The 56551-nt window shown below is 64.3% G+C and carries 54 protein-coding genes (1 of these 54 cut by a window edge); 36 read left to right on the top strand and 18 right to left on the bottom strand.

What is annotated here, in order from left to right; translation table 11 throughout:
* From JQ580_RS19460 to JQ580_RS19440, 5 genes are all read left to right on the top strand, one after another.
* Window positions 1-421: the 3' portion of an esterase/lipase family protein gene (locus JQ580_RS19460; RefSeq protein WP_212281843.1), read on the top strand. It extends 380 nt beyond the left edge of the window; the window shows 421 of its 801 coding nt (coding positions 381-801); the start codon falls outside the window, past its left edge; its stop codon occupies window positions 419-421.
* Between the two features lie 46 nt (window positions 422-467).
* Complete coding sequence (locus JQ580_RS19455; protein WP_212281842.1) at window positions 468-2018, top strand: WS/DGAT/MGAT family O-acyltransferase; 1551 nt, start codon at window positions 468-470, stop codon at window positions 2016-2018.
* Between the two features lie 10 nt (window positions 2019-2028).
* Window positions 2029-3024: an alpha/beta fold hydrolase gene (locus JQ580_RS19450; protein ID WP_212281841.1), complete on the top strand. Its 996-nt coding sequence runs from the start codon at window positions 2029-2031 to the stop codon at window positions 3022-3024.
* 114 nt (window positions 3025-3138) lie between these two features.
* Window positions 3139-6375, top strand: a complete 3237-nt coding sequence (locus JQ580_RS19445) for a bifunctional cytochrome P450/NADPH--P450 reductase (RefSeq protein WP_212281840.1) — start codon at window positions 3139-3141, stop codon at window positions 6373-6375.
* Window positions 6376-6501: 126 nt separating this feature from the next.
* Window positions 6502-7176: a spermidine synthase gene (locus tag JQ580_RS19440; RefSeq protein ID WP_212281839.1), complete on the top strand. Its 675-nt coding sequence runs from the start codon at window positions 6502-6504 to the stop codon at window positions 7174-7176.
* Between the two features lie 67 nt (window positions 7177-7243).
* Here JQ580_RS19440 and JQ580_RS19435 read toward each other — a convergent pair whose 3' ends face one another.
* Window positions 7244-8158, bottom strand: coding sequence for an alpha/beta fold hydrolase (locus tag JQ580_RS19435; protein WP_212281838.1), 915 nt, complete (start codon window positions 8156-8158; stop codon window positions 7244-7246).
* A gap of 163 nt (window positions 8159-8321) precedes the next feature.
* On the opposite strand from JQ580_RS19435, the gene JQ580_RS19430 reads away from it, so the two are divergent.
* From JQ580_RS19430 to JQ580_RS19355, 16 genes are all read left to right on the top strand, one after another.
* Entirely contained in the window at window positions 8322-8705 is a 384-nt protein-coding gene (locus JQ580_RS19430; protein WP_212281837.1) for a hypothetical protein, read from the top strand.
* Window positions 8702-9784, top strand: a complete 1083-nt coding sequence (locus JQ580_RS19425) for a PHA/PHB synthase family protein (RefSeq protein ID WP_212281836.1) — start codon at window positions 8702-8704, stop codon at window positions 9782-9784. The genes JQ580_RS19430 and JQ580_RS19425 overlap by 4 nt, the downstream gene beginning before the upstream one ends.
* Window positions 9781-10374: a GNAT family N-acetyltransferase gene (locus tag JQ580_RS19420; protein ID WP_211382739.1), complete on the top strand. Its 594-nt coding sequence runs from the start codon at window positions 9781-9783 to the stop codon at window positions 10372-10374. The genes JQ580_RS19425 and JQ580_RS19420 overlap by 4 nt, the downstream gene beginning before the upstream one ends.
* 187 nt (window positions 10375-10561) lie before the next feature.
* On the top strand, window positions 10562-11017 hold the full coding sequence (locus JQ580_RS19415; protein ID WP_212281834.1) for a phasin: 456 nt from the start codon (window positions 10562-10564) through the stop codon (window positions 11015-11017).
* Window positions 11018-11190: 173 nt separating this feature from the next.
* The gene (locus JQ580_RS19410; protein ID WP_212281832.1) at window positions 11191-12477 is read left to right on the top strand and encodes a DUF445 domain-containing protein; all 1287 of its coding nucleotides are present in this window, start codon (window positions 11191-11193) and stop codon (window positions 12475-12477) included.
* A gap of 188 nt (window positions 12478-12665) precedes the next feature.
* Window positions 12666-13436 (top strand): esterase/lipase family protein, encoded by a 771-nt coding sequence (locus tag JQ580_RS19405; protein ID WP_212281830.1) that lies wholly within the window; start codon window positions 12666-12668, stop codon window positions 13434-13436.
* Between the two features lie 93 nt (window positions 13437-13529).
* Window positions 13530-14396 carry a phenylacetic acid degradation operon negative regulatory protein PaaX gene (paaX, locus tag JQ580_RS19400; RefSeq protein WP_212281828.1) on the top strand — a complete coding sequence of 289 codons (867 nt, stop codon included), beginning with the start codon at window positions 13530-13532 and terminating at the stop codon, window positions 14394-14396.
* Between the two features lie 74 nt (window positions 14397-14470).
* A complete protein-coding gene (gene paaA, locus JQ580_RS19395; RefSeq protein ID WP_212281826.1) occupies window positions 14471-15463 on the top strand; it encodes a 1,2-phenylacetyl-CoA epoxidase subunit PaaA in 993 nt (330 codons plus the stop codon).
* 10 nt (window positions 15464-15473) lie between these two features.
* Window positions 15474-15761: a 1,2-phenylacetyl-CoA epoxidase subunit PaaB gene (gene paaB, locus JQ580_RS19390; RefSeq protein ID WP_212281824.1), complete on the top strand. Its 288-nt coding sequence runs from the start codon at window positions 15474-15476 to the stop codon at window positions 15759-15761.
* The gene (gene paaC / locus JQ580_RS19385; RefSeq protein WP_212281822.1) at window positions 15761-16537 is read left to right on the top strand and encodes a 1,2-phenylacetyl-CoA epoxidase subunit PaaC; all 777 of its coding nucleotides are present in this window, start codon (window positions 15761-15763) and stop codon (window positions 16535-16537) included. Before paaB ends, paaC begins: the two co-directional genes overlap by 1 nt.
* Entirely contained in the window at window positions 16531-17034 is a 504-nt protein-coding gene (gene paaD / locus JQ580_RS19380; protein WP_212281813.1) for a 1,2-phenylacetyl-CoA epoxidase subunit PaaD, read from the top strand. The genes paaC and paaD overlap by 7 nt, the downstream gene beginning before the upstream one ends.
* A 2-nt stretch (window positions 17035-17036) precedes the next feature.
* On the top strand, window positions 17037-18119 hold the full coding sequence (gene paaE, locus JQ580_RS19375) for a 1,2-phenylacetyl-CoA epoxidase subunit PaaE (protein WP_212281805.1): 1083 nt from the start codon (window positions 17037-17039) through the stop codon (window positions 18117-18119).
* A gap of 101 nt (window positions 18120-18220) precedes the next feature.
* Window positions 18221-18670: a hydroxyphenylacetyl-CoA thioesterase PaaI gene (gene paaI, locus JQ580_RS19370; protein ID WP_212281797.1), complete on the top strand. Its 450-nt coding sequence runs from the start codon at window positions 18221-18223 to the stop codon at window positions 18668-18670.
* A gap of 38 nt (window positions 18671-18708) precedes the next feature.
* Window positions 18709-20040 (top strand): phenylacetate--CoA ligase PaaK, encoded by a 1332-nt coding sequence (gene paaK / locus JQ580_RS19365; RefSeq protein WP_212281795.1) that lies wholly within the window; start codon window positions 18709-18711, stop codon window positions 20038-20040.
* A gap of 64 nt (window positions 20041-20104) precedes the next feature.
* A complete protein-coding gene (locus JQ580_RS19360; protein ID WP_212281784.1) occupies window positions 20105-21109 on the top strand; it encodes a quinone oxidoreductase family protein in 1005 nt (334 codons plus the stop codon).
* Between the two features lie 2 nt (window positions 21110-21111).
* Entirely contained in the window at window positions 21112-22191 is a 1080-nt protein-coding gene (locus tag JQ580_RS19355; protein WP_212281782.1) for a YeeE/YedE family protein, read from the top strand.
* 1 nt (window position 22192) lies between these two features.
* Here the strand turns inward: JQ580_RS19355 and JQ580_RS19350 are convergent, their stop codons facing one another.
* Genes JQ580_RS19350 through JQ580_RS19330 form a run of 5 tightly spaced genes read right to left on the bottom strand, consistent with a single transcriptional unit; the run spans window position 22193 to window position 26943 of the window.
* Window positions 22193-23416 (bottom strand): bifunctional alpha/beta hydrolase/OsmC family protein, encoded by a 1224-nt coding sequence (locus tag JQ580_RS19350; RefSeq protein ID WP_212281780.1) that lies wholly within the window; start codon window positions 23414-23416, stop codon window positions 22193-22195.
* Window positions 23417-23442: 26 nt separating this feature from the next.
* Window positions 23443-24102: a sulfite oxidase-like oxidoreductase gene (locus tag JQ580_RS19345; RefSeq protein ID WP_212281778.1), complete on the bottom strand. Its 660-nt coding sequence runs from the start codon at window positions 24100-24102 to the stop codon at window positions 23443-23445.
* A 3-nt stretch (window positions 24103-24105) separates the two neighbouring features.
* Entirely contained in the window at window positions 24106-25428 is a 1323-nt protein-coding gene (locus JQ580_RS19340) for an MFS transporter (RefSeq protein ID WP_212281777.1), read from the bottom strand.
* 28 nt (window positions 25429-25456) lie between these two features.
* Window positions 25457-26677 carry a cytochrome P450 gene (locus JQ580_RS19335; protein WP_212281776.1) on the bottom strand — a complete coding sequence of 407 codons (1221 nt, stop codon included), beginning with the start codon at window positions 26675-26677 and terminating at the stop codon, window positions 25457-25459.
* Window positions 26678-26733: 56 nt separating this feature from the next.
* Window positions 26734-26943, bottom strand: a complete 210-nt coding sequence (locus JQ580_RS19330; protein WP_007607931.1) for a ferredoxin — start codon at window positions 26941-26943, stop codon at window positions 26734-26736.
* Window positions 26944-27100: 157 nt separating this feature from the next.
* On the opposite strand from JQ580_RS19330, the gene JQ580_RS19325 reads away from it, so the two are divergent.
* Window positions 27101-27748, top strand: a complete 648-nt coding sequence (locus tag JQ580_RS19325) for a TetR/AcrR family transcriptional regulator (RefSeq protein ID WP_212281774.1) — start codon at window positions 27101-27103, stop codon at window positions 27746-27748.
* On the opposite strand, the gene JQ580_RS19320 is transcribed toward JQ580_RS19325, so the two are convergent.
* From JQ580_RS19320 to JQ580_RS19305, 4 genes are all read right to left on the bottom strand, one after another.
* On the bottom strand, window positions 27745-28395 hold the full coding sequence (locus JQ580_RS19320) for an aspartate/glutamate racemase family protein (RefSeq protein WP_212281772.1): 651 nt from the start codon (window positions 28393-28395) through the stop codon (window positions 27745-27747). The genes JQ580_RS19325 and JQ580_RS19320 overlap by 4 nt on opposite strands.
* A gap of 165 nt (window positions 28396-28560) precedes the next feature.
* Complete coding sequence (locus tag JQ580_RS19315; protein WP_212281771.1) at window positions 28561-29574, bottom strand: amino acid ABC transporter substrate-binding protein; 1014 nt, start codon at window positions 29572-29574, stop codon at window positions 28561-28563.
* Window positions 29575-29584: 10 nt separating this feature from the next.
* The gene (locus JQ580_RS19310) at window positions 29585-30934 is read right to left on the bottom strand and encodes an aspartate aminotransferase family protein (RefSeq protein ID WP_212282107.1); all 1350 of its coding nucleotides are present in this window, start codon (window positions 30932-30934) and stop codon (window positions 29585-29587) included.
* A 2-nt stretch (window positions 30935-30936) separates the two neighbouring features.
* Window positions 30937-31809 carry a MurR/RpiR family transcriptional regulator gene (locus JQ580_RS19305; RefSeq protein ID WP_212281769.1) on the bottom strand — a complete coding sequence of 291 codons (873 nt, stop codon included), beginning with the start codon at window positions 31807-31809 and terminating at the stop codon, window positions 30937-30939.
* 89 nt (window positions 31810-31898) lie between these two features.
* Between JQ580_RS19305 and JQ580_RS19300 the strand changes: the two genes are divergently transcribed.
* Window positions 31899-33086: an amino acid ABC transporter permease gene (locus tag JQ580_RS19300; RefSeq protein ID WP_212281767.1), complete on the top strand. Its 1188-nt coding sequence runs from the start codon at window positions 31899-31901 to the stop codon at window positions 33084-33086.
* 2 nt (window positions 33087-33088) lie between these two features.
* A complete protein-coding gene (locus tag JQ580_RS19295) occupies window positions 33089-34195 on the top strand; it encodes an amino acid ABC transporter permease (RefSeq protein WP_212281766.1) in 1107 nt (368 codons plus the stop codon).
* Between the two features lie 152 nt (window positions 34196-34347).
* On the opposite strand, the gene JQ580_RS19290 is transcribed toward JQ580_RS19295, so the two are convergent.
* Entirely contained in the window at window positions 34348-35766 is a 1419-nt protein-coding gene (locus tag JQ580_RS19290) for an amidase (RefSeq protein WP_212281764.1), read from the bottom strand.
* Between the two features lie 116 nt (window positions 35767-35882).
* Window positions 35883-36659 carry an SDR family oxidoreductase gene (locus tag JQ580_RS19285; RefSeq protein ID WP_212281763.1) on the bottom strand — a complete coding sequence of 259 codons (777 nt, stop codon included), beginning with the start codon at window positions 36657-36659 and terminating at the stop codon, window positions 35883-35885.
* A 156-nt stretch (window positions 36660-36815) separates the two neighbouring features.
* Between JQ580_RS19285 and JQ580_RS19280 the strand changes: the two genes are divergently transcribed.
* The gene (locus JQ580_RS19280; protein WP_212281761.1) at window positions 36816-37889 is read left to right on the top strand and encodes a tartrate dehydrogenase; all 1074 of its coding nucleotides are present in this window, start codon (window positions 36816-36818) and stop codon (window positions 37887-37889) included.
* Window positions 37890-37976: 87 nt separating this feature from the next.
* Here JQ580_RS19280 and JQ580_RS19275 read toward each other — a convergent pair whose 3' ends face one another.
* From JQ580_RS19275 to JQ580_RS19255, 5 genes are all read right to left on the bottom strand, one after another.
* Window positions 37977-38618 (bottom strand): suppressor of fused domain protein, encoded by a 642-nt coding sequence (locus tag JQ580_RS19275; protein ID WP_212281760.1) that lies wholly within the window; start codon window positions 38616-38618, stop codon window positions 37977-37979.
* A 166-nt stretch (window positions 38619-38784) separates the two neighbouring features.
* Window positions 38785-39858 carry a malate/lactate/ureidoglycolate dehydrogenase gene (locus JQ580_RS19270; RefSeq protein WP_212281758.1) on the bottom strand — a complete coding sequence of 358 codons (1074 nt, stop codon included), beginning with the start codon at window positions 39856-39858 and terminating at the stop codon, window positions 38785-38787.
* A gap of 2 nt (window positions 39859-39860) precedes the next feature.
* Window positions 39861-40775, bottom strand: a complete 915-nt coding sequence (locus JQ580_RS19265) for an NAD(P)-dependent oxidoreductase (RefSeq protein WP_212281756.1) — start codon at window positions 40773-40775, stop codon at window positions 39861-39863.
* Window positions 40776-40787: 12 nt separating this feature from the next.
* Window positions 40788-42038 (bottom strand): Zn-dependent hydrolase, encoded by a 1251-nt coding sequence (locus JQ580_RS19260; RefSeq protein WP_212281754.1) that lies wholly within the window; start codon window positions 42036-42038, stop codon window positions 40788-40790.
* A 32-nt stretch (window positions 42039-42070) separates the two neighbouring features.
* Window positions 42071-42988, bottom strand: coding sequence for a LysR family transcriptional regulator (locus tag JQ580_RS19255; protein ID WP_094975306.1), 918 nt, complete (start codon window positions 42986-42988; stop codon window positions 42071-42073).
* A gap of 119 nt (window positions 42989-43107) precedes the next feature.
* Between JQ580_RS19255 and JQ580_RS19250 the strand changes: the two genes are divergently transcribed.
* The 6 genes from JQ580_RS19250 to JQ580_RS19225 all read left to right on the top strand — a co-directional run bounded on the left by JQ580_RS19250 (window position 43108) and on the right by JQ580_RS19225 (window position 48759).
* A complete protein-coding gene (locus tag JQ580_RS19250; RefSeq protein WP_212281752.1) occupies window positions 43108-43923 on the top strand; it encodes a putative hydro-lyase in 816 nt (271 codons plus the stop codon).
* A gap of 89 nt (window positions 43924-44012) precedes the next feature.
* Entirely contained in the window at window positions 44013-45257 is a 1245-nt protein-coding gene (locus JQ580_RS19245) for an ABC transporter substrate-binding protein (protein WP_212281750.1), read from the top strand.
* Window positions 45258-45481: 224 nt separating this feature from the next.
* Window positions 45482-46360 carry a branched-chain amino acid ABC transporter permease gene (locus JQ580_RS19240; protein ID WP_212281749.1) on the top strand — a complete coding sequence of 293 codons (879 nt, stop codon included), beginning with the start codon at window positions 45482-45484 and terminating at the stop codon, window positions 46358-46360.
* Complete coding sequence (locus JQ580_RS19235; protein ID WP_212281747.1) at window positions 46360-47343, top strand: branched-chain amino acid ABC transporter permease; 984 nt, start codon at window positions 46360-46362, stop codon at window positions 47341-47343. The genes JQ580_RS19240 and JQ580_RS19235 overlap by 1 nt, the downstream gene beginning before the upstream one ends.
* Window positions 47340-48071: an ABC transporter ATP-binding protein gene (locus JQ580_RS19230; protein ID WP_212281745.1), complete on the top strand. Its 732-nt coding sequence runs from the start codon at window positions 47340-47342 to the stop codon at window positions 48069-48071. The genes JQ580_RS19235 and JQ580_RS19230 overlap by 4 nt, the downstream gene beginning before the upstream one ends.
* On the top strand, window positions 48055-48759 hold the full coding sequence (locus JQ580_RS19225; RefSeq protein ID WP_212281743.1) for an ABC transporter ATP-binding protein: 705 nt from the start codon (window positions 48055-48057) through the stop codon (window positions 48757-48759). Before JQ580_RS19230 ends, JQ580_RS19225 begins: the two co-directional genes overlap by 17 nt.
* Before the next feature lie 157 nt (window positions 48760-48916).
* Here JQ580_RS19225 and otnC read toward each other — a convergent pair whose 3' ends face one another.
* Window positions 48917-49585, bottom strand: coding sequence for a 3-oxo-tetronate 4-phosphate decarboxylase (gene otnC, locus JQ580_RS19220; protein ID WP_212281741.1), 669 nt, complete (start codon window positions 49583-49585; stop codon window positions 48917-48919).
* A gap of 104 nt (window positions 49586-49689) precedes the next feature.
* On the opposite strand from otnC, the gene ltnD reads away from it, so the two are divergent.
* The 5 genes from ltnD to JQ580_RS19195 form a co-directional block, all read left to right on the top strand.
* Window positions 49690-50607 (top strand): L-threonate dehydrogenase, encoded by a 918-nt coding sequence (ltnD, locus tag JQ580_RS19215; RefSeq protein ID WP_212281739.1) that lies wholly within the window; start codon window positions 49690-49692, stop codon window positions 50605-50607.
* Window positions 50608-50621: 14 nt separating this feature from the next.
* Entirely contained in the window at window positions 50622-51404 is a 783-nt protein-coding gene (otnI, locus tag JQ580_RS19210; protein ID WP_212281737.1) for a 2-oxo-tetronate isomerase, read from the top strand.
* Entirely contained in the window at window positions 51401-52687 is a 1287-nt protein-coding gene (gene otnK, locus JQ580_RS19205) for a 3-oxo-tetronate kinase (RefSeq protein ID WP_212281735.1), read from the top strand. The genes otnI and otnK overlap by 4 nt, the downstream gene beginning before the upstream one ends.
* 167 nt (window positions 52688-52854) lie before the next feature.
* A complete protein-coding gene (locus JQ580_RS19200; RefSeq protein ID WP_212281733.1) occupies window positions 52855-54543 on the top strand; it encodes a methyl-accepting chemotaxis protein in 1689 nt (562 codons plus the stop codon).
* Window positions 54544-54886: 343 nt separating this feature from the next.
* A partial coding sequence (locus JQ580_RS19195; protein WP_212281731.1) for a methyl-accepting chemotaxis protein occupies window positions 54887-56551 on the top strand: 1665 nt, incomplete at its 3' end.

Here is a 56551-nt window from a genome sequence, read left to right as displayed (position 1 = left end):
CGATCTCGCGCTCCAGGCGCCCGACATGGTCCGTAATGTCGTCACGCTCGGCAGCCCGTTTGCCAACGACGTGCGGGCGACCAACGCCACGCGGCTCTACGAGGCGCTGTCCGGCGAGCGGGTCGAGGATTTCGCCGAACTGCGCGAGGCGATCGCCGGCGATCTGCCGGTGCCGGCGACATCGATCTATTCGCGGGCCGACGGTGTCGTGAACTGGCGGACCTGCCTGCTGCGTCCGTCAGACCGCGCCGAGAACATCGAAATTCACTTGGCGAGCCATCTTGGGCTCGGCGTCAACCCCGCGGCGCTGTGGGCCGTGGCCGATCGCCTGGCGCAACCGGAAGGGGAATTCTCGCCATTTGACCGGACAGGGCCGTTTGCCATTGCATATGCCCCGCCGGAACAGGCAATATCGGCCTGACGAGAAGCGCCGGCAAGGCGCCCGTCGATTGCTGCGGGAGGGAACCATGGCTGACGGTAAGAAGCTGTCGTCGCTGGACGCGTCGTTTCTCTATTTGGAAACGCCGGAGATGCCGATGCATGTCGGGAGCATGGCGATCTTTCGCCTGCCCGATGACTACAAGGGCGACTTCTTCGAAGACTTCAAGGCGATGATCGTCTCGCGCCTGCACATCGCGCCGATCCTCAAAGCGCGCCTGGAGAAGGCGCCGCTCGACATCGATCATCCCTCCTGGGTCGAGGACGATCAGTTCGACATCGACCGCCATATCTTCCGGGCCAGCCTGCCGCAGCCACGCGACCGCGCCACGCTCGAGCGCATCGTCGGCTGGATGCACGCCAAGTTGTTGAACCGCGCGCGCCCGCTTTGGGAATTCTACGTGTTTGAGGGCATGAAGGACAACGAGGTCGGGCTCTATTCCAAGATGCACCACGCCGCCATCGACGGCGGCGCCGGCGCGGCACTCACCAATATGATCTACGATATCTCGCCGATCCCGCGAAAGGTCGAGCCGCCGGCGGCAGGCACCAAGTCGGGACAGGAACCGCGGGACATCGCCGCCAATCTGCTTGATTCCTATCAGCAGCTCTTCACCCAGCCGCTCGACGCGTCGGCGGCCGCGAAGAACCTGCAACTGCCGCGCACCGGCAAGAGCGACATCGGCTCGATCCTGTTCGATAACGCGATGTACCAGATCGAGAGCGCGGTGCGCTTCGCCGGCAACATCCCGACCGTGCTCAAGAGCGTATCCGACGTGCTCGGCAAGGTCGCCGATCCCAAATCGCGCGAGAGCCTCGCCAGCATGGTGTCGCCGCCGACCATGCTCAACAAGACCATCTCCTCGGAGCGAAGTTTTGCCGGCGTGTCGATTCCGCTGTCGCGGGCGAAGGCGCTGGCCAAGCAGGCCGGTGGCAAACTCAACGATGTCGTGCTGGCGCTCGCCTCCGGCGTGGTCCGGCGCTACCTGCTGCAATATGGCACGCTGCCGGCGAAATCGCTGACGGCGGCGGTTCCGATCTCGCTGCGCGAGGAGGGCAACACCGAGGCCAACAACCAGGTGTTCGGCATGATCTGCGCGATCGCGACCAACATCGACGATCCCAAGGCGCGGCTGGAGGCCATCATCGCGCAATCGACCAAGTCCAAGGAGATGTCGCATCCGCTGCGCGCGCTGATGCCCCAGGTCTCCAACATCTCGATGCTGGGCGCGCCGATGATGGTGCAGATCCTGGCGCTGCTCTACAGCCGCTCGAACCTGTCGGACGTGCTGCCGCCGGCCGCCAACATCACCGTGTCCAACGTGCCGGGGCCGCGCCAGACGCTTTATGCGGCCGGCGCGGAGCTATTGCACATCTTCCCGGTGTCGATCTCGACGCACGGGCAGGCGCTCAACATCACCGTGCAGAGCTACCGCGACCAGCTCGATTTCGGCTTCATCGTCGGCGCCAACATCATTCCGCATGTGCAGGTGATGTGCGACATGCTGCCGGAAGAGTTTGCCGCGCTGGAGGCGGCCTACGCCCCGCCGGTGGCGGATATCAAGGGCGCTGCCGAATAGGAATGTCTCAATGATCGAAATGCCGCCGCTCAAGTTCGCGACGACGAACGGAATCCGCATGGGCTATTACGAGGCAGGCCCGGCAGACGACAAGCCTCCGGTCGTGCTGTGTCACGGCTGGCCCGAGCTCGCTTTCTCCTGGCGCCACCAGATCAAGGCGCTGAGCGAGGCCGGCATTCGCGTGATCGCGCCGGACCAGCGCGGCTATGGCGCGACCGACCGGCCCGAGGCGGTCGAAGATTACGACATGGAGCATCTGACCGGCGATCTCGTCGGGCTGCTCGACCATCTCGGGATCGACAAGGCGATCTTCGTCGGCCACGACTGGGGCGGCTTCGTGGTCTGGCAGATGCCGCTGCGGCACCCCTCGCGCGTCGCCGGTGTCGTCGGCGTCAATACTCCGCATTGGGACCGCGCGCCGATCGACCCCATTGCGCTTTTCCGCCAGCGCTTCGGCGACCAGATGTACATCGTGCAGTTCCAGGATCCGGCGCGCGAGCCGGACAGGATCTTCGGCAGCCGCGTCGAGCAGACCTTCGACGCCTTCATGCGCAAGCCGATGCCGCGGCCGGCGGCGAAGCCGGACGAACCGCCGATTGCAGGCATCGGCGCTTCGTCCAAGACCAATCTCGCCTTCCCGCAGATGATCGCGGCCTATGACGCCAAAGTCGATCCGCGCACGCCGATCCTGTCGGCCGACGAGAAGAAGGTGTTCGTCGATACGTTCACGAAGACCGGCTTCACCGGCGGCATCAACTGGTATCGCAACTTCACCCGCAACTGGGAGCGCGCGAAGGGGCTGGATCATCACATCCATGTGCCGTCGTTGATGATCATGGCGGAGAACGATGCCGTGCTGCCGCCGTCGGCGGCCGACGGCATGGAGAAGCTGATCGACGATCTCGAGAAGTATCTGGTAAAGGACAGCGGCCATTGGACGCAGCAGGAGAAGCCGGAAGAGGTCAGCGCCAAGCTGATCGAATGGCGTAGAAGGCGTTTTGGCTAACCGTCATTGCGAGGAGCTAAGCGACGAAGCTTTCCAGACGGCCTCCGCGGAAAGATCCCGGATTGCTTTGCTTCGCTCGCAATGACGACATTGAGGCAGGGGGACTACATTTCGATGTCATCCAAGAACCGTCTGGACCCGATCCCGCATCCGCCGACCAAGCCGGTGGTCGGCAACATGCTGTCGCTGGATTCGGCCGCACCCGTGCAACATTTGACGCGGCTCGCCAAGGAACTGGGTCCGATCTTCTGGCTCGACATGATGGGTTCTCCGATCGTCGTCGTCTCCGGACACGATCTGGTCGACGAGCTCTCCGACGAAAAGCGCTTCGACAAGACGGTGCGCGGCGCGCTGCGGCGTGTGCGTGCGGTCGGCGGCGACGGCCTGTTTACCGCGGATACCAGGGAGCCGAACTGGAGCAAGGCGCACAACATCCTGCTACAGCCGTTCGGCAACCGCGCCATGCAGTCTTATCATCCCAGCATGGTCGATATCGCCGAGCAGCTCGTCCAGAAATGGGAGCGGCTCAACGCCGACGACGAAATCGACGTCGTCCATGATATGACGGCGCTGACGCTGGACACGATCGGTCTATGCGGTTTCGACTACCGCTTCAATTCCTTCTACCGCAGCGACTATCACCCCTACGTCGAGTCGCTGGTGCGCTCGCTCGAAACCATCATGATGACTCGCGGCCTGCCGTTCGAGCAGATCTGGATGCAGAAGCGGCGCAAGACCCTCGTCGAAGACGTCGCTTTCATGAACAAGATGGTCGACGAGATCATCGCCGAGCGTCGCAAGAGCGCAGAGGCGATCGACGACAAGAAGGACATGCTGGCGGCGATGATGACCGGCGTCGACCGCGCGACCGGCGAGCAGCTCGACGACGTCAACATCCGCTACCAGATCAACACCTTCCTGATCGCGGGCCACGAGACCACCAGCGGGCTGTTGTCCTACACGCTCTATGCGCTGCTCAAGCATCCGGAGATCCTCAAAAAGGCCTATGACGAGGTCGATCGTGTCTTCGGCCCCGATGTCAACGCCAGGCCGACCTACCAGCAGGTCACGCAGCTGACCTACATCACGCAGATTCTGAAGGAGGCGCTGCGGCTCTGGCCGCCGGCGCCGGCCTACGGCATCTCGCCGCTGAACGACGAGACGCTCGGTGGCGGCAAGTACAAGCTCCGGAAGGGAACCTTCACCACCATCCTGGTGACGGCGCTGCATCGGGATCCCAGCGTGTGGGGGCCCAATCCGGATGCGTTCGATCCCGAGAATTTCAGCCGCGAGGCGGAAGCCAAGCGGCCGGTCAATGCCTGGAAGCCGTTCGGCAATGGTCAGCGCGCCTGCATCGGCCGCGGCTTTGCCATGCACGAGGCGGCGCTGGCGCTCGGCATGATCCTGCAGCGCTTCAAGCTGATCGACCATCAGCGCTATCAGATGCATTTGAAGGAAACGCTGACGATGAAGCCGGAAGGCTTCAAGATCAAGGTCCGTCCGCGCGCCGATCGCGAGCGCGGAACCTATGGCGGGCCGATTGTAGCATCAAGTTCAGCGCCGAAGGCGCCGCGCCAGCCGACGGCGCGGCCCGGCCACAACACGCCGATGCTGGTGCTCTACGGCTCCAATCTCGGCACGGCGGAAGAGCTCGCAACGCGCATGGCCGATCTCGCCGAGATCAACGGCTTTGCCGTGCATCTCGGGCCGCTCGACGATTACGTCGGCAAGCTGCCGCAGGAGGGCGGCGTGCTGATCATCTGCGCCTCCTACAACGGCGCGCCGCCGGACAATGCGACGCAGTTCGTCAAGTGGCTCGGCAGCGACTTGCCGAAGGACGCCTTTGCCGGCGTGCGCTACGCCGTGTTCGGCTGCGGCAACAGCGACTGGGCTGCGACCTATCAATCGGTGCCGCGCCTGATCGACGAGCAGTTGTCGGCGCATGGCGCGCGCGCGGTCTATCCGCGCGGCGAGGGCGACGCGCGCAGCGATCTGGACGGCCAGTTCCAGAAATGGTTCCCGGCGGCCGCGCAGGTCGCGACCAAGGAATTCGGTATCGACTGGAATTTCACCCGCACAGCCGAGGACGACCCGCTCTATGCGATCGAGCCGGTAGCGTCGACCGCTGTCAACACCATCGTGGCGCAAGGCGGTGCGGTCGCGATGAAGGTGCTCGCCAACGACGAACTCCAGAACAAGGCCGGGTCCCATCCGTCGGAGCGTTCGACGCGCCATATCGAGGTGCAGCTGCCGTCCAACGTCAGCTACCGGGTCGGTGATCACCTCAGCGTCGTCCCCCGCAACGATCCGACGCTGGTGGATTCAGTCGCCCGCCGCTTCGGCTTCCTGCCGGCCGACCAGATCAGGCTGCAGGTTGCCGAGGGCCGCCGCGCACAGCTGCCGGTGGGAGATGCGGTGTCAGTCGGCCGCCTGCTCAGCGAGTTCGTCGAGCTGCAGCAGGTTGCGACGCGCAAGCAGATCCAGATCATGGCAGATCATACGCGCTGCCCGGTCACCAAGCCGAAGCTGCTGGGCTTCGTCGGCGAAGAGCCTGAGACGCTCGAGCGTTACCGCAGCGAAATCCTGGCCAGACGCAAATCGGTATTCGATTTGCTGCTGGAGCATCCCGCCTGCGAATTGCCGTTCCACGCCTATCTCGAAATGCTTTCGCTGCTGGCGCCGCGCTATTACTCGATCTCGTCCTCACCCTCGGTGGATCCGGCGCGCTGCAGCATCACCGTCGGCGTGGTGGAAAGTCCGGCCGCCTCGGGGCGCGGCATCTACAAAGGCATCTGCTCGAACTATCTCGCCAATCGGCGTGTGGGCGATACGATCTACGCCACCGTGCGCGAGACAAAGGCCGGCTTCCGGCTTCCCGACGACCCGTCGGTGCCGATCATCATGATCGGCCCGGGCACCGGCCTTGCGCCATTCCGCGGCTTCCTCCAGGAACGCGCCGCGCGCAAGGCGAAGGGGGCCACCCTCGGACCTGCAATCCTGTTCTTCGGTTGCCGCCATCCCGACCAAGATTTCCTTTATGCGGACGAACTCAAGGCGCTGGCGGCGGGGGGCATCACCGAGCTGTTCACGGCGTTCTCGCGCGCGGAGGGTCCGAAGACCTATGTGCAGCACGTGCTTGCCGCGCAGAAAGACAAGGTCTGGCCGCTGATCGAGCAAGGCGCAATCGTCTATGTCTGCGGCGACGGCGGCAGGATGGAGCCTGACGTGAAGGCGGCACTGGTCGCGATCTATCGCGAGAAGAGCGGCGGCGATGCGGCGGCCGGTGCGCGCTGGATCGAGGAGATGGGCACGACGAACCGCTATGTGCTCGACGTCTGGGCGGGTGGTTAGCCCTGAGCTGTTGGATGGATTACCGAAGCGTATCCACCGCTTCTGGTCCGGCGAAAGTAAAGAGAGAGGTGGGTTACGCCTTCGGCTAACCCACCCTCCGAATTCGGATCGTGCTAAAGCACTTCCATGATTCCCTGGAAAAAAATCGACACCGCCAACATTCCCGGCTCCGACGAAGAGCTTCGCCTGATGCAGCGGGGCAAGGAGTTCTCCATCAAGCTCGGCACCAACGAGCTGATGAACAACCGGCTGTCGGGTTCGGAGGCTGCACTCGCAACGCTCGCGGCGAAGCAGATCGAGAAGGTCGCAAAGCCAGTCGTCCTGATCGGCGGCCTCGGCATGGGCTTTACGCTGCGTGCGGCGTTGACCGTGCTCGGGCCCAAGGCAAAGATCGTGGTCTCGGAGCTGGTGCCCGCGGTGGTCACCTGGGCGCGAGGCCCGATGGCTGAGGTCTTCGGCGATAGCCTCGATGATGCCAGGGTCAGCATCCGCGAGATCGATGTCGGCGAAGTCATCCGTGCCAAGAGCTCGGCCTTCGACGCCATTCTCCTCGACGTTGACAACGGGCCGGAGGGGCTGACCCGGAAGGGCAATGATGCGCTCTACAGCGCGAGCGGGCTCGGCGCAGCGAAGATGGCGCTGCGGCCGGGCGGGGTACTCGCTGTCTGGTCGTCGGGACCCAATTCGGCTTTCAACAACCGTCTCAAGCGCGCCGGCTTTGATGTCAATGAAATCGTGGTCCGCGCCACCGGCAGAGGCGGCGGCGCGCGACACGTGATCTGGATGGCAAAAAAACAGTAGGTTGGGAAAGGCGAGGTGTGCCCGCCATTTTCATGTGGTGGGCACGGCGCGCGAAACGCGCGCCTTCTCAAGCCGCCTGCGCCGCCGCGCCATGCGCGTGCTTGTCGATGGCGTCGATGATCTGCGGCCAGAAGCGCATCGGCAGCGCGTGGCCCATGCCGTCGATCATCAGCAGTTTTGAATTCGGAATAGACGCCGCCGTGTCCTTGCCGCCCTCCGGCCGTACCAGTGGATCGACGGTGCCGTGAATGACGAGTGTCGGCGTCTGCACGGCGTGCAGTCGTTCCTTGCGGCTGCCGGAGGCGAGCACGGCGCGGAGCTGGCGGCCGACGCCGGCCGGATTGAGCCCGCGCGCGAACACGCGCTCGGCGCGTTCGGGGTCGAGCGCTTCCTCCTCCGGGAAATGTCCGGCGCGCAACACTTTCCAGGTCTGGCCGTAGCGGACGATGAACTCCTCCTTGCTGCGCGGCGGCGGTGACATCAGCATGGCGGCGGCCTGGCGCGTCGGCGGCGGCACGCGCGGATTGCCTGTGGTCGACATGATCGATGTCAGTGAGCGGACACGGTGTGGAAACGACAACGTGACCTCCTGCGCGATCATGCCGCCCATGGACGCCCCGACCAGATGCGCCGATCTGATGCCGAGCGCATCCATCAGCCCGACCGTATCTTTCGCCATGTCGATCAGCTTGTAAGTTGCGGCGACGGGAATTCTGAGGAAGCGCAGTTTCAGCAGCTCGAGCGGTGTCAACCGCTTGCCGCCCGTCAGATGGCTCGACTTGCCGATGTCGCGATTGTCGAAGCGGATTACGCGAAAGCCGCGCGCAGCAAGCTGTTCGCAGAACGCATCGTCCCAATGGATCATCTGCGCTCCGAGCCCCATGATCAGCAGCAGCGGTTCCGCATTATCGTTGCCGAAAATCTCGTAGCAGATGTCGATGCCGTTGGCGCGCACGGTCTGAGGCGGCTGATGGATGGTCACGGGCGTTCCCTTCGCTCTTGGTCGGTCGTGTATCGCACGGTTTCACGCCGCAAAGAAGCCATGTGCGCCGCACCGGCCGACCTGCCGGTTGACCGGCACCGCGCAACGGTGTGGTATGGCGGACAAGAAGGGCATCGCAGCTCTCGATTTCAGGAGGACGCCGATGACCGACAAGACCAATGACCCCGTTGCCATGTGGCAGAAGATGGTTGGCGAGATGGAGAAGGGGTTCAACTCCTTTGCCAACCAGGCCATGTCGTCGCCCGAGTTTTCACAGGCGATGAACCGCGCGGGCGGAGTTGCTGCAGGTGCTCAGAAGCAGCTCGGCGAGCTCATGGAGAAATATCTCGTCACGATGAACCTGCCGAGCCGGGAGCAAGTCACGGGTCTTGCGGAACGGCTCCAGTCCGTCGAAGCGCAGATCGGCGAGATCAAATCGATGCTGAGCCAGATGGCGGCAAATTCCGGACTCTCGCAAGGTTTCGACGGAACGCCGCGGCCGCCGCGGACCAGGCGACCGCCCGCCGAGAACGGAGATCCGACATGAATGCGCCGGCAGGACTTGATCTCGCATCCATCCCGGAGCGCATCCAGTCCGAGGTGCAGCGCGCCATCCAGCGCAGCATCAAGGGTGTCGAATATTTCTCGACCTCCGGGCCTTCGCTGGGCTCGACGCCCAAGGACGTGTTGCATTCGCGCGGCACGATGAGCCTCTATCATTACCGGCCGATGTCGGACGAAATCTATCGCATCCCGGTGCTGATCGTGATGGCGACCACCAACCGAGGCTACATTCTCGACCTCGTTCCCGGCCAGAGCTTCATCGAGTTCCTGCTCAAGCGCGGATACGACGTCTACATGCTCGACTGGAGCGCGCCGCGTCCGGAAGAGAAGAGCCTGCGGATGGAGGACTATGTCCTCGACTTCATCCCGGACTGCGTTCGTCGGGTGCAAGCCGATTCCGGCGAGCAGGACGTCTCCGTGATCGGCTATTGCTTCGGCGGCGTGCTGTCGCTGCTCTATGGCGCGATCCACAAGGACGGGCCGATGAAGAATCTGATCTGCTTCACCACGCCGATCGACTTCCGCGAGATGAAGCTATTCTCGAATTTCTCCGACCGTCGCTATTTCGACGTCGACCGCCTCGTCGACAGTGTCGGCAACGTGCCGCCGGAGATGATCCTGTCTTCGTTCGAGATGCTGCGTCCGGCTTCGCGCACCGTAAGCCAAATTCAGCTCTGGGAGAACATCTGGAACGACGAGTTCGTCAAGTCCTACCGCATGTTCGACCGCTGGGCGACCGACACGCTGCCGCTGGCCGGCGAGTATTTTCGCACCATCACCAAAGACCTGATGTGGGACAACAAGCTGTTCAACGACACCATGTTGGTCGGCGGCCGCGCCGCCAAGCTCGAAGATATCAAGGTGCCGTTCCTGCACGCGGTCGCCGAGCACGACCACATCGTGCCGTATGAGGCCGCCAAGCACCTGGTCGCTAAGATTGGATCTGCGGACAAGGAAGAGGTGATGCTGAAGGGCGGTCACGTCTCGCTCGTCGCCGGTGCCAACGCCGTAAAGCGCTTGTGGCCGAAACTGGATTCCTGGCTGGGAAAGAGATCGACATGAGCGAGCAGCGTTCCTATCCGCGCCACGTCAAGACCGACGCCGGCGATATCGAGATTCGCCTGATGTCGCCCGCGGACGAAGCCGCGGTGCTCGCCTTCGGCAAAGGGCTGCCAACCCACGATTTGTTGTTTCTTCCGCGCAACATCAGCGAGCCGAAGGTGCTGTCGGCCTGGGTCAAGGAGATCGAGCGGGGCGCGATCACGAGCCTGCTTGCGGTCAAGGACGGCAAGGTGGTCGGCTGCGGCACGCTGGTGCGCGATCCGCACTCGTGGTCGCCCCATGTCGGCGAGATCCGCATGGTGGTCTCGCTCGACGTTCGCGGGAAGGGGGTGGGTCGGGCGCTGTCGCAGGAGACCTTCGCGCTCGCGCTCGGCGCGGGCCTGGAAAAACTCTCGGTCCAGATGACGGTCGACCAGCAGGCTGCGATCGCCGTTTTCGAGAGCCTCGGCTTCAAGGCAGAAGCGCTGCTGAGGGACCACGTCCGGGACGTCGACGGCAAAACCCACGACATCGTCGTGCTCGGCCACAACATTGCGCAGGTCCAGGCCCAGATGGAGGCGTACGGGCTCCCTGGCGCCGTCCAGCACTAGGTTCGGACCGACCGGGCGACCAGCGAGGCGCCAGATTGCCTCCTGATAAGGCTGTTCACGAAATCGTGATATCGCGGTGCAATATGAATGTTGCAGTGCACCATTAACTATGCCATATAGGAGGTGCCCCGGGCCAATGCGGACGGGGTGAGCCCATAGCTCAAAGCAATGAGGATGGAGAAACCCCATGACCACTGAAACCAACACCGCTTTCGAGGGCTTCAAGGACGCTTTCAAGAACATCCAGAACCTGGAAGTTCCCGAGGTTGCCCGCGAGTTCGTCAAGAAGTCCGCCAACACTGCCAAGGATCGTGCTGCCGAGGTGTTTGCCGGCTCCGAGCGGGTGACCGCCGCCGTCGAGAACGCTGTGACCGAATCCGTCACCGAGGCCGGCAAGATCAGCCGCAACATCCAGCAGGCGCTTTACGACGATGCCCAGGCGTTCTTTGCCGGCATCGACAAGCTCGCGTCCGCCAAGTCGTTCAGCGAGGCCGTCGAGATCCAGTCGAGCCTGCTCCGCTCCCGCGGCGAGGTGTTCGTCTCGCGGGCCAAGGCGACCGCTGACTATGTCGGTCAGCTCGCGGCCAACAGTGCCAAGTCCGCTCAGGACAATTTTGCCAAGGTCTACAACAAGACCGCCTGATCCGGCGCCTGAGTTAATTGAATTTGAGGCCCGCTTCGGCGGGCCTTTTGTTTCTGCACCGCCGCAGCCGTGATTGCGAGCAGCTCTTGCGACGAAGCAATCCAGAGTCTCTCCGTGGAAAGACTCTGGATTGCTTCGCTTCGCTCGCAATCACGGAGTACTGTGATGCAGTCATGAGTTCATCAGCCGCCTTCTCCTTCGACACCCCCGGCGATGCCGAACGCGCCGCCGAGTTACGCCGCGTCAAGGCGCTGGCGACGCTGGTGCTGGCTTCGACGCTCGCGCTGTTCGTCGTTGCGAAATGGCTGCTGCCCGTGCATCCCGTGTTCGGCTTCATCGCGGCCTTTGCGGAAGCGGCGACCATCGGCGGCCTCGCCGATTGGTATGCCGTGGTCGCGCTGTTCAAGCGGCCGCTCGGCCTGCCGATCCCGCATACCGCGATTATCCAGAGCAACCAGGCCCGCATCGCCGACAAGCTTGGCGAGTTCATCCAGGTGCATTTCCTCTCGGCAGAACCCGTCGAGGCCAAGCTGAAGGAAATCGATTTCGGCTCCTTCGTCGCCGACTGGCTGCGCGATCGCAAGCGCAGCGATGATCTGGCGCGCTTCGCGCTCCGTTTGTTGCCGGAAGCCGTCTCGGCGACCGAGAGCTCGGGCCTCATGACCTTCATCATTCGCCGCATGTCTTCGCAACTGCAGGCGATCGATCTTGCGCCGCTTGCGGCCGGCACGCTGCGCGGCTTCGTGGCGGAAGGGCGCCACCAGATTCTGTTCGACGATCTCCTGCGCGTGATGCACGAGACACTGAACCAGACAGAGACGATGGGGATGATCCGCGAGAAGGTGCGCGCGGAGTTGCCGACCCTGCTCAGGCTTTATCGCGCCGACAAGTTTCTGGTGAACAAGATCGTGGCGTCCGCAACCGCCTTCTTCAACGAGGTACGCAGCGATCCCAAGCATCCGTTCCGCGGCGAGTTCGACCGCATGGTGCTGAGCTTCGTCGATCGGCTCGGCACTGACCAGGCCTATATCGACCGGATCGACGGCTTGAAGCGCGACCTGTTGGCGCGGCCGGAGCTCGCCGATCTCGCTCGCACCGTTTGGGCCAACACGCGCTCCTTCATCGAGCGCAGCGCGAGCGGCGAGACACAGGTGCTTCAGCATCATCTTGCCGGAATGTTCGTCGCTGCCGGAGAAGCCCTCGCCGGTGATGTCGAGCTGCGCGGCGAGATCAACAAGGGGCTGGTCGCGGTGCTGCGCAGCTTCGTCGCCGACCAGAAAAGCGGCGTTTCGATATTAATCTCAGATCAGGTCAAGGCGTGGAATATGACGCAGTTGATTTCGCTGATCGAAATCAACATCGGGCGTGACCTGCAATACATCCGCTTCAACGGCTCGCTGATCGGCGGCCTCGCCGGACTAGCGCTCTACTCCGTAGAATTCCTGCTTCGATTGCTGTGACTTTTGCGTCACGGCCGTTAGCATTAACGTGGGAGCCTATTGTCGCCCTGCGACTCTCCCGCTTGAATGTCGGGAACCGGCCGTCTAGCTGATTCATGTTGCGCTGCGGAACGATCCAGAAGCCGGCGTGTTGGAAATTCATCCCCATTTTTGCCGGCTCTCGACCGGCCCTGCTCAGGGAAACAGTGATGACCGCTACTGCCCAGACCCTGCGTGCGCCGTCCAAAACTCTGATGTTTCTGGAGGGGCGTGCGATCCATGAGTTCGGCGCGTTCCTCGGCGCACTGCCGCTGCTGAGTCTTGCGCCGCGTGGCGACGGGCATCCGGTGCTCGTGCTGCCGGGCCTCGTGGCGTCCGACGCCTCCACGCGCGCGCTGCGCACGTTTCTGGGCAGCAAAGGCTACGCGGTGAGTGGCTGGCGCCAGGGCCGCAATTACGGCCTGCGTGACGGTGTGCAGCATGCGATGGTCGATCTGGTCCAGGAGCTCAACGACACCCATGGCCGTACGATCAGCCTTGTCGGCTGGAGCCTTGGTGGCCTCTATGCGCGTCAGCTCGCCAAGATGATGCCGGAGCGCGTGCGTCAGGTGATTACGCTCGGTAGTCCTTTTGCCGGCAATCCCCGCTCGACCAATGCCTGGCGCGTTTACGAATGGGCGAGTGGGCAGAAGTCAGACGAGGTCGATCCCGAGTTCGGCGGCGAACTCGCTGCTCCGCCGCCGGTCCCGACCACGGCGATATTCAGCCGCACCGACGGCGTCTGCGCCTGGCAGGGCTGCATGGAAAAGACGGGCGCGCAGACCGAGAGCATCGAGGTCGAGAGCAGCCATTGCGGCATGGGGCACCATCCGGCCGTAGTCTATGCGGTCGCGGACCGCCTCGCGCAGAAGGAAGGTCAGTGGCGCCCCTTCGACCGCAGCGGCTGGCGCAGCCTGGCGTATCCCGATCCGCATCGGTAGTCGCTTCGCTTTTCCCTGCCCGCAAACGGGGAGAAGAGGCGATGTCGCACCCGTCCATTGTCGCGCCCGCAGCAAACGCGCTATGCCTCGCGCATGGCGCATCCGCTCTCCCGCATCATTGACCAGCTCAAGCGCGAGCCGTCGCGCACCGGCTCGATCGTCATCACCGTGTTCGGCGATGCCATCGTGCCGCGTGGCGGTGTGGTGTGGCTCGGCACGCTGCTGAAGTTCTTCGAGAGTCTGGACATCGACAGCGGCGTCGTTCGCACCGCGATGTCGCGCCTTGCGGCCGATGGCTGGCTGACGCGCGAAAAGGTCGGCCGCAACAGCTTTTATCGGCTGGCCGACAAGGGCCACCAGACGTTCGAGGCTGCCACGCGCCACATCTACGATCCGCCGCCATCCGACTGGACCGGGCGATTCGAACTGCTGCTGATCAGCATTGGCGAGGACCGTGACGCCTCGCGCGAAGCGCTCCGCAACGCCGGCTTCGGCAGCCCGCTGCCGGGCGTGTGGGTCGCACCGTCGGGTGTCCCGGTGCCGGACGAGGCCGCAGGCGCGATCCGTCTCGAAGTCTCGGCGGAGGATGATAGCGGTCGCCGCCTGCTCAGTGCGAGCTGGCCGCTGGAGCGCACGGCGGACGCCTATCTGAAATTCATGAAGACGTTCGAGCCGCTCCGCGCCGCGATCGAACGCGGCACCGATTTGTCCGAGGCCGAGGCCTTCACCGCGCGCATCCTCCTGATCCACCACTACCGCCGGGTCGTGCTGCGCGATCCGCTGCTGCCTGAAAGCCTGTTGCCGGCGGACTGGCCGGGCAGGGCGGCGCGGGAGCTCTGCGGCGAAATCTATCGCGCGCTGCTTCCTTCCTCCGAACAATGGCTTGATGGGCATGGAACCAACAAAGCGGGACCCTTGCCTCCTGCGCGCAAGCTCCTGGAAAGGAGGTTCGGCGGCTGATTTCATGTTACAGAAATATCTTGCATGACTTATTTCTTGTTATATATTGTCTCCCAATAAATGGGAGGATGCGCATGTATACTCAGGCGCTGAACACGGCCGAGACCGATGATCGCGGTCTTGAGGACGCGGCCAAGGCTGCGCAATTCCAGGCCCGGATTGATGCCGAGGAACGCATCGAGCCGAACGACTGGATGCCGGCGGCCTATCGTAAAACGCTCACCCGCCAGATCTCCCAGCACGCCCATTCCGAGATTGTCGGCATGCTGCCGGAGGGCAATTGGATCACTCGTGCGCCGACCCTGCGCCGAAAGGCTGCGCTGCTTGCCAAGGTGCAGGACGAGTGCGGCCACGGGCTCTATCTCTACGCCGCCGCCGAGACGCTCGGCTCGTCGCGCGAAGAGCTGGTCGATGCCATGCTCGCGGGCAAGGCCAAGTATTCCTCGATCTTCAACTATCCGACGCTGACCTGGGCTGACATCGGCACCATCGGCTGGCTGGTCGACGGTGCCGCGATCATGAACCAGATCCCGCTGTGCCGCTGCTCCTACGGCCCCTATGCCCGCGCGATGATCCGGGTGTGCAAGGAGGAATCGTTTCACCAGCGTCAGGGTTACGAGATCATGCTGACGCTGTGTCGCGGCTCGGACGAGCAGAAGGCGATGGCGCAGGATTCGCTGAACCGGTGGTGGTGGCCGGTGCTGATGATGTTCGGCCCGCCCGATGCAACAAGCCAGCACAGCGACACCTCGACCAAGTGGAAGATCAAGCGCTTCTCCAATGACGAGCTGCGCCAGAAGTTCGTCGATGCCACGGTTCCGCAAGCGCAATATCTCGGCCTCACCATTCCCGATCCCGGGATGACTCAGGACGCCGAAGGGCACTGGCGCTACAGCGAGATCGACTGGACCGAATTCAAGCAGGTGCTTGCCGGTAATGGCCCCTGCAATCGCGACCGCATGGCCGCGCGCCGCAAGGCGCACGAGGACGGCGCCTGGGTACGTGAAGCCGCCGCCGCCTATGCGGCGAAGCGCGCGCATCGCCAGACTGCACAAGCTGCGGAATAGGGAGATCGACATGGCCACGCCGAACACGCCGCTGTGGGAAGTTTTCATTCGCAGTCGTAACGGGCTCGCGCACAAGCATGTGGGGTCGCTGCATGCGAGTGACGCCACCATGGCTCTGCAGGCCGCCCGCGACATCTATACTCGCCGCGGCGAGGGTCTCTCGATCTGGGTGGTACCGTCGAGCGCGATCACCGCCAGCGATCCTGCTGAGAAGGGCATGATGTTCGAGCCGGCGGAATCGAAGGTCTACCGGCATCCGACCTTCTACGAGGTGCCCGAGGAAGTGGGGCACATGTGATGGCGACCGCCAACATCGAGGTCTCCGAAACGCCGCTGGTGCTCTACGCGCTGCGCCGTGCCGACGATGCGCTGATCCTCGGCCACCGGCTGTCGGAATGGTGCGGGCATGCGCCGATGCTGGAAGAAGACATGGCGCTTTCCAACATCGCGCTCGATCTGATCGGTCAGGCGCGCGAGCTCTATACCTATGCGAGCAAGGTCGAGGGGAAGGACAACGACGAGGACAAGCTCGCTTATCTGCGCGACGTCAGGCAATATCGCAATTTGCTGCTGGTGGAGCAGCCGAACGGTGATTTTGCCCAGACGCTGGTGCGGCAGTTTTTCTATTCGGCTTTCGCCGACCTTTACTGGCGCGCGATGATGAGTTCGCGCGATGCGACGCTTGCGGCCATTGCCGCCAAGTCGGAGAAGGAGAGCGCCTATCATCTGCGCCACGCCTCGGAGTGGCTCATCCGGCTCGGCGACGGTACCGATGAGAGCCATGCCCGCGCGCAAGCGGCGATCGATCACCTCTGGTCCTTTACCGGCGAGATGTTTGCCGTCGATGACGGCGAGCGCGCGCTGATCCATGCCGGTATCGCCGTCGATCCCGGGCCCTTGCGTGGTCGCTGGTTGCAGACGTTGTCCGATGTCGCCCGCGAGGCCACGCTGATGCTGCCGCAGAACGACTGGATGCAGCAGGGCGGCCGCGCGGGCCGGCACAGCGAGCATCTCGGCCATCTCCTGTCCGAGCTGCAATCGATGCAGCGCACCTTCCCGGGGCTGACATGGTGACGGTGCTCGATGACAATACCGCGCTACGCCAGCGCGCATGGGACGCCGCGGCGAGCGTCGTCGATCCCGAGATTCCGGTGCTGAGCATTGCCGATCTCGGCGTGCTACGCGACGTCGCCCTCGATGGCGATCATGTCGAAGTCGCGATCACGCCGACCTATTCCGGCTGCCCGGCGATGAACATGATCGCGCTGGAGATCGAGCTGGCGCTGGAGCGCGCCGGCTTCCGTGGCTCAAAGGTCCGCACCGTGCTGTCGCCGGCCTGGACCACCGACTGGATGAGCGAGGAGGGCCGGCAGAAGTTGCGCGCCTACGGCATCGCGCCGCCGCAGGCATCGAGCTCCCGCCGGGCGCTGTTCGGCGTCCAGGCTGTCGCCTGCCCGCAATGCGGCTCCGAGAACACCGAGTTGCTGTCCGAATTCGGCTCGACCTCCTGCAAGGCGCTGTGGCGTTGTAAGTCCTGCCGCGAACCCTTCGATTATTTCAAGTGTCATTGACCATGTCGGCAGCCGCACCCCGATTCCACCGCCTGGCCGTCAACGACCTTCGCCGCGAGGCGGCCGACGCCGTTTCGATGACCTTCGCCATCCCTGGCGAACTCGCGCGCGACTATGCCTTCACACCTGGCCAATATCTCACGCTCCGCACGACGCTGGACGGTGAAGAGGTGCGCCGCTCCTATTCGATCTGCTCCGGCCCCGACGATGGCGAGATCCGCATCGCGGTGAAGAAAATTGATGGCGGTGCGTTTTCGAACTGGGCCGCCGATGAACTCAAATGCGGCGACGAACTCGACGTGATGACGCCGACCGGCCGCTTCGGCGCGGTCGCGCCGGCGGACACGGGGCGGATCCATGTCGGCTTTGCCGCAGGCTCCGGCATCACGCCGATCCTGTCGATCGTCAAGGGCACTCTGGCGCGGGAGCCGGGCAGCCGGTTCTTCCTGTTCTACGGCAACCGCACCACCGACAACATCATGTTCCTCGAAGCGCTTGAGGAGCTGAAGGATCGCTTCATCGATCGCCTCTCGATCTTCCATGTCATCTCGGGCGAGGAGCAGGACATCCCGATCCTGCATGGCCGGCTCGACGGCGACAAGGTGAGGGTGCTGCTGCGCTCGCTGGTGCCGGCGAGCAGTGTCGATCATGTCTATGTTTGCGGACCCCTCGGCATGAGCGAGGACATCGAGACAACCTGCCGCGAGCTTGGCATCGCGGAAGACCGCATCCACGTCGAGCGCTTCGTCTCCGAATTCGGCGGCAAGCCGCGGCCGAAGAAGGCGGTTGCGCCCGACGCGCCGCCGAAGGCGATCGCCTCGCTGATCATCGACGGCAAGCGTCGCGACGTTCCGGTGGCCGAGGACGAGGCGATCCTCGATGCTGCGTTGCGCGCCGGCGTCGACCTGCCCTTCGCCTGCAAGGGCGGCATGTGCTCGACCTGCCGCGCCAAGCTGGTCGAAGGACAAGCGCCGATGGACATCAACTATTCGCTGGAGCCGTGGGAACTGAAGGCCGGGTTCGTCCTGACTTGCCAGGCCAAGCCGTCGTCGGAGCGGATCGTCGTCGATTACGACCACGTCTGAGCAGGCGTATCAGGTCCCGCCAATGCAAATGCGTCGCATTATTTGACAGTTTCCGCCAACCAGCACAACATCATGGGCAAACATCTCGCCGGGAGAAGCGTGTGAACGTCAAAGCTGCCCTGTCGCCGGAGGATATTGCCCGCGCCTGCGCTGAGGCGATGTGGGCGGAGGACGATGCCTCCAAGGGACTCGGCATGGAGATCGTCGAGATCGGCCCCGGCTTTGCAACGCTCGCCATGAATGTGCGGCCGGACATGGTCAACGGCCAGCGTATTGCCCACGGTGGTTTCATTTTCACGCTCGCCGATTCCGCGTTCGCTTTCGCCTGCAACTCGCACAATGAACGCGTGGTCGCGGCGCAAGGCCAGATCACCTTCATCAAGCCGGGCAAGCTCGGCGACCGCCTTGTTGCGAAGGCACGCGAGGTCACGCGCGGTGGCCGCTCCGGCATCTACGACGTTCGTGTTACCTCAGGCGAGACCGTCATCGCGGAATTCCGCGGGCACTCGCGTGTCATTCCCGGTACCTGGCTGCCGACGCAAGACAAATAGACAATAAGAAAAGTACAAATCAATGGTGGGAAACGAAGATGGCTGTGACGAAGCTCAAGGAAGGCGGCAACGCCTATAGCGCCGAGATGGACGCGCATGAGCGCGCCTCGCGCGACGAGATCATGTCGCTGCAGAAGCAGCGGCTGGCCTGGTCGCTGAAGCACGCCTATGACAACGTCGCGCATTATCGCAAGGCCTTCGACGAGGCCGGCGTGCATCCGTCGGATTTTCGCGAGCTCTCCGATCTCGCAAAAGTTCCGTTCACGGTAAAAACGGATCTGCGCGATAATTATCCCTTCAACATGTTTGCCGTGCCACGCGAAAAGCTGGTGCGCGTGCATGCGTCCTCCGGCACGACCGGCAAGCCGATCGTGGTGGGCTACACGCAGCGTGATATCGATATGTGGTCGGACGTGATGGCACGCTCGATCCGCGCCGCCGGCGGCCGCACCGGCATGATCATCCACAACGCCTATGGCTATGGTCTCTTCACCGGTGGGCTTGGCGTGCATTACGGCGCCGAAAAGCTCGGCTGCACAGTGGTGCCGATCTCGGGCGGCATGACCGAGCGGCAGGTGCAGCTCATCAACGATTTCAGGCCTGATATCATCACGGTGACGCCGAGCTACATGCTGGCGATCCTGGACGAGTTCAAGCGGCAGAAGCTCGATCCGCGCCAATGCTCGCTCAAGGTCGGCATCTTCGGGGCCGAACCCTGGACCAATGCGATGCGCGGGGAGATCGAGGACGCGTTCGACATGGACGCGACCGACATCTACGGCCTTTCCGAGGTCATCGGTCCCGGCGTCGCGCAGGAATGCATCGAGACCAAAGATGGCCTGCACATCTGGGAGGACCATTTCTACCCCGAGGTGATCGACCCTGAAACGGGTGCGGTGCTGCCCGACGGCGAGAAGGGTGAGTTGGTCTTCACGTCGCTCACCAAGGAAGCCTTTCCCGTGATCCGCTATCGCACCCGCGACCTGACGCGGCTGCTGCCGGGCACGGCACGTCCGGGCATGCGTCGCATGGAGAAGGTGACCGGGCGTTCCGATGACATGATCATCCTGCGTGGTGTCAACCTGTTCCCGACCCAGATCGAGGAGGTGCTGCTCGCGACCGATTGGTGCGGCGGCCACTTCATTCTGGAACTGACCCGCGAAGGCCGCATGGACGAGCTCACCATCATCGCGGAGGCGCGATCCGAAAGCTGGGATGGCCGCGGTCTGCTCGACCATGCCGATAGGGTTTCGACCCACATCAAGAACACCATCGGCATCAGCTCCAGGGTGCAGGTGGTACCGCCCGCCACGCTGGAACGCTCGCTCGGCAAGGCGAAACGCCTTTACGACAAGCGGCCCAAGGATTGATTCGACCGATTGACTTGGGTCTCCCCAAAGGCGACAAGGCCCGCGAGAAATCGCGGGTCTTTTCATGTCGCCAGGCAATCCAAAAGCCGTCGAAGCACGCTGCGTGCGCCTCAACGCCAAGGCCGAGAACGCGGCTGCGGTTGCGCCGGTGGTCGAGCGTCATACGCTGACGCGCGGTCCGAACGATGTCCTGATCGAGGTGAGGGCGGCCGCCGTCAATCCCTCCGACGTCAAGGCAGCGACCGGGTTGATGCCCTATGCCGTATTCCCGCGCACACCGGGCCGGGACTATGCCGGCGTGGTGATCGAGGGACCGGCCGGCACCATTGGCCGCGAGGTGTTCGGCTCTTCCGGCGATCTCGGCATCCGCCGCGACGGCACCCATGCTACCCATCTCGTCGTCGAGGCCGATGCTGTCGTCGAGAAGCCTCAGTCCGTGTCGTGGGAGGAGGCCGCCGGCATCGGCGTGCCCTTCGTCACCGCGATGGAGGGTTTTCGTCGTGCGGGCGTGCCGAAGAGCGGTGAGGCCGTCCTGGTGTTCGGCGTCAATGGCAAGGTTGGTCAGGCCGCGGTGCAGATCGCGACCTGGCAGGGCGCGCGCGTCATCGGCGTGGTGCGCAAGGCGGAAGCCTACGAAGGCCACACCAATGGCCCCATCGAGGTGATCGACGCGTCCGCGACCGACGTCGCCACGCGCGTGCGCGAATTGACCGGCGGCAAGGGCGCCGACATCGTCTTCAACACGGTCGGCGATCCGTATTTCCAGGCCGCGCACAAATCGCTCGCCTTGCGCGGCCGCCAGATCCTGATCGCCGCGATCGACCGCATCGTGCAGTTCAACATTCTCGAGTTCTATCGGGGCCAGCACACCTATGTCGGCATCGACACGCTCGGCCTGTCGTCGGCCGCGACAGGCGCGGTGCTGCGCGATCTCGGCCCGGGCTTTGCGAGCGGGCAGCTAAAGCCTTTCCCGATCAAGGCGAATGCCGTCTATCCGCTCGAGCGCGCCAAGGAGGCGTATGTTGCGGTCGCCGGCTCCTCGCGGGATCGCGTGGTCCTGAAGCCGTAATCATGGACGCGTCCGCAGCACCCGTCATTGTCGCCGGCCTCGCCATCGGCGTTGTCTACGGCGCCGTCGGCCTGCTCAGCGGCTTTTGCCTGATGAGCAGCATGCGCGGCTGGCTTGCGGAGGGAGACCGGCGGCTGGTGCGGACCTATGCGCTGGCGATCGCGGTTGCGATCGCCGCCAGCCAGTTCCTTGCGGGCAACGGCATGGTCGATTTGGGCAAGTCGATCTACTTGCAGCAGACGTTTTCGGTGCCGGTGCTGTTCCTCGGCGGCCTGCTGTTCGGCTACGGCATGGTGCTGTCGAACGGCTGCGGCTCGCGTGCGCTGGTGCTGCTTGGCCGCGGCAATCTTCGTTCCTTCGTCGTCGTGACCGTGCTCGCCATCGCCGCGCAGATGACGATCAAGGGTCTGATCGCACCGGCGCGCATCGCGCTGGTTGGGGCGTCGCAAACCACCGTCAGCGTTAACTCACTGCCGTTGCTGCTGGCGAGGCTTGGCCCAACCGAAGCGCTTTCGCGTGCGCTGGCTGCCGCCGTGCTCGTCGTCGTGCTGACCCTGTTTGCATTCGCGCATCCGGTGTTCCGGCGCTCGCCGGGCCAGATCGCGGCAGGAATTATTGTCGGCCTGCTTGTCGCCGCCGGCTGGTTCGTCACCGGCTATCTCGGTGCCGATGAGTTCAATCCGGTGCCGGTGACCTCGCTCACGTTCATCGCGCCGATCGCCGACAGCCTGCAATATGCCATGCTCTCGACCGGCCTGACGCTCAATTTCGGCGTTGCGACGGTCGCCGGAGTCTTCGCCGGCAGCCTGATCACCGCACTCGCCACGGGCCGCTTCAAGCTTGAAGGCTATTCCTCGCCGCGCCACATGCTGCGCTCGGGCAGCGGCGCCGCGCTGATGGGCATCGGTGGCGTGATGGCGTTCGGCTGCTCGATCGGGCAGGGGCTCACGGGCGTGTCGACCTTGGCGCTGGGCTCGTTCGTCGCGCTCGCCGGCATCCTGCTTGGCACGACCGCAGGTTTGCGTGGTGTGCTGCGGGTTCAGCCGCTCAAGCCAGCCGGGGCTGGTTCGCCGGCCGCTTGAGCTAGTCCACGGCCTTCGTCACGATGCGGATTTCCGACGTCAATGTCCGGTGCACCGGGCACTTGTCGGCGATCTCCATCAGCTTCTTGCGCTGCTCGGCATCCAGCGCGCCGTCGATTGCGATATCGCGCTCGATCTGGTCGAGCATGCCCTCCCGCGTCTCGCACTCCTCGCAATCCTTGGCATAGATTTTCGAGTGCTTCAGCGTGACCGTGACGCGATCGAGCGGCAGCGACTTGCGGTCGGCATAGAGCCGCATGGTCATGGAGGTACACGCGCCGAGGCCGGCGAGCAGGAGATCGTAGGGCCCGGGGCCGGCGTCCGCGCCGCCGGCTGACACAGGCTCGTCCGCCACAAGGCGATGCGGCCCGACGGTGATCATCTGGTTGAATTTGCTCTTGCGGGTTTCCTGCACCACGACCTTCCGCGGCTCGTCCGGGAGCTCCATCGTCTTCGACCGTCGCGCCGTGTCGATATAGCGGCTGGCCCAGGCCGCGATCATGTCGGCGGCATAGAGCGCGTCAGCGGGCTTGGCGAGCAGATGATCGGCATGGTCCAGCGAGACGAAGCTCTTGGGGTGCTTTGCCGCAACGAAGATCTTCGTCGCATTGTCGATCCCGACGGTGTCGTCGACCGGCGACTGCATGATCAGCAGCGCCTTGTGCAGGCCGGTGATGTCTTTCATCAGTTCGTGCTCGGCCACGTCGTCGAGGAATTCCCGTTTGATCCGGAATGGGCGTCCTGCCAGCGAGACTTCGACCTCGCCTTGTGCGCGGATGTTGTCGATATGCTCCCTGAAGAGGCCGGTGACATGCGCCGGATCGGACGGGGCCGCGATGGTCACGACAGCCGTGGCGTCGGGAATTCTGCCGGCGGCTGCGAGGATCGCGGCGCCGCCGAGGCTGTGGCCGATCAGGAGCGACGGTGCCTTGCGGGCGTCGCGCAGATGGTCGGCTGCGCGCACGAGATCGGCCACGTTGGACGAAAACGTCGAATTGGCAAAATCGCCCTCGCTCGAGCCGAGCCCCGTGAAGTCGAAGCGCAGCACCGCGATGCCCTTGGTGGCCAGCGCGACCGAGATGCGCTTGGCCGCGAGCGTGTCCTTGCCGCAGGTGAAGCAGTGCGCAAACAGCGCGTAGGCCGCGGGCTCGCCATCCGGCAGCTCCAGCGCGGCTGCAAGCTGATGGCCGCCTTCGCCCGTGAATTGAAAGCGTTCCGTCGGCATGGGCTTCCCCCGTTGCTGCTTGAACTCTAATCGTCTGAATAGCGCTGCTCGGCCCAGGGATCGCCGCGGTTATGATAGCCGCGGACTTCCCAAAAGCCCGGCGCGTCCTCGGTGCGGAATTCGATGGACTGGAGCCACTTCGCGCTCTTCCAGAAATAGAGATGCGGCACGACCAGCCGCACCGGGCCGCCATGCTCCGCCGTCAGCGGCTGGCCGGACCAGCTATGGGCGAGCAGCGCATCCTCGGCGGCAAAGTCTTCCAGCGCGAGGTTGGTGGTGTAGCCGTCATGGGAATGCAACGTCACGAAGCGTGCATCCTCGCGCGGCTGGCAGGCCGCGAGCAGCTCGCGCGTAGCGAGGCCTTCCCACTCATTGTCGTAGCGCGACCATGTGGTGACGCAATGGATGTCTGAGGTGAACCGCGCCTGCTTCTGCGCGGTGAATTCGGCGAAGGTCCAGAACACGGGATTTTCGACCGCGCCGTAGACGTCGAGCCGCCAGCGGTCGCGCGACACCGGCGGCACCACCCCGAGATCGAGCACCGGCCAGTCCTTGGTGAGGTGCTGGCCGGGCGGCAATCTCTGGCCCTCCAGGCGCGTGATCTTTCCAGTGAGAAAGCGGCCCTCGCGCGCCCATTTCTCCTTGCTGCGCGTCAGCTTGCTGTCGGATGGTGTCTCGTCCGCCATGGTCTACTCGTGCCGATGCATTGCCGAAGTATGCTTGGTGTCGCGCATGGTAGCATAGATTACCAGAGACAGGCAGATGATGCCGCTGAGGTAGAAATAGAACCATTCCTCGTGCCCTATGCTCTTGAAATAGAGCGCGATCGCCGGCGCCGTGCCGCCGAAAACGGACACCGTGATGGCGTAGGGCAGGCCGACGCCGAGCGCGCGCACATTGGTCGGGAACAGTTCGGCCTTCACCACCGCGTTGATCGAGGTGTAACCGGCGACGAACAGCCAGGCACAGCAGATCAGGAAGAACGCGACGAAGGGTGACTTGGTCTCCTTCAGCGTCATCAACAGCGGCACCGTCGCGAGCGTGCCAGCGACACCGAAGAAGATCAAGAGCGGCTTGCGCCCGATCTTGTCGGAGATCGCGCCGTAGATCGGCTGCAGGATAGTCGCGAAAATCAACGTGCCGAAGATCACGAATGTGGTCTGGTCTTCCGTCAGTCCGACTGAAAGCTTGACGAAGGTCTGCATATAGGTGGTGAAGGTGTAGAACGCCGCGGTGCCGCCGGCAGTGAGGCCGACGACCAGCAAGAGCTCGCGCGGATACCGCAGCAAATTGGTGATCGAACCGGTCGGCTTCACCACCTTCCTGGCTTCCTCGAACGCTTCCGTCTCGTGCAGGCCGCGCCGCATCACCGCGGCAAAGATCGCGAGCGCCGCGCCGATCGCAAACGGGATGCGCCAGCCCCATGCCCTCAGTTCCTCGGGCGTCAGGAACACCTTTTGCAGGAGCAGCAGCACGATGATCGCGGTGAGCTGGCCGCCGATCAAGGTGACGTATTGAAAGCTCGAATAGAAGCCGCGGTGCTTTGGGTCGGCGACCTCGCTGAGATAGGTGGCGCTGGCGCCATATTCGCCGCCGAGGCTGAGGCCTTCGATGACGCGTGCGAGCGCCAGGATGACCGGCGCGGCGAAGCCGATCGTGGCATAGGTCGGCGTCAGCGCGATGATCAGTGAGCCGAAGCACATGAAGACGACCGAGAGCGTCAGCGAAATGCGTCGTCCGTAATGATCGGCGATGTAACCGAACAGCCAGCCGCCCAGCGGACGCATCAGGAAGGTCGCCGCGAACACCACGGCGACGTTCAACTGCTGCACGACGGGGTCGTTGCCGGGAAAGAACGCGGGAGCGAAATAGAGCGCAAACGCAGTGTAGGCGTAGAAGTCGTACCACTCGACGAGATTGCCGATGGAGCCGATGAAGATCGCCTTGATTCGCCGCCTGGCGTCGGCGATGTCGATGTGGTCGGAGGCCGGTTGGGTTGCTTGGTCAGTCACGTCCGGCCTCTCCGTTGTCTGGAAAGGCCTACATCGCCTTTCCGAGCAAGAATGGCAACTGGCGGGGGCCGCGCACCGTTCCCTGTGACCAAGCCACCGTGCCTGCCGGGTCGAGCCGGAAATCCGGGATGCGCTTGAGCCACTCCTCCAGCGCTACCTGCATCTCCATGCGCGCCAGGTTGGAACCGACACAGCGGTGAATACCGAGGCCGAAGGCGGCATGCCGGTTTTCGCGACGGTCGATCACGACTTTGTCAGCATCTGGAAACATCGCGGGGTCGCGATTTGCGGCCGGGAAGGACAGCAGCACCATGTTGCCCGCCTTGACTGGGCAGCCCGAGATCGTGGTCTCCTTGACCACCTCGCGGGCCATCGTCACCGGAGAATAAGCGCGCAGAAGTTCCTCCACGGCGGTCGGGATCAACCCGGGTTCGGCGATCAGTCGCTCGCGGTCGCCCGGCGTCTTCGCAAGGTGCCAGAGCGAGGAGCCGATCGCGCTCCAAGTTGTGTCGATGCCGGCGATCAGGAGCAGGCGCAGCGAGCCCAGGACGTGGGACTCTTCCAGCGGCTGGCCATCCTTGTCCCGGGCATTCATCAAATAGGAGATCAGATCGTCGGTCGGCTTCGATCTTCGCTCCTCGATATGCGTCCTGAAATAGGCGCTCATTTCCTGCACGGCCTGGAGCAGCTTGCTCTCGTCCTTGATGCCGAGTTCCAGGATCATGTGGATCCAGTTGATGAAGAGATCGCTGTCGCTCTCGGGGATGCCGAGCATGTGGGCGATGGCCCGAACCGGGATATACTTGGCGTAGCGCGCGGCGGCGTCGACCTTGCCGTCCGCGATGAAGCCGTCGATCAGCTCGTTGCAGATCGCGCGCATCCGCGGCTCCAGCTTCTTCATCGCATCGGGCGTGAAGGGCGGCAGCAAGAGCTGTTTGGCCGGCTTGTGCACGGGCGGATCCGAAGTGATCGGCGGCGCGGCATTCCTCGCGACCTCGGGACGGACGTCGCGCACGATGATGCGGCGCGAGGAGAAATGCTCGGTATCGTTGGCGATCTCGCGCACGGCTTCATAGGTTGTCGGCATGTAGCAGCCGAGGAAACGCTCGGTGTGCACCACCGGGCTTGCGGCGCGCAGTTCCTCCCAGATCGGGAAGGGATCCTCGGTCCATTGCGGATCGGTATGATCGAAATCATGAACCCAGTCGGTGACGGGCGGATGGGCGGCGGGCAGACTGGCGTCGGACATGGCGGGAATCCCTTGGCTCGTATTCGCTGATAGGATGCGTGGCGTCAGAGGCCGTGCTACTCCTCGATCACATCGATCGCGATTTCGGGGCAGTTGGATTTCGCAAGCCAGGCTTTGTCCTCGAGACCCGGCGGGACCGTGCCGTCGCCGGCTTCGTGGGCGTTGCCGTATTCGTCGAGTTCGAACAATTCCGGCGCGAGCGCCTTGCAGCGCGCGTGGCCCTGGCATTTGTCGGGATCGACGTGAACCCTCAGTCGCTCTGTCATGCGGCTTCCCCGGTCGTGTGCGCAGGCCCCGAAGGACGGCGCGTTCCTCTTGATAGATTTTGTCAGCGGCACGCTGCCGCCTTTTTCAAAGTTATAGTATATTACATTCGCGACAGGCTTCCCCTGTCAAGCGCAAACTTATAGGCTCGCGCGCAACATGCGCTCACAACTTGCCCGCAAGCCAGAGAAGACCTACCACCACGGCGATCTCCGCGAGGCCCTGATCAGGGCTGCGCTGCGCGAGGCTGAGCACGGCGGGGCCGAGGCGATCAGCATCAAGGCGCTGGCCAAGCAACTCGGCGTCTCGCAGCCGGCGCCCTATCGTCATTTCGCCGATCGCGAGGCCTTGCTTGCAGCGGTGACGGCGGAGGCGTTCCGGCAGCTCAGCGCGATCCTGCGCGATGCAATGGCCAAGCCGTCGGAGCAGTCGAAACTGTCGCGGCTGGCGCAGGCCACACTCGATTTCGGCCTGCGTCGCAACGGTATCTACCGTCTGATGTTCGCCTCGCGCACGGTGTCCTATGCCGCCAAGGGCAGCGAACTGCACGAGGCGACGCGCGAGACGTTTGCACTCGTGATCGACGCGCTGGAAGCGCCTGCGGTCGGGTTATTGCGCGAGCGGCAGGCACTTAAGATCTGGGCGGCGCTGCACGGTGTGGTGATGCTGGCCGAGCAGGGCCTGTTTACCGGTGAGGCCGCGCATGCGACGCGCGAAGAACTGGTCGAGGATTTTGTCAGCGAAACGAAAGCCGCGCTCGCGGCCGCGATCAAGGGCGCGCGGCGGCCAAAAAAGCCCGGGGCCTAAGCTTTCGCCTCCAGCAGCGCCATCAACTTCTCGACCGCGCTGTCAGGCGTCGTGACGACGGGACGGCCGGTAGCTTCCCCAACCAGCTGCGCTGTCGAAGCGATGCTGAACTGTGCGAGGGCAATGACGTCGCAATCGCGCAGGTCCTTTGATGCCTTCACGATCAGCCGGTCATGCGTGGCGCGGTCGCCGCGGTCGAGTGCGGCCAGCGCACCCTCTGCAAGTTTCGGCACCACCTGGACCGAGACCGGAAACTCCGGCGGCATCGAGACCAGCGTCGGCGGGAAGGTCGAGAGCAGGCCGATCCGCTTGCCCATCGTCACGGCGCGCGCGATCATGGCTTCGTTCGGCTTGAGCACCGGCATTGGCGCATGCGCGCGCGCCACCGCCTCGATGCATGGGCCGAAAGCCGAGCAGGTGAACAGGATCCCGTTCGCCTCCGTCGCCGCCGCATAATCGCCGAGCGCAAGGAAGCGCTCGGTCATGGCGTCGTTGAGCACGCCGTCGCGGGCCAAGTCCGCCGACAGGCTGTCGTCGAGCAGGTTCATCAGCCGCGCCTCCGGCCAAGCCTTGGCGAACGACGCTTCGATCGGCGCGATGGAATGCTTGAGGGCGTGGATCAGGGCGATGCGGGGGGGCGTCGTCATTCAATAACTACCTGGTCGGTCTCGTGCCCCGGATGCAGCGCAGCACGAAGCGGTGCGCTGCTGAGCCGGGGCCCATTCTTTGACATCGGAAGCCGTTGGCCTCCTGGGTCCCGGCTCCGCGCAGCGGCGTTGCACGCCGCAGCGCGTCCGGGACACGTGAGACGTTTACTTGAACGGCACCGCGTACATCAAGCCGCCCTTGCTCCAGAGGCCGTTGAGGCCGCGGTCGAGCTTGAGCGGGCTAGCCTTGCCAACATTGCGTTCGTAGATCTCGCCGTAATTGCCGGTGGCCTTGAGCGCGGTGACCAGCCATTTGTTGTCGAGCCCAAGCCGCGAGCCGAGGTCGCCGGAGGCGCCCAGCAGCCGCTGGATCGCAGGAGTCTGAGACTTCGCCATTTCGTCGACATTGCCTTGCGTGACGCCGAGCTCCTCGGCCTCGATCAGGCCGTAATGCAGCCAGGTGATGATGTCGCTCCAGACCTCGTCGCCGTTGCGGGTGAAGGGCCCGAGCGGCTCCTTGCTGATGGTTTGCGGCAGCACGACGTAGTCGGCCGCGTTCGGCGCAGCCGTCGTCACCGCGCCCGCGAGCGCGGAGGCATCCTGGGTCATGGCGTCACAGCGGCCGCCGAAGAACGTTTGGTACATGGTGTCGATGCGGTCAAACACCAGCGGCTTCCAGTCGATGCCGTTGGCGCGACCGTAATCGCCGAGCGTGACCTCATGCGTGGTGCCCTGCGCGACACAGACGGTGGCGCCCTTCAGGTCCTTGATCTCCTTGACGCCGAGGTCCTTCTTCACCACAAAGCCCTGGCCGTCGTAGAAGTTGATCGGGCCCTGGCGCAGGCCGAGCGTTACACCGCGCAAGTAAGTCTGGGTCGAGTTGCGGTAGAGCACGTCGATCTCGCCGGATTGAAGCGCGGTGAAGCGGTTCTGCGCGGTCAGGGAGACGTACTTTACTTTCGTCGCATCGCCGAGCACGCCGGCTGCGAGGGCGCGGCAATAGTCGACGTCGAGGCCCTTGTAATTGCCTTGCGAGTCCGGCGCGGAGAAGCCGGCAAAGCCGGCGCTGACGCCGCATATGAGCGTGCCGCGGCTCTTCACCGTGTCCAGCGTCGCGGCGGATGCGACAACTGTCGATGCAGCGAGCACACCCGCCGCGATAACCACTTTCCTCATCATGCTATTACCCTCAGTGATTGACACTACGCAATACGTTGTCGACGGCTGTGCCGAGCTTGTCGACGATCAGATCGATTTCGTCGGCTGACGCGATATAGGGCGGCGCCAGCAGCACATGGTCGCCGCGCATGCCGTCCACGGTGCCGCCGCCGGGATAGCAGCCGAGCCCGTTGGCGAACGCCTCCGCCTTGATCTTCTGATTAAGCTTGAGCGCGGGATCGAACGAGGTGCGGCTGGCGCGATCGGCGACCAGCTCGATCGCCCAGAACAGGCCGCGGCCCCTGATATCGCCGACATGGCGGTGATTGCCGAAGCGCTCGGTCAGGCGCTGCTCGAGCTGCCTGCCGCGCTCCTTCACGCGGTCGAGCAGGCCGTCTTCGCGGATCACCTCCTGCACCGCCAGTGCGGCTGCGCAGGCGAGGGGATGTGCCAGATAAGTGTGGCCGTGCTGGAACGCGCCCGAGCCGGCGCGGATGGTGTCGATGATCTTGCCGCTCGCGAGCATCGCCCCGATCGGCTGATAGCCGCCGCCGAGCCCCTTTGCGATCGCTTGGATGTCGGGCGCGACGCCTTCCTGCTCCCAGGCGTGCGTGGTGCCGGTGCGGCCCATGCCGCACATGACCTCGTCGAGGATGAGCAGCGCGCCGTGCCGGTCGCAGATCTCGCGCACCGCCCTGAAGTAGCCGTCCGGGGCCGTCACCGCGCCGGCGGTGGCGCCGACGACGGGCTCGGCAAGGAACGCCGCGACGGTGTTGGGACCGAGCCGCTGAAACTCCGCTTCGAGCTCCGCCGCAAGCCTCGCCACGAATTGCGTATCGGATTCACCATCGCGCTTTTCGTGATAGGCAAAGGCCGGTGTCACGTGGCTGAAGGCGGCCGACAGCAGCGGCGCATAGGGCGCGCGCCGCCAGGCGTTGCCGCCGGCGGCCAGCGCGCCCAGCGTGTTGCCGTGGTAGCTCTGTCGCCGCGCAATGAAATGCTGACGCTGCGGCTCGCCGCGCTCGATGAAATATTGCCGCGCAAGCTTGATGCTGGCTTCGATCGCCTCCGATCCGCCGCTGACGAAATAGGCATAGGCGAGGCCGCCGGGTTCATGGCCGACCAGCGTCTCGGCGAGAGCTTCGGCAGGCTCGGACGAGAAGAAGGCGGTGTGCGAATAGGCCAGCGTCGAGGCCTGCTTTGCCATCGCCGCGATCACGCGTGGATGCTGGTGGCCGAGACAGGAAACCGCCGCGCCGCCGGAGGCGTCGAGCACGCGCCGTCCGTTCTCCGCGAAGAGATAGACGCCTTCGCCGCCGATCGCCTTGGGCGGCGTCTCGCGCAACGAGCGGTGCAGCACGCGGCTGGTGCGGGGGGGCATGGTCAACCTTTCTCCAAAACGTAGGTGGAGGCGGCAGCGAGCCGGGCCTCGGTATGCTCCAGGCGCTTCTTCGCGGCGACGCCGCCGAGCGCGAACGTCACCGCCGCCAGCGATTGTGCGATCGCGATCGCGCCGGTGAGACTCGGGAAGAAGCCGGGCGAGGAGGCGGCCTCGAACAGCAGGACGTGGTCGGCTCCTTCGGCCATCGGTGCCGAGACGCTGTCCGCGATGGCAATCAGCGTTGCGCCGCTGTGATGGGCGGCTTGCGCGACGCGGACGCTCGCATGGGTGTAGGGCAGGAAGCCGATGACGATGACAGCTTCGCCGCGGCGGAAGGCGCCGAGATCGAGATCGTCCGGGCCGGACACGCCGATAAGCTGCACGTGTTCGGGGCGGAATAGCCGCAGCTCGTAGTTCAAGAGTTCGGCGACGCTGCGGCAGCTGCGATAGCCTGCAATCCAGATCCGCTTGGCCTCATGCAAGGCGCGGGCGGCCTCCGCAATCGGCTGGGCGGAGATGCGCGGAAGGCCCGCGGCCTCGGCCTCGAGCTTGTCGGTGACGAGTGCGATATCGGCATTCGGACCGGGCCGGCGGCTTCTGGTGCGGCCGGAGAAGGGCGCGATCTGCGAGGGACGCCGCGCCTCCGTCAGCGCGGCGCGCAATTCGTCCCAGCCGGAATAGCCGATCGCCTTGGCGAGGCGTGTGAACGCGGCGGGATCGGCGCCGGCAACCGCAGCGAGGTCGCGCATTGATCGAGTGGTGGCGTCGTAATCGTTGGCAGCGACGAAGCGCCCGACTTCCTGCAGCCGCATCGGCAGCGATGGCAACGCGATGCGCAGTTCGCTCAGCGGCGAGGATTTCGCGGGCTCGGGCATGAAACATTTGTTGCACGGTTTTTGGATTGGTGCAACAGTTGACGTGCCGCCGCCGGAAATCGCCGCCTCTCGAGAAGGATTTTTGCGCTGTGACCACGGACACGCCGAGACCGCCGCCGCGCTCCCGTTTTTTCGGCGCATGGGGGCCCCGGGAGCTGAAGGGCCTGTTCTGGCAGGTGCTGGTGATCACGATCGTTGCCGGCGTTGTCGGTTTCCTCTGGTCCAACACCGTCACGAACCTCTCGGCGCGCCGCATCACGACCGGCTTTGCCTTCCTTGGCCGTGAGGCCGGCATGCCCATCGCCGACAGTTTGCTCGCCTATAATCCAAGAGACACCTATCTCTGGGCCTTCGTCGTCGGCGTCGGCAACACCTTGCGCGTCGCCGTGATCGGCATCGTGCTCGCGACCATCCTGGGCACGCTGATCGGCATCTCGCGATTGTCGGCCAACTGGCTGCTGTCACGCCTTGCCGCCGTGTATGTCGAAACGCTTCGGGACATCCCGCTGCTGCTTCAGCTTCTGTTCTGGTACGTGCTGATGCAGGCGCTGCCGGCCGCGCGCGCGGCATGGCGGCCGGTCGACGGCGTGTTCCTGTCCAATCGCGGCCTGATCCTGCCCGCAATTCCGCTTGGCCTCCCGCAGCTTTGGGTGCTCGGCACGGCGGCGTTCGGTCTTGCCGTGGTCTACCTCATCCGTCGCTGGCTGGTCGCGCAGCAGATGCGTGACGGCAAGCTGCGGCCGGTATGGCCCTTTGCGGTGAGCTTCATCCTCGCATTGCCCGTGGCGGTATCCGTTCTGCTTCGCGTCTCCTGGACGATCGAATGGCCGCAGCTGCGCGGCTTCAACTTCGTCGGCGGGCTGACGCTCGCTCCGGAATATTTCGCGCTGCTGATCGCGCTCGTCACTTACACCTCGGCCTTCATTGCCGAGATCGTGCGCAGCGGCATCCAGTCCGTGCCGCGCGGGCAGTGGGACGCCGCCAATGCGCTTGGCCTGCGCCGCAGCTTCATGCTGCGGCAGATCATCCTGCCGCAGGCGTTGCGCGTCATCGTGCCGCCGATGACCAGCCAATATCTCAACCTGACCAAGAACTCCTCGCTTGCGGTTGCGATCGGCTACCAGGACGTGGTCTCGATCGCCAACACCACGCTGAACCAGACCGGGCAGGCGATCGAGGCCATCGCGCTGATCATGGCGGTGTTCTTGAGCATCAGCCTGTCCATCAGCTTCTTCATGAACTGGTACAATTCGCGCATAGCGCTGGTGGAGCGCTGAGCATGACTGTGATCGCCGATATCCCGGACGCGCCGCGCGCCGCCCGCCGTCCGCAGATCGGCAACCCGGTGCTGCGCTGGCTGCGCACCAATCTGTTCTCGTCGATCCCGAACGGCATTCTATCGATCGTACTGCTGGCGGTGCTCGCCAAGGGCATTTTCAGCTTCGTGCTGTGGGGCATCGCCAATGCCGTGTGGCTGACGCCCGCGAACGATTCCAGCGCCTGCCGCGCGGTGCGCGGCCTCGGCGCCTGTTGGGCGATCATTCCCGAAAAGTACCGCTTCATCCTGTTCGGCACCTATCCGTTCGACGAGCAGTGGCGCCCGGCACTGTCGGTGGTGCTGTTCGTCGCGCTGTATTTTCTCTCGACTCGTCGCGCCTTCTGGCGGCGCGAACTCATCTATCTCTGGATCGGCGCGCTCGCGCTGATCAGCGTGCTGATGTGGGGCGGCGTGCTCGGGCTCTCCTTCGTCTCGCAGGATCGCTGGGGCGGTTTGCCAGTGACGCTGATCCTGGCGACGTTCGGTCTCGCATTCGGCTTTCCGCTCGGCATCCTCGTCGCGCTGGGCCGGCGCTCGAAGCTGCCGGCGATCCGCTCGCTCAGCGTGCTCTATGTCGAACTGATCCGTGGCGTGCCGCTGGTGAGCCTTTTGTTCATGGCGAGCGTGATGTTTCCGTTGTTCATGCCCGCTGGATTCAACATCGACAAGCTCTTGCGCGCCCAGATCGCGATCATCCTGTTCGCGGGCGCCTACCTCGCCGAGGTCATCCGCGGCGGTCTCCAGGCGGTGCCGCGCGGGCAATATGAAGCGGCCGACGCGCTCGGGCTGTCCTACTGGCGCAAGCACCGGCTGATCGTGCTCCCGCAAGCGATTCGCCATGTCATCCCGCCGCTGGTCAACACCTTCATCGCCTTCTTCAAGGACACCAGCCTCGTCCTCATCATCGGAATCTTCGATCTGCTGACGACGGCCAAGACCGCGATTATCGATCCCGCCTGGCAGCAGTTCTCGGTCGAGGTCTATATCTTCGTTGCCGCGATCTATTTTGTCTTCTGCTTTGCGATGTCGCGGTATAGCCGGAGTCTCGAGGCGACAGGCGGAAGGTGAGGCACTCGTTCCCCGGACAAGGTGCAGCGCGCAAGCGCTGCGCCGCAAAGCCGGGACCCAGAGATGCGCGGGACGTCGTGGGGGCACGGGCCCCGGTTCTGCAGCGTACCGCCGAAGAGGCGCTGCGCTGCGTCCCGGGGCACGCGAGTGGGCTACTTCTTCACCTTCGGATCGATCGGCGTCGTCCCACGCACGCCCAGAATATCCTCCAGCACTTTCGCCCCGGCAATCACCTGGGCGTCCGCACGCGGTGCGCCGACGACCTGGACCCCGACGGGCAGGCCCGAGGCCGTGAAGCCGCATGGCAGCGACAGCGAGGGGCAGCATGCCAGCGTGATCGCGTAGACGATGCCGAGCCACTCGACGTAATTGTCAAATCTCTTGCCTGCGCATTCGGCGACATAGCGGTGCTCGATCGGGAAGGGGGGCACGATCGTGGTCGGCGTCAGCAGCAAATCGTAGGTCTTGAAGAACTCGACCGCTCGTGCGGTCATGCCGACGCGCTGGGCCTCGGCGCGAGCGAGCTGCTCGACCGTCAGCTTGAGGCCCTCCTCGATGTTCCAGATCACCTCAGGCTTGAGCAGGTCGCGCTTGGTGCGTAGCAGATTGGCCTTGGTGATCGCGAAATCGAAGGCGCGCAGAACGTGGAAGCATTCATGCGCCTCGCGCCAGTCCGGATGCGCCTCCTCGACGATGGCGCCGGCCTCGGCAAGGCGTTCCGCCGCCTTGCGCGTGATCGCCTTCACCTCGGGATCGACAGGTGTGATGCCGAGATCGGACGAATAGGCGATGCGCTTCGGCTTTTTGCCGGATTGAGCCGCCGACAGGAACGAAGTCGTCGGCGTCGGCAACGATAGCGGATCGTCCGCGTAGTCGCCGCTCATGGCGTCCAGCAGCAGCGCGAGATCCTCGACGTTGCGGGCCATTGGACCAACCACGCCGAGATTGCGATCGATGCCGGATTTCGGGGTATGTGCGACGCGGCCTATGCTCGGGCGCATGCCGACGACGCCGCAGAAAGCTGCGGGGCTGCGCAGACTGCCGCCCATGTCGGAGCCCTGCGCCAGCCAGGCCATGCCGGTGGCCAGGGCTACCGCGGCGCCTCCGGAAGAGCCCGCCGCGGACTTCAAAGTATCCCAGGGGTTGAGCGTCGCGCCGAACACCTCGTTGAAGGTGTTGGCGCCAGCGCCGAATTCCGGCGTGTTGGATTTGGCGTAGACGATCGCGCCGTTGGCTTCGAGATTTTCGACCATCAGGTCGGACTGCGCGGGGATGTTATCCCTGAAGATTGGCGAGCCCTGCGTGGTCAACACGCCCGCAACATCGGTCAGGTCCTTGATCGGCACTGGAAGGCCAGCGAGCAGCCCCCGCGCGCCGGCGGGCTTCCGCATCAGCGCCTTGGCGTTGTCGCGCGCGCGATCGAAGCACAGCGTCGGCAGCGCATTGACCTTGCCGTCGACCTCACTGATGCGCTTTTCAAGCATATCCAGCAGTTCGAGCGGCGAGACATCGCCGGATCGCAGCTTGTCGACGACGGCGCAGGCATTTTCGCGGATCAGGTCTTGAGACAATTATTCTACTCCTACTCTTGCGAAAGGTCTCGTCATTGCGAGCGCCGCAAAGCAATCCAGTCCGTTGCCGCGGGGGCATTTCAAATTGCTTCGCTGCGCTCGCAATGACGGGTAATCTAACCCCAGCCTGCGCTGATGCCGCCGTCGACCGTGTAGATCACCCCCGACGTATATCCGGCGCGGTCCGAGGCCAGGAATGCCATGAGGTCGCCGATCTCGCGTGCGTGCGCGGGGCGACCGAGCGGCAGGCTTTTTTGGAATTCCTTGTAGCGGCTCTCGTCGCCGAACTGGTGTTTCGCGCGCGTCTTGAGCAGGGTGACGTGGCGGTCGGTCCCGACGGGGCCGGGATTGATGCCGACGACGCGGATGTTGTCGGCGAGACTTTTTCCTCCGAGCGCACGGGTGAAGGCCATCAGCGCGGCATTGCCGGCGCTGCCGCAGATGTAGTTGGCGTCAAACTTCTCGCCGGCCGCCCCGATGTCGTTGACGATGACGCCGCCGCCCTTGGCCTTCATCTGCGCGTAGATCTGCCGCGTCAGGTTGATGTAGCCGAACACTTTCAAATCCCAGGCGTGCCGCCAGGTCGCCTCGTCGATCTTGTCGATCGAGCCGCCGGGGATGTCGCCGGCATTGTTGACGAGCACGTCGATGTCGGCGGCTTCGCCGGCGAGCCGCGCCAGATCCTCGGGCTTGCGCAGGTCCACGACGCTGGTCGTGGCATCGATCTGGTGCGCGGAGCGCAGGCGATCCGCCAGCGCCTTGAGCTGATCGCCGCTGCGCGCGGCGAGCAGGAGGTTTGCGCCCTCCTCGGCAAACGCTTCGGCGGCGGCGGCGCCAATGCCCTTGGACGCGCCCGTGATCAGGACGCGCTTGCCACGCAGATGCAGATCCATGAGGTTACTCGCTGGGTCGGGAACTGAATGAAATCAGTAGGCGCTTGGCCGCGCCACGGTCAACATTGCAGTGCAGCGTTGCACTGCCGCAGCGTTTGGTCCATTGCAGTGCGGTCAAAAAGGCGGCGGCTGCCGGACCAACCAAGGACGTTCTCGATGAGCAAGAAACAATACCGGATTGCGGTCATTCCCGGCGACGGCATCGGCAAGGAAGTGATGCCGGAGGGCCTGCGCGTTCTGGAGACGGCGGCGAAGAAGCATGGGGTCTCCCTGCATTTCGATCATTTCGACTTCTCGTCCTGGGACTATTACGAGAAGCATGGCCAGATGATGCCGGACGATTGGAAGGAGAAGATCGGCAAGCATGACGCGATCTATTTCGGCGCGGTCGGCTGGCCGGCCAAGATTCCCGATCACATCTCGCTGTGGGGCTCGCTGATCAAGTTTCGCCGCGAGTTCGACCAGTACGTGAACCTCCGCCCGGTGCGGCTGATGCCGGGCGTGCCGTGTCCCCTGGCCAACCGCAAGCCTGGCGACATCGATTTCTGGGTGGTGCGCGAGAACACCGAAGGTGAATATTCCTCCGTCGGCGGCCGTATGTTCCCCGACACCGACCGCGAGTTCGTGACGCAGCAGACGGTAATGACCCGCACCGGCGTCGACCGTATCCTGAAGTTCGCCTTCGAGCTCGCCCAGTCGCGGCCGAAGAAGCACCTGACGTCCGCGACCAAGTCCAACGGCATCTCCATCACCATGCCCTATTGGGACGAGCGCGTGGAGGCCATGGCCAAGAAGTTTCCCGGCGTGAAGTGGGACAAGTACCACATCGACATCCTGACCGCGAACTTCGTGCTGCATCCGGATTGGTTCGACGTCGTGGTCGGCTCTAATCTGTTCGGCGACATCCTTTCCGACCTCGGTCCGGCCTGCACCGGCACGATCGGTATCGCGCCGTCGGGCAATATCAATCCCGAGGGTGACTTCCCCTCGGTGTTCGAGCCGGTGCACGGTTCGGCGCCCGATATCGCGGGGCAGGGCATCGCCAACCCGATCGGTGCGATCTGGTCGGGCGCGATGATGCTCGATCATCTCGGCGAGAAGGTCGCCGGCAAATCGATCGTCGAGGCGATTGAGCGCACGCTGGCGGAGCGTACGTTGCGTACCAAGGACCTCGGCGGCAACGCGGACACGACGGCCTGCGGCAAGGCCGTCGCGGACATGGTGGATTGAGGTACTCTTCACCCTCTCCCCTCGTGGGAGAGGGTGGCTTCGCGCGACCTTCTCTCTCGAGGGAAGAAGGGGAGGGCCGCGGTGCGACTACACGTACGATTTCCGAGCCGGATCGAAGATCGGCGGATAATCGTTTTCGTCAAGCAGGTCGAGAAACGTATCGAGCCCGCTGGACTTGATGAGCCCGAGCTCCTCATGCGAGATCAGGTTCACGGTCAATATCTCAACGGGATCGCCTGCGATCTCCAGAGCCTCGGCGATCTGTTTGTCGGGGCCGATGATCGGCGTGAGAAACAGGAACGTCTGGAAATCCGTTCCGGCAACCGGCGGCCATGGCGACGCGACGCGATGGCCAAAGCCGAACCAGGTGGTGTCGATGAACGGCAGATTGGCGAGCCAGCGCAGATTGGCGCGGAACTCCTCCGTCGGCTCGCGGACGTACCACATCAGCTCGGCGCGCGGCTTCGCCTCGCCATGCACCCCCGGCATCCGCGTCTGGCTCATGCCGTTGGTCAGCAGCACATAGCCTTCGTCAGAACCCTCTTCACACGCCGGCACGAAGTCGCGGCCAAAGGCGTGGATGTCGATGCGGCGCTCCGCGGTGTCGGTGAAGCTGTATTCGGGTTCGTCCAGCTCACTTTGATAGACGGCAAGCCGATGCCGGTAGAACTCGGCCGCGTGTGATGTCCGGCCCGAGCCGGACATGAACTTTGCGAGACGGGAGAGCATGTGAACCTCGGGGCGGATGTGAGCCGGAATATCCGCATTGTCGGACGACAACGCAGGTCGGTTCAATCTGGACCGCGGACATGGCGACGATTCGCCCTGGTCCAGCCCTCCTTGCGCCATTGCGCATGAGGTTGGCCTCACGCTGTGAGCGGCTTGCTGCTCTCAATCAGCCCGCGATCTTCTCAATCGCCGCCTGATCCAGCCCGAATTTCGTCCCGGCCTCGATGATCTCCTGCCAGGTGGTCGGATCGACCGGGATGCCCTGAGCCAGGCGCTTCTTCTTGGTCTCGCGCTCGGGCTCGCCGGCGATCTTGACCTTGTCGACGCCGGCGGCCGGCGGCGAGCCGGTGTGCCAGGCGACGAAGCTCTCGACTTCACGGGCGAGGTTCTCGCCGGTGCCGAGCTTGCCGGGGTCGATCACGATCGAGAGCATGCCGTTGAGGACGTTGTGCTTGCCGTCGGACGGGCCCTTGACCACCTGCCCGCCGGAGAGTGCGCCGCCGAGGATTTCGCACACCAGCGCGAGCCCCGAGCCCTTGTGCTCCCCGAACGGCAGGATGGCGCCGTGCGGTGGGATCACGGTGTAGCGCGGATTGACGGTGGGCTTGCCTTCGTTGTCGATGATGGTGCCCGGCTCCAGTTCGACGCCCTTGTTGTGGGCGACGCGGGTCTTTCCTTGCGCGATCCTGCTGGTGGCGAAGTCGAGCACGATCGGGTCCTTGCCGCTGCGCGGAATGCCGACGCAGAACGGGTTGGTGCCGTGGCGCGCATCGCTGCCGCCCCATGGCGCCACGATCGGTCGCGAGATGACGTTGACGAAATGGATCGAGACCAGCCCGTGGTCGATGCACTGCTCGGCCCAGTGGCCGATGCGGCCGATATGGTGCGAGTTGGAGAGGCCGACCAGGCACACGCCGTTTTTCTTGGCGCGCTCGGCCGCCAACTCCATCGCCTCGTGGCCGATCACCTGGCCGTAGCCTGTGAGGCCGTCAAGCGTGAGCAGCGGTCCGGTGTCGAGTACGATCTTGACGTGCGCGTTCACAGCGAGGCCGCCGTTGGTGACGCTCTGGACATAGCGCGGAATCATGCCGACGCCGTGGGAGTCGTGGCCCTTGAGGTTGGCTTCGACCAGATTGCTGGACACCAGCTCGGCTTCGCGGTCCGATGAGCCGCCGGCCTTGACGATGGCGCGGATGACGTTGGTGAGCGGTTCTGCCTTGATGGTGCGATAGTCGGCCATTGTTATTGCTCTTTCACGATCCGGCGGCAGTGCTCCCACGCCGCGCCAATCAGGTTCTCGCTTGCCTCGGGCGTGCGGAACGCCGAATGCGCCGACAGTGTCACGTTGGGAATCTTCGTCAACGGATGATCGCCGGGCAGCGGTTCGATGTTGAAGACGTCGAGCCCGGCATGGCGGATGTGACCTGACTTCAGCGCATCGATCATGGCGGCCTCGTCGACAACAGCGGCACGGGCGGTGTTGATGAGGATAACGCCCGGCTTCATTTTTGCGATCTTCTCGCGCGTGATCATGCCGCGCGTCTCGTCGTTGAGCAGCAGATGCAGAGATACGACGTCGCTCCTTGCCAGCACGCCGTCGAGATCGGTGAATTCGACGCCGGGATGGCTCTTCGGCGAGCGGTTCCAGGCGATCACCTTCATGCCGCTGCCGGCCGCGATGCGTGCGACCTCGGTGGCGATGCCGCCGAAGCCGACCAGGCCGAGCGTCTTGCCGGTGAGCTGCATGCCGTCTTCGCGCAGCCAGTTGCCGCCGCGCATCTCGCGATCCATCATGGCGATGCCGCGGGCCGAGGCCCACATCAGCGCGATCGCGGATTCGGCGACGGCTGTGTCGCCATAGCCCTTGATCAGATGCACGGAGATGCCGAGCTCGGCCAGCTCCTCCGGGTTCATGTAGCTGCGCGCGCCGGTGCCGAGGAACACGACGTGCTTGAGGCCGGTGCACTTCTTCGCGACCTCGGTCGGCAGCGCGGTGTGATCGACGATCGCGATCTCGGCGCCGTCGAGTATCTCGGGGTATTGCTCGGGTTTGATATCGGGATCCCTGTGGATCCGCACCTTGGGATCGCCGGGCTTCTCCAGCCGCTCCATGATCACGGCGAGCGCTTCATTGGCGTCGACGAAAACTCCTCGCATTATTCTCTCCGGTCAGGATGCGACGCCGGCGATCGCCAGCACGGTATGCATGAGAACGTTGGTGCCCGCGGCGCAGTCGGGCTGCGTCGCGTCTTCCAGTTCGTTGTGGCTGATGCCGTCCTTGCAGGGCACGAACACCATCGCCGCCGGCATCACGGTGTTGAGGTTGCAGGCGTCGTGGCCGGCGCCGGAAGTGATGCGGCGCGAGGGATAGCCGAGCGTTTTGGCTGCGTTCTCGACCGCTGCGATCAGCTTGGGATCGAAATGCGTCGGCGGCTTGCGCCAGACCAGATCGATCTTGACCTCGACCCTGCGGCGCGCGGCGATCTCTGCAATCGCGGCGCGGAGGTCGCGATCGAGCGCATCCATGATGGCGCCGTCCGCGCTGCGGCAATCCATGGTGAAGGCGATCTCGCCGGGAATGACGTTGCGCGAGGGGTTTGCGATCACGGCCTCGCCGATGGTGCCGACCGCGTTCGGTCCGAGCTTCTTCGCGATGGATTCCATCGCCAGCACGATCTCCGACAGGGTCGCCAGCGCGTCGCGTCGCAGCGGCATCGGCGTGGAGCCCGCATGGCTCTCGAAGCCTGATATCCTGCCGTCGTACCAGAGCACGCCCTGGCCGGAATCGACCACGCCGATGGTCTTGCCCTCGGCCTCCAGGATCGGGCCCTGCTCGATATGCAGTTCGACGAAGCAGCCGAGCTTCTGGAAGCCGACGGGCTTGTCGCCGCGATAGCCGATGCTGTCCAGTGCCTGGCCGACGGTCGTGCCCTCGGCGTCCTTGCGCGACAAAATGTCGTCGGTGGTGAAATCGCCGACGTAAGCCGCGGAGGCCATCATCGCAGGCGCGAAGCGCGAGCCTTCCTCGTTGGTCCAGTTGACGATGCAGATCGGCGCTTCGGTCTCGATGCCGGCATCGTTGAGTGTGCGGATCACCTCGAGCGCGCCGAGCGTGCCGAGGATGCCGTCATACTTGCCACCGGTCGGCTGGGTGTCGAGATGCGAGCCGATGCCGACCGGCAGCTTCGACATGTCGCGCCCCTTGCGCAGGCCGAACTGCGATCCGAGCGCGTCGGTATGGACTTCGAGACCCGCGTCCTCGCATGCCCTGCGGAACCAGTCGCGCACCTGCTTGTCTTCGCTGCTTAGCGTCAGCCTCCGCACGCCGCCCTTGGCCGTCGCGCCGAATTGCGCGGTCTCGTGGATGGAGCCCCAGAGGCGGGCGGAATCGATTTGCAGATTGGAGGCGGCTCGGCTCATGCGGTCGTTCTCTCTTTCGTCCGGCGCCTTTTTCAATGCCGCGCCAGCGCGGGCGCGTCAACTGCGAGGCTGCTCTGCGCAATCTGCCGTGCAAGCTCGGCGACGCGCTCCACGGCGACGACGTCAGGTGAAGCGAGCCAGCTTGCGGTGAAGGTCAGTGGTGCGATTGCGAGATCGGTGTCGAGCAGTTGCAATCGCCCGTCGGCGAGCTCGTTCTCGACGATCGCGTCGGGGATCACGGCGACCCCGAGACCCTCGACCGCCATGTGGATGACGGTGGCGAGCGATGCGGATGCGTGCAGCCGGATCGGCGGCAGCTCAGGCCGGTCGAATACCTCGCGCACCACCTCGTAAGGCTTGGTCTTGCGCGGGAAGGTGATGATCGGAAACCGCGCGAGCTCTGCCGGCGTCACCCGGCCTTTGCCGAGGCCGAGCGAAGGGCTTGCCAGGAAGCCTATCGGGTAATCGGCGAGCACGCGGTTGTGCACGCCGGACGCCGACAGCGGTCCGACCACGAAGGCAAGCTCGATCTCCTGCGCCAGCAGGCGCGCGGTCAGGTTCGGGGTGATGTCGACCTCGATCTCCAGTGACAGGTTCGGATAGACCTGATTCACGCTCTTCACGAGGCGCGGCAACCAAGTGTGCACGATGGTCTCGGCGACGCCGAGCCGCATCACGCCGCGCATCGCGGAGCGGTCGCCGACCTCGGCCATCATCTGAGCACGCAGGCCGATCAGCTTCTCCGCATAGACCATCATCTGCCGGCCGCTCGGCGTCGGTGATGCCACGCGGTGGTCGCGGTTGAGGAGCTTGACGCCCATCTCGCGCTCGAGCTGGGCGATGCGCTGGGAGATGGCCGGCTGGGTCGTATTGAGCCGCGCCGCCGCGCCGCGGAAGCTGCCGAGCTTTACGACCCAGAGGAAAGTCTCGATCGACCTGAAGTCCAGCATTGGAAAGATTTCCCTCATCGATAAAATGAATTTATCGATATCCATTAGAAAGGACGATTAGACTTTATAGCACGCTTGGTGTTGGCTGTCTTTGTCGAGTTTATAGGCAGATCGTTCACATGACTGTTTTGGTGGCAATGCAGCAAACTGAAACACCCGACGCGCTTCCGAGCCGCACGGCGCGGCTTGCCTACCGGCAAGGGCTGGTCGCCTCGACCGCCGGCGTCGCCCCCGGTTTCGTCCAGGGCAATCTGGCGATCCTGCCGGCGGAATACGCCAGCGCCTTTCATCGTTTCTGCCAGCTCAATCCGAAACCGTGCCCGATCATCGGCATGTCCGACGTCGGCAGCCCGCACATCCCTTCGCTCGGCGCCGATCTCGACATCCGCACCGATGTGCCGCGCTACCGCGTCTGGCGCGACGGCGAGGTCGTCGACGAGCCGACCGATGTGACCAAGCATTGGCGCGACGATCTCGTAACCTTCGTGCTCGGCTGCTCCTTCTCGTTCGAAGAAGCCTTGCTCGAGGAGGGCATGCCGATCCGGCACATCGAGCGCAATGTGCGCGTGCCGATGTACCGCACCAACATCGCCTGCGGCGAGGCCGGTCCATTCGCCGGCCCCATGGTGGTGTCGATGCGTCCGTTCAAGCCGGCGGATGCGATCCGTGCGGTGCAGATCACCTCGCGCTATCCCGCCGTGCATGGCGCGCCCGTGCATCTCGGCCATCCACACCTGATCGGCATCAAGGATATCGCCAAGCCGGACTACGGTGATCCGGTGCCGGTTGCCGACGACGAAATTCCGGTGTTCTGGGCCTGCGGCGTGACACCGCAATCGGTGATCAATGCCGCGAAGCTGCCGTTCGCCATCACGCATTCGCCCGGCCTGATGCTGGTGACGGATCTCAAGAACAGGACCATGGCCGTGATTTAGTGGGCAGCATTTGCTGCTTCTTCGAGCTTTACCGCATCCATCAATCGCTTCATTCGATCAGCTGAAATTCAGTCAAAGAGGACTCCGCCATGACGATCACTCGCCGCGACGTATTGTTGGGTGCCACCGCTACTGCTGCGCTGGTGCCGCTGGCTGCACGCGCACAGACCTCGGAAGTCGTGATCGGCGTGATCTATCCGTTCTCCGGCGGCAGCGCGCAGCAGGGCGTCGATGCGCAGAAGGCCTATGAGACTGCGCTCGAAGTCATCAACAAGGACACCGATTTCGATCTGCCGCTGGCCAAGGGCGAGGGCCTTCCGGGTCTCGGCGGCGCCAAGGTTCGTCTCGTGTTCGCAGACCACCAGGCCGATCCGCAGAAGGGCCGCGCCGAGGCCGAGCGCCTGATCACGCAGGAGAAGGTCTCCGCCATCATCGGCACCTATCAGAGCGCGGTCGCCGTCACCGTCAGCCAGATCTGCGAGCGCTACCAGGTCCCGTTCGTTTCCGCCGACAACTCCTCGCCCAGCCTGCACCGCCGCGGCCTGAAGTATTATTTCCGTGCCGCGCCGCATGACGAGATGTACTCGGCCGCCATGTTCGACTTCTTCGATGCCTTGAAGAAGAAGGGCACCAAGATCGAGACGCTGTCGCTGTTCCACGAGGATACCATCTTCGGCACCGATTCCGGCAACGCCCAGGCCAAGATCGCCGGCGAGCGCGGCTACAAGATTGTCACCGACATCAAGTATCGCGCCAATTCGCCCTCGCTCTCGGCCGAGGTGCAGCAGCTCAAGTCCGCGAACGCCGACGTGCTGATGCCCTCGAGCTACACCACCGACGGCATCCTGCTGGTCAAGACCATGGCCGAGCTCGGATACAAGCCGAACGCGATCGTGGCGCAGGACGCCGGCTTCTCCGAGAAGGCGCTCTACGATGCCGTCGGCGACAAGCTCGAAGGCGTGATCTCGCGCGGCACCTTCTCGCTCGACCTCGCGCAGAAGCGCCCGATGGTCGGCAAGATCAACGAGATGTTCAAGACGCGCTCGGGCAAGGACTTCAACGACCTCACCTCGCGCCAATTCATGGGCCTGATCATCCTCGCTGACGCCATCAACCGCGCCAAGTCGACCGATGGCGAGAAGATCCGTGACGCGCTGGCGGCGACCGACATCCCGGGCGAGCAGACCATCATGCCCTGGAAGCGTGTGAAGTTCGACGAAATGGGCCAAAACAACGACGCCGACCCGGTGCTTCTGCAATATGTCGGCGGCAAGTTCGTCACGATCTTCCCGCCGCAAGCCGCGATCGCGGAAGCGGTCTGGCCTATGAAGTAAGCGGTCGGGGACCAAGCACTTTGGCGGTGTAAGCCAATCGAGCTTTCTCCCCGCGACGTCATTGCGAGCGAAGCGAAGCAATCCAGAAATGTATCCACGCAGACGGTCTGGATTGCTTCGTCGCATCAGCGCAAAATTGCTACGCAGTTTTGTCGCGAGCTTCTCGCAATGACGGAGGAGGTAGCTTCGGCTCTCATTCTGAGCGCATTTCGGGGGACAGACTTTTGACAGCCCAAGCCATTATCCAGAGTCTCGCGAGCGGCCTTCTGATGGGCCTGCTCTACGGACTGATCGCAGTCGGACTCGCGCTGATCTTCGGCCTGATGGACGTCACGAACTTCGCCCATGGCGAGTTCCTGATGATTGCGATGTACCTGTCCTTCTTCCTGTTCGCGTTCTTCGCCATCGATCCTTTGCTGTCGGCGCCGTTGGTCGCCGCGGCGCTCTTCATCCTCGGAGCGGTGGTCTACTTGCTCATTGTACGCTTCGCCATGCGGGCCAAGGCCAATGCCGGCATGGTGCAGATCTTCTCGACCTTCGGTCTTGCCATCGTGATGCGCGGCCTGGCGCAGTTCTTCTTCACGCCTGATTATCGCAGCATTCCGCAGTCCTGGCTCGGCGGCAAAACCGTCTCGATCGCCGGCATCTTCCTGCCGGAGCCGCAGCTGGTCGGTGCGCTGGTCTCGATCCTCGCGTTCGCCGGCCTCTATTTCTTCATCCATCGCACGGATTTCGGGCGCGCGCTGGAGGCCACCCGTGAAGATCCCGGTGCGGTCGCGCTGGTCGGCATCGACAAGAACCGCGTGTTCGCCTTCGGCTGGGGCCTTGGTGCCGCGCTGGTCGGTCTCGCCGGGGCGATCATGGCAAGCTTCTTCTACATCTATCCCGACGTCGGCGCGTCCTTTGCCTTGATCGCCTACGTCACGGTGGCGCTCGGCGGGTTCGGCAGCGTGTTCGGCGCCTTCGCCGGCGGCATCATCGTCGGCCTTGTCGAAGCCACCACCGCGCTGGTGCTGCCGCCATCGCTGAAATCGGTCGGCATCTACGCGGTCTATCTGCTGGTGGTCTTCATCCGGCCGCGCGGCCTGTTCGGATCGATCTGATGGACAAGGAATTTGCAGCGCGGCGCCGCCGCGACCTCATCATCGCCGCGGTGCTCGCCGCGATTGCGGCAGCGACGCCGTTGTTCGTCAAGGACGTCGTCGTCCAGAACATCCTGATCCTGACGCTGATGTATGCGGGCTTGTCGCAGAGCTGGAACATCCTGTCCGGCTATTGCGGGCAGATCTCGCTCGGGCACGCGCTGTATTTCGGCCTGGGTGCCTACACCACCGAGCTGCTGTTCACGAAGTTCGGCGTGCTGCCCTGGTTCGGCATGCTGGCGGGCGGCGTGGTGTCGGCGCTGATCGCGATGGGGCTCGGTTATCCCTTCTTCCGCCTGCGCGGCCATTACTACGTGATCGCAACCATCGTCATCGCCGAGATCGGCCTGCTCCTGTTCCACAACTGGGAATGGGCAGGCGCTGCCATGGGCATCACCATTCCGATCCGCGGCGACAGCTGGCTGAAATTCCAGTTCCTGCGCACCAAGCTGCCATACTTCTATTTCGCGCTGGCGCTGTGCTGCCTTGCCTGGTTCGTCACCTGGTGGCTGGAAAATTCCAAATGGGGTTTCTGGTGGCGTGCGGTGAAGGACAATCCGGACGCGGCCGAGAGCCTCGGTGTCGACGTGTTCAATTCCAAGATGGGCGCGGCCGCGGTCTCCGCCTTCCTGGTCGCGGTGGGCGGCAGCTTCTACGCCCAGTTCGTTTCCTACATCGATCCCGAAAGCGTCATGGGCTTCCAGTTCTCGTTGCTGATGGCGCTGCCCGCCGTGCTCGGCGGCATCGGCACCCTGTGGGGACCGGTGTTAGGGGCCGCCATCCTGATTCCGCTGACGGAGTTGACGCGCTTCAAGTTCGGCGGCTCGGGGCGCGGTGTCGACCTCATCGTCTACGGCACGCTGATCGTCCTGATTTCACTAGCTTTGCCGCGGGGCCTGCTCAGCCTGTTCTCGCGCCCGAAGAAGACGGGAGCCAGCCGATGACCGCGCTCCTTGAAACCCGCGGCGTCTGGCAGCGGTTTGGCGGCCTCGTCGCCAACAGCGACGTCTCGATCTCGGTCGGCCGCGGCGAGATCGTCGGCCTGATCGGCCCGAACGGCGCCGGCAAGTCGACGCTCTTCAATCTCATCGCCGGCGTCTTGCCGCCGACGCAAGGCTCGATACTCTTCGACGGCGAGGACGTCACCCACATGCCGGCGGCGGAACGCTGCCAGCGCGGGGTGGGTCGAACCTTCCAGGTGGTCAAGAGCTTCGAGACCATGACCGTCATCGACAACGTCATCGTCGGTGCGCTGGTGCGCAACACGGTGATGCGCGAGGCGCGCCGCAAGGCGCACGAGGTGCTGGAGTTCACCGGCCTTGCCACGCGCGCCCACGTGCTCGCCAGCGACCTCGTGCCGGCCGAGAAGCGCCGTCTCGAAGTCGCGCGTGCGCTCGCGACCGAGCCGAAACTGCTGCTGCTCGACGAAGTCCTCACCGGCCTGACGCCGACCGAGGCGCAGACCGGTGTCGCGCTGGTGCGCAAGGTGCGCGATACCGGCATCACCGTGTTGATGGTGGAGCACGTCATGGAGATCGTGATGCCCCTGGTCGACCGTGCCATCGTGCTCGACCTCGGCAAGGTGCTGGTCGAGGGCAAGCCGGCCGACGTCGTTCGCGATCCCAAGGTGATCAGCGCATATCTGGGAGATCGTCATGCTGTCGGTGCGTGAAATCACGACCGCCTATCAGGGCCTGGTCGCGATCTCCGCGATCTCGATCGAGGTCCAGAAGGGCGAGATCGTCTGCGTCGCCGGCGCCAACGGCGCGGGCAAGTCGACGCTGCTGAAGTCGATCGCCGGCGCCGAGCGTCCGCGCTCCGGCAGCGTCACCTTCGACGGCAAGCAGATCAACGGCATGGCGCAGCACCACATCACCGCGTCCGGCATCGCCTACGTGCCGGAGAACCGCCGCCTGTTCCCGCGCCTGTCGGTGCGCGACAACCTTCGCCTCGGCAGCTATCTCTACCGCGGCGAGGCCAACCGTGAAGAGCCGCTCGATCTCGTGTTCAAGCTGTTTCCACGCCTGTCCGAACGGCTCGACCAGCGCGCCGAAACGCTCTCCGGCGGCGAGCAGCAGATGCTCGCGATCGGCCGCGCGCTGATGACGCGCCCGCGCCTCTTGATGCTGGACGAGCCCTCGCAAGGCATCATGCCGAAGCTGGTCGACGAGATCTTCCAGGCAGTCCTGCGTATCCGCGACGCCGGCATGACCGTGCTGATCGTCGAGCAGCGCATGGCCGAGTGCCTGGAGATCGCCGACCGCGCCTACATCCTGCAAACCGGCCGCGTGCTGATGCAGGGCCCGGCCGCCGAGATCAGGGGCAATCCGGATGTGCGCAAGGCGTATCTGGGCCTCTAGTGGCGAGGCCTGGGCGTGCGCGCGAAATACTCTCGGTGTCATCGCCCGCCTTGTGCGCGCTTGCGCACTGGGGCGGGCTCCGAGACGTTAGAGAGATACGAATAGGCTGCGGCGTACTGGAGTTCCTGCCTTCGCGGGGAATGACAGCGGCGCGGAGCTAATGCCCGTGCTCGGGCAGCGTCACACCGAACATTTTAACCAGGTCCTTTACCTGGTCCGGCGAAAGGTAGCGCGGGTTCATCCCGCGCAGCAGCAGGTACAGCTTCGCCGTTTCCTCCAGCTCCTCGGTCGCAAACACGGCAGCCTCCAGGGTGTCGCCGGCAACGACCGGGCCGTGATTGGCGAGCAGCACCGATGAATATGCTCCCGCCAGGCCCTTGATCGCATCCGCAACGGCGGGATCGCCGGGGCGGTAGTACGGCACGAGCGCGGTGGCGCCGCATTTCATCAGGTAGTACGCGGTCATCGGCGGCAGCGCCGCGCGCGGGTCGATCTCCGGCAGCATCGACAGCGCGACCGAGTGTGTCGAATGCAGATGCACGATGGCGCGGGCACTGCCGCGCGTGTCGTAGAGCGCGGTGTGCAGCGGAACTTCCTTGGTCGGGGCATCGCCCGACACCAGCTGGCCCTTCTCGTCGAGCCGCGACAGCTTTGCAGGATCGAGGAAGCCGAGAGAGGCATTGGTTGGCGTCACCAGCCAGCCGCCGCCGTCCAGCCTGACGCTGATATTGCCGGACGAACCCGGCGTCAGCCCGCGTTCGAACAAAGACCGTCCAAACCGGCAGATATCCTCACGCAGCCGCGTTTCGTCGCTCATGGCCGTCATGCCCGCTTGTCTCACGCTTTGGCAGCGCGGCCAAGCCGTGTTATTCGAGATGAGAGCTGCCGCAAAGGGCGGCCATCCGGGAAACGTTCGCAAGGGTCAGTCGCATGTCCGCCTCCACGTCAAAAAACCGGCGCATCGCCGTCATCGGGCTCGGCTCGATGGGGTTCGGCATGGCGACCTCGCTGAAGCGCGCCGGCCACGCCGTCACCGGCTGCGATGTCTCGGCCGATGCCGTGGCGCGCTTCGTGAAGGACGGCGGTGCGGGCGCGAAGACGCCGGCTGAAGCGGCGGAGGGGGCCGATATCGTTGTCAGCGTGGTCGTCAACGCCGCGCAGACCGAAACGATTCTGTTCGGCAAGGACGGTGTCGCCGGGACCCTGCCGAAGGACAGCGTTTTCATGTCTTCCGCGACGATGGACCCGGATGTGGCGCGGCGTCTCGCCAAGCAATTGGAAGAGACCGGGCGGCATTATTTGGATGCACCGATTTCCGGCGGCGCGCAGCGCGCCGCGCAGGGCGAGCTGACGATCCTCGCCTCCGGCAGCCCCGCTGCGTTCGCGAAGGCCCGACCCGCGCTCGATGCCATGGCTGCAAAGCTCTACGAGCTCGGCGATGCCGCCGGCCAAGGCGCCGCCTTCAAGATGATCAACCAGCTGCTCGCCGGCGTCCACATCGCCGCCGCCTCGGAGGCGATCGCGTTTGCGGCCAAGCAGGGCCTCGACATCCGCAAGGTCTACGAGGTTATCACGGCCTCTGCCGGCAATTCCTGGATGTTCGAGAACCGCATGCCGCACGTCCTCGACGGCGATTACACGCCGCGCAGCGCGGTGGAAATCTTCGTCAAGGACCTCGGCATCATCCAGGACATGGCGCGCAGCGCGAGATTCCCGGTGCCGGTCTCCGCCGCTGCGCTCCAGATGTTCCTGATGACATCAGCCGCCGGCATGGGGCGCGACGACGACGCCTCGGTGGCGCGGATGTATGCGCAGGTCACCGGCGTCAAGCTGCCGGGCGACAAGTAAGGAAGAGGATTTTAATGCCCCGTTTTGCCGCCAATCTCTCGATGATGTTCACCGAGGTGCCGTTCCTCGATCGCTTCGATGCCGCTGCGCAAGCCGGCTTCACCGCGGTGGAGTTTCTCTTTCCCTATGAACACCCTGCCGAGGCGGTCGGCGAGCGCCTCAAGCGCAACGGGCTGACCCAGGCGCTGTTCAACCTGCCTCCGGGCGACTGGAACGCCGGCGAGAAGGGGTTTGCCGCGCTCCCCTCGCGCTTCTCCGAACTCAAGGCGGGCCTGGAGACGGCGCTCCCTTACGCCAAGGCGACCGGCGTCAAACGGCTGCATTTGATGGCCGGCATCGCCAATCGCGGCGAACGCGTCGCGATCGAGGCGTTCTACAAATCGGTGGCATGGGCTGCGGAGTTCTTCGCCCCGCACGGCATCGACATCGTGCTCGAGCCGATCAATGCGCGCAACGTGCCCGGCTACTTCCTCAACGATTTCGGCTTCGCACGCGATCTGATCCAGGAGCTGAGGCTTCCGAACCTGAAGCTGCAGTTCGACATCTATCACTGCCAGATCATTCATGGCGACGTCACCATGCGGCTGCGCGAGATGATGCCGATCATCGGCCATATCCAGATCGCCAGCATCCCCTCGCGCAACGAGCCCGACGGCGAGGAGCTGAACTATCCGTTCCTGTTCGAAGAACTCGACCGGCTCGGCTATGCCGGCTTCGTCGGCTGTGAATACAATCCGAGGGGCAAGACAACCGACGGTCTTGCCTGGTTCAAGCCCTACGCTGGAGTGAAGCCGTGACACTTGCAGCGAAAATCTCTCTGGGCTGCATCGCCGACGACTACACCGGTGCCTCCGATCTCGCCAACACGCTGACGCGCGCGGGCCTGCGCACCGTGCAGACCATCGGCGTGCCCGCGGACGATCTCGCACTGCCCGAGGTCGATGCCGTCGTGGTGTCGCTGAAGAGCCGCTCGATCGAGGCCGGCCTTGCGGTATCGCGTTCGCGCGCGGCCGATCAATGGCTGCGCGGCCGCGGTGCCGGCCATGTGCTGTTCAAGATCTGCTCGACCTTCGATTCCACTGATGCCGGCAATATCGGCCCCGTGATGGACGCGTTGCGCGCCGACGCCGGCGACGGCGCCGTGCTGGTGACACCGGCGTTCCCGGAGACCGGCCGCACCGTTTACCAGGGCAACCTGTTCGTCGGCGCGGTGCCGCTGAACGAGAGCCCGCTGAAGGACCATCCGCTCAACCCGATGCATGATTCCAATCTGGTGCGCGTGCTGGCGCGCCAGAGCCGGACGCAGATCGGTCTCGTCGATCTCGCCACCGTCACGCGCGGCGCGGATGCCGTGCGGGTGCGGCTGGCCGAGCTGGTGGCCAAGGGCATCGGCGCCGCCATCGTCGACGCGGTCTTCGACCGGGACCTCGAGACCATCGGCCTCGTCGCCGCCGAGCACCGCCTGTCGGTCGGCGCCTCCGGCATCGGCCTCGGTCTCGCGCGCGCCCTGGTGTCGACGGGTAAAGTCAAATTAGCCAGGGCGGACGGCGAGACCGGCACGGCCGTCGGCGGACCGGCGGCCTGCCTCGCCGGGAGCTGTTCCCAGGCGACGCTTCAGCAGATCGCCAATGCCGAACGGGTCATGCCGGTGCTCCACCTCGATCCGGACAGTATCATTACGGGGGGCGGCGAAGCCCAGCGCGCGCTGGATTGGGCGAGGCCGCGGCTTGCGGAGGGCCCGGTGCTGATCGCCTCAAGCGCGACACCCGACCAGGTTGCCGCGTTGCAGGCGCGGCACGGCCGCGACGCGGCCGGTCACGCGATCGAGCAGGCCATGGCCGATATTGCAGAAAACCTCGTCAAATCAGGCGTCCGGCGGCTGGTCGTCGCCGGCGGGGAGACGTCCGGGGCGGTGGTCGATCGGCTGAAGATTCCCGGATTTCTCGTCGGGGTCGAGATCGCGGCAGGCGTTCCGGTGCTTCATTCGGTCGGCGGCACGGCCGACATGCTGCTCGCTCTGAAGTCGGGAAACTTTGGCGGCGCCGAGTTCTTCGCCGACGCGCTTAGGCTCATGCGCTGAGCGCAGAGCCTTTTTAGCGGCCTGTTCATCTCTTTGAGGCTCCGTACTCGTACGGAGTCGTAGTTAACATCTGCGCAGGTGCTCTGGTGTTGGATGTTGGTGCTGCTCCTTTTGGTTGATTCGTAAAGCTTCCGGACGCGCACCGCGCCACCACAAAGAGACTCATTATGCTCGCCACTATCTCCATCCGCACCAAAATCATCAGTGTCGTGGCGTTCCTGCTGGTCGCGATGGCCGGCATGGGCTTGCTGGCCGTCACGAAGATGCGGTCGATGAACGCCAACACCGTCGATATCACCACGAACTGGATGCCGAGCGTGCGGGTGCTGGGCGATCTGCGGGCTGGCGTGATTACCTACCGCAACGTGATCCGAGAGCACATGCTGGCCGAAACGCTCGAGGATAAGCTCACGAATGAGAAGACGCTGGCAACCGTGGTCGAGGCCAATACCAAGTTCCGTCAGAAATATGAGCCCATGATCACGTCCCCCGAGGAACGTGCGCTGTACAAGGAGTGGTCTCAAGTCTGGGAGGAGTACAAGCGAGGGACTCAGGAAGTGATGGCATTGTCGCGCAGGGACGCGGGCAAGGTTCCTCACGACGCTCATGAACTCAACATCAAGGTCAACAAGATTGGGCTCAAGGCCGACGAGATCCTGAACAAGGACATCGAGCTCAACACCAAGGGCAGCGAGCAGGCCGCCCAGGATGCCGCCGACAGTTACTCCTATGCTTTCATGCTGGTGTCGGTCATTCTCGGCGCTGCCGTCATCATCGGCATCGGCGTCGGCTTCTATCTGGTCCAGGACGTCTCGAAGGGCATCAACTCGATCATCGAGCCGATGCAGGCGCTGGGCAAGGGCGAGCTCTCCGCCGAGGTCCCGCACCGGGGCGAGAAGACCGAGATCGGCGCGATGGCCGACGTGCTGCAGATCTTCAAGGAGGCTCTGATCGCCAAGAAGGCCGTCGACGAGGCCGCGGCCGCCGATGCCGAAGCCAAGATCGAGCGCGGCCGCCGCGTCGACAACATCACCCGCGAATTCGAAACCATGATCGGCGAGATCGTCCAGACCGTGTCGTCGGCCTCGACCCAGTTGGAAGCCTCGGCGTCCACGCTGACATCCACCGCCGACCGTTCCCAGAGGCTGGCGACCACCGTTGCCAGCGCCTCGGAAGAAGCCTCGACCAATGTGCAGTCGGTCGCCTCGGCGACCGAGGAGATGGCCTCGTCGGTCGGCGAGATCAGCCGCCAGGTTCAGGAATCGGCGCGGATGGCGGGCGATGCCGTCGGCCAGGCCCGCGCCACCACCGAGCGCGTCAGCGAGCTGTCCAAGGCGGCGTCCCGCATCGGCGACGTCGTCGAACTGATCAACACCATCGCCGGGCAGACGAACCTGCTGGCGCTGAATGCGACCATCGAAGCGGCACGTGCGGGTGAAGCCGGCCGCGGCTTCGCGGTCGTCGCCTCCGAGGTGAAGGCGCTCGCCGAGCAGACCGCCAAGGCGACCGGCGAGATCGGCCAGCAGATCTCCGGCATCCAGGCGGCGACCAATGACTCCGTTGGCGCCATCAAGGAGATTTCCTCGACCATCGAGCGTCTCTCGGAGATATCGTCGGCGATTGCAGCCGCGGTGGAAGAGCAGGGCGCAGCGACGCAGGAGATCGCCCGCAACGTCCAGCAGGCCGCGCAGGGCACCCAGCAGGTCTCCTCGAACATCACCGATGTGCAGCGCGGTGCGACCGAGACCGGCTCGGCCTCCTCGCAGGTGCTGTCGGCGGCGCAAATGCTGTCGAACGACTCCGGCCGGCTGAAGAACGAGGTCAGCAAGTTCCTGACCAACGTCCGCGCGGCATAGAGGCAAGCGCGCGTTCTTCCGTCGATCGAGAGCGGCGCTGTGCGCCGCTCTTTTTTTTCGGGCGTCTGCCAAAGGGCGGAACTGCTTCGCTCTACCGGGCACTGCCGGCCGCACTGCCGACGAGAGGCAATTGCGGCCCTATACCACGAGACGCTTCTCCACTCGCGTGCGTGACTATGCCCGCAAAAGTCCGGGCCATTATATGATGCTGGCTCAGTAGGACTACGCAGTTCCGTTAAGGGGAACGATCTCGCGGACGGTATAATCTTCAAGGCAGAACTTGCCGAGTTAAACGGCTTCCCCGCCCGACGAGCATTTCAACCGGAATTACTGAGGAAATTTGATGTCTTGGATCAACAACGTCCGCATTTCTATGAAGGTTTCTGCAGTGTTTGCGGCGATCTGTCTCGTCGTTGCCGGCAGCACTGCTGCGATTTACAATTCGCTGAGCGTGATGAACTCCACGTCGAAGATGACGGTGCATACCTATCAGGTGCTGGAGCAGCTTTCCGATCTCGTCGGGGCCATGGTCAATTCGGAGACGGGTGTGCGCGGCTACCTCGTTTCCGCGGACAGCGCCTTCCTCGGACCTTTCGAATCCGGTCAGAAGCAGTTTCAAACGGCCGCGGCAAAGATCGGCAGTCTGACATCGGATAACGCAAACCAGCAGAAGCGTCTCGAGCGCGTCAAGGCGTTCGCCAGCGACTGGACGGCCAATGTCGCGCAGCGCGAAATCGCGCTGATGAAGGATCCAGCAACGCAGTCCAAGGCCCGGGAGCTCGAGGCATCCGGCGCCGGCAAGAAGTCCATGGATGGATTGCGCGCCGTCGTGCAGGAGATGGATGCGGAAGAGCGCTCGCTGCTGACGACGCGTGCCGTGGCTTCCGACGCCGCATCGGCCAACGCGACGATGGCCATGTTGGCTGGCGGTATCGTCACCCTGCTGCTCTCGCTGACCGGCGCCTTTGGCGTCGCTGTCGTGGTCACCCGGCCGATCCAGCGCATCACGACCGAGATGGGCGTCCTCGCCAAGGGCGATACGACCGTGGCGATATCGTCCACCGAACGGAAGGACGAAATCGGTCAGATGGCCAATGCCGTCCAGATCTTCAAGACCAATGCGATCGAAGTGGAACGCCTGAAGGCGGAACAGGGCGAAGTCGAGCGTCGCAACGCAGAGCAGCGCAAGGCGGACATGCTGAGGCTTGCCGACGATTTCGAGGGAGCCGTGGGTGAGATCATCGGCACGGTGTCCTCCGCCTCGACCCAGCTGGAGGCATCGGCCACCACCCTGACAGGAACGGCCGAACGCTCCCAGAGGCTGGCCACCACCGTGGCCGGCGCTTCGGAAGAAGCCTCGACCAACGTGCAGTCGGTCGCCTCGGCGACCGAGGAGATGGCCTCGTCGGTCGGCGAGATCAGCCGCCAGGTACAGGAATCGGCGCGGATGGCGGGCGATGCCGTCGGCCAGGCCCGCGCTACCACCGAGCGCGTCAGCGAGCTGTCCAAGGCGGCGTCCCGCATCGGCGACGTCGTCGAACTGATCAACACCATCGCCGGCCAGACCAACCTGCTGGCGCTGAATGCGACCATCGAAGCGGCACGTGCGGGTGAAGCCGGCCGCGGCTTCGCGGTCGTCGCCTCCGAGGTGAAGGCGCTCGCCGAGCAGACCGCCAAGGCGACCGGCGAGATTGGCCAGCAGATCTCCGGCATCCAGGCGGCGACCAATGACTCCGTTGGCGCCATCAAGGAGATCTCCTCGACAATCGAGCGTCTCTCGGAGATATCGTCGGCAATTGCAGCCGCGGTGGAAGAGCAGGGCGCAGCGACGCAGGAGATCGCCCGCAACGTCCAGCAGGCCGCGCAGGGCACCCAGCAGGTCTCCTCGAACATCACCGATGTGCAGCGCGGTGCGACCGAGACCGGCTCGGCCTCCTCGCAGGTGCTGTCGGCGGCGCAAATGCTGTCGAACGACTCCGGCCGGCTGAAGAACGAGGTCAGCAAGTTC

It is taken from the genome of Bradyrhizobium sp. SZCCT0148, assembly GCF_018129985.1.
Taxonomy (GTDB): domain Bacteria; phylum Pseudomonadota; class Alphaproteobacteria; order Rhizobiales; family Xanthobacteraceae; genus Bradyrhizobium; species Bradyrhizobium japonicum_H.
This window is presented reverse-complemented; position numbering and strand designations above follow the sequence as displayed.

Excerpts from the sequence above, each read along its gene's own strand:
- JQ580_RS19455 (WP_212281842.1), top strand. The coding sequence starts at position 468 with ATGGCTGACGGTAAGAAGCTGTCGTCGCTGGACGCGTCGTTTCTCTAT.
- JQ580_RS19450 (WP_212281841.1), top strand. The coding sequence starts at position 2,029 with ATGATCGAAATGCCGCCGCTCAAGTTCGCGACGACGAACGGAATCCGC.
- JQ580_RS19445 (WP_212281840.1), top strand. The coding sequence starts at position 3,139 with ATGTCATCCAAGAACCGTCTGGACCCGATCCCGCATCCGCCGACCAAG.
- JQ580_RS19440 (WP_212281839.1), top strand. The coding sequence starts at position 6,502 with ATGATTCCCTGGAAAAAAATCGACACCGCCAACATTCCCGGCTCCGAC.
- JQ580_RS19430 (WP_212281837.1), top strand. The coding sequence starts at position 8,322 with ATGACCGACAAGACCAATGACCCCGTTGCCATGTGGCAGAAGATGGTT.
- JQ580_RS19425 (WP_212281836.1), top strand. The coding sequence starts at position 8,702 with ATGAATGCGCCGGCAGGACTTGATCTCGCATCCATCCCGGAGCGCATC.
- JQ580_RS19420 (WP_211382739.1), top strand. The coding sequence starts at position 9,781 with ATGAGCGAGCAGCGTTCCTATCCGCGCCACGTCAAGACCGACGCCGGC.
- JQ580_RS19415 (WP_212281834.1), top strand. The coding sequence starts at position 10,562 with ATGACCACTGAAACCAACACCGCTTTCGAGGGCTTCAAGGACGCTTTC.
- JQ580_RS19410 (WP_212281832.1), top strand. The coding sequence starts at position 11,191 with ATGAGTTCATCAGCCGCCTTCTCCTTCGACACCCCCGGCGATGCCGAA.
- JQ580_RS19405 (WP_212281830.1), top strand. The coding sequence starts at position 12,666 with ATGACCGCTACTGCCCAGACCCTGCGTGCGCCGTCCAAAACTCTGATG.
- paaX (WP_212281828.1), top strand. The coding sequence starts at position 13,530 with ATGGCGCATCCGCTCTCCCGCATCATTGACCAGCTCAAGCGCGAGCCG.
- paaA (WP_212281826.1), top strand. The coding sequence starts at position 14,471 with ATGTATACTCAGGCGCTGAACACGGCCGAGACCGATGATCGCGGTCTT.
- paaB (WP_212281824.1), top strand. The coding sequence starts at position 15,474 with ATGGCCACGCCGAACACGCCGCTGTGGGAAGTTTTCATTCGCAGTCGT.
- paaC (WP_212281822.1), top strand. The coding sequence starts at position 15,761 with ATGGCGACCGCCAACATCGAGGTCTCCGAAACGCCGCTGGTGCTCTAC.
- paaD (WP_212281813.1), top strand. The coding sequence starts at position 16,531 with ATGGTGACGGTGCTCGATGACAATACCGCGCTACGCCAGCGCGCATGG.
- paaE (WP_212281805.1), top strand. The coding sequence starts at position 17,037 with ATGTCGGCAGCCGCACCCCGATTCCACCGCCTGGCCGTCAACGACCTT.
- paaK (WP_212281795.1), top strand. The coding sequence starts at position 18,709 with ATGGCTGTGACGAAGCTCAAGGAAGGCGGCAACGCCTATAGCGCCGAG.
- JQ580_RS19360 (WP_212281784.1), top strand. The coding sequence starts at position 20,105 with ATGTCGCCAGGCAATCCAAAAGCCGTCGAAGCACGCTGCGTGCGCCTC.
- JQ580_RS19355 (WP_212281782.1), top strand. The coding sequence starts at position 21,112 with ATGGACGCGTCCGCAGCACCCGTCATTGTCGCCGGCCTCGCCATCGGC.
- JQ580_RS19350 (WP_212281780.1), bottom strand. The coding sequence starts at position 23,416 with ATGCCGACGGAACGCTTTCAATTCACGGGCGAAGGCGGCCATCAGCTT.
- JQ580_RS19345 (WP_212281778.1), bottom strand. The coding sequence starts at position 24,102 with ATGGCGGACGAGACACCATCCGACAGCAAGCTGACGCGCAGCAAGGAG.
- JQ580_RS19335 (WP_212281776.1), bottom strand. The coding sequence starts at position 26,677 with ATGTCCGACGCCAGTCTGCCCGCCGCCCATCCGCCCGTCACCGACTGG.
- JQ580_RS19330 (WP_007607931.1), bottom strand. The coding sequence starts at position 26,943 with ATGACAGAGCGACTGAGGGTTCACGTCGATCCCGACAAATGCCAGGGC.
- JQ580_RS19325 (WP_212281774.1), top strand. The coding sequence starts at position 27,101 with ATGCGCTCACAACTTGCCCGCAAGCCAGAGAAGACCTACCACCACGGC.
- JQ580_RS19320 (WP_212281772.1), bottom strand. The coding sequence starts at position 28,395 with ATGACGACGCCCCCCCGCATCGCCCTGATCCACGCCCTCAAGCATTCC.
- JQ580_RS19315 (WP_212281771.1), bottom strand. The coding sequence starts at position 29,574 with ATGATGAGGAAAGTGGTTATCGCGGCGGGTGTGCTCGCTGCATCGACA.
- JQ580_RS19310 (WP_212282107.1), bottom strand. The coding sequence starts at position 30,934 with ATGCCCCCCCGCACCAGCCGCGTGCTGCACCGCTCGTTGCGCGAGACG.
- JQ580_RS19305 (WP_212281769.1), bottom strand. The coding sequence starts at position 31,809 with ATGCCCGAGCCCGCGAAATCCTCGCCGCTGAGCGAACTGCGCATCGCG.
- JQ580_RS19295 (WP_212281766.1), top strand. The coding sequence starts at position 33,089 with ATGACTGTGATCGCCGATATCCCGGACGCGCCGCGCGCCGCCCGCCGT.
- JQ580_RS19285 (WP_212281763.1), bottom strand. The coding sequence starts at position 36,659 with ATGGATCTGCATCTGCGTGGCAAGCGCGTCCTGATCACGGGCGCGTCC.
- JQ580_RS19280 (WP_212281761.1), top strand. The coding sequence starts at position 36,816 with ATGAGCAAGAAACAATACCGGATTGCGGTCATTCCCGGCGACGGCATC.
- JQ580_RS19275 (WP_212281760.1), bottom strand. The coding sequence starts at position 38,618 with ATGCTCTCCCGTCTCGCAAAGTTCATGTCCGGCTCGGGCCGGACATCA.
- JQ580_RS19270 (WP_212281758.1), bottom strand. The coding sequence starts at position 39,858 with ATGGCCGACTATCGCACCATCAAGGCAGAACCGCTCACCAACGTCATC.
- JQ580_RS19265 (WP_212281756.1), bottom strand. The coding sequence starts at position 40,775 with ATGCGAGGAGTTTTCGTCGACGCCAATGAAGCGCTCGCCGTGATCATG.
- JQ580_RS19260 (WP_212281754.1), bottom strand. The coding sequence starts at position 42,038 with ATGAGCCGAGCCGCCTCCAATCTGCAAATCGATTCCGCCCGCCTCTGG.
- JQ580_RS19255 (WP_094975306.1), bottom strand. The coding sequence starts at position 42,988 with ATGCTGGACTTCAGGTCGATCGAGACTTTCCTCTGGGTCGTAAAGCTC.
- JQ580_RS19250 (WP_212281752.1), top strand. The coding sequence starts at position 43,108 with ATGACTGTTTTGGTGGCAATGCAGCAAACTGAAACACCCGACGCGCTT.
- JQ580_RS19245 (WP_212281750.1), top strand. The coding sequence starts at position 44,013 with ATGACGATCACTCGCCGCGACGTATTGTTGGGTGCCACCGCTACTGCT.
- JQ580_RS19235 (WP_212281747.1), top strand. The coding sequence starts at position 46,360 with ATGGACAAGGAATTTGCAGCGCGGCGCCGCCGCGACCTCATCATCGCC.
- JQ580_RS19230 (WP_212281745.1), top strand. The coding sequence starts at position 47,340 with ATGACCGCGCTCCTTGAAACCCGCGGCGTCTGGCAGCGGTTTGGCGGC.
- JQ580_RS19225 (WP_212281743.1), top strand. The coding sequence starts at position 48,055 with ATGCTGTCGGTGCGTGAAATCACGACCGCCTATCAGGGCCTGGTCGCG.
- otnC (WP_212281741.1), bottom strand. The coding sequence starts at position 49,585 with ATGACGGCCATGAGCGACGAAACGCGGCTGCGTGAGGATATCTGCCGG.
- ltnD (WP_212281739.1), top strand. The coding sequence starts at position 49,690 with ATGTCCGCCTCCACGTCAAAAAACCGGCGCATCGCCGTCATCGGGCTC.
- otnI (WP_212281737.1), top strand. The coding sequence starts at position 50,622 with ATGCCCCGTTTTGCCGCCAATCTCTCGATGATGTTCACCGAGGTGCCG.
- JQ580_RS19200 (WP_212281733.1), top strand. The coding sequence starts at position 52,855 with ATGCTCGCCACTATCTCCATCCGCACCAAAATCATCAGTGTCGTGGCG.